At 71.9% G+C, this 57,249-nt stretch carries 46 protein-coding genes and 1 pseudogene (1 of these 47 cut by a window edge); 21 read left to right on the plus strand and 26 right to left on the minus strand.

The window, feature by feature from the left end:
- The first annotated feature begins 45 nt into the window (after window positions 1-45).
- The 4 genes from AB5J55_RS04715 (at window position 46) to AB5J55_RS04730 (ending at window position 3,454) form a co-directional block, all read left to right on the plus strand.
- A complete protein-coding gene (locus AB5J55_RS04715; protein WP_369269433.1) occupies window positions 46-981 on the plus strand; it encodes a M56 family metallopeptidase in 936 nt (311 codons plus the stop codon).
- A 152-nt stretch (window positions 982-1,133) separates the two neighbouring features.
- Complete coding sequence (locus tag AB5J55_RS04720) at window positions 1,134-1,805, plus strand: phosphatase PAP2 family protein (protein WP_369269434.1); 672 nt, start codon at window positions 1,134-1,136, stop codon at window positions 1,803-1,805.
- Window positions 1,806-1,881: 76 nt separating this feature from the next.
- Entirely contained in the window at window positions 1,882-2,613 is a 732-nt protein-coding gene (locus tag AB5J55_RS04725) for an HAD family hydrolase (protein ID WP_369269435.1), read from the plus strand.
- A 154-nt stretch (window positions 2,614-2,767) separates the two neighbouring features.
- A complete protein-coding gene (locus AB5J55_RS04730) occupies window positions 2,768-3,454 on the plus strand; it encodes a TetR/AcrR family transcriptional regulator (protein ID WP_369269436.1) in 687 nt (228 codons plus the stop codon).
- On the opposite strand, the gene AB5J55_RS04735 is transcribed toward AB5J55_RS04730, so the two are convergent.
- The gene (locus tag AB5J55_RS04735; protein ID WP_369269437.1) at window positions 3,442-4,938 is read right to left on the minus strand and encodes an LVIVD repeat-containing protein; all 1,497 of its coding nucleotides are present in this window, start codon (window positions 4,936-4,938) and stop codon (window positions 3,442-3,444) included. The two genes, AB5J55_RS04730 and AB5J55_RS04735, sit on opposite strands and share 13 nt — an antisense overlap.
- Window positions 4,939-5,002: 64 nt before the next feature.
- Between AB5J55_RS04735 and AB5J55_RS04740 the strand changes: the two genes are divergently transcribed.
- A complete protein-coding gene (locus tag AB5J55_RS04740; RefSeq protein ID WP_369269438.1) occupies window positions 5,003-5,686 on the plus strand; it encodes a DUF305 domain-containing protein in 684 nt (227 codons plus the stop codon).
- Between the two features lie 9 nt (window positions 5,687-5,695).
- Here AB5J55_RS04740 and AB5J55_RS04745 read toward each other — a convergent pair whose 3' ends face one another.
- The 3 genes from AB5J55_RS04745 to AB5J55_RS04755 form a co-directional block, all read right to left on the minus strand.
- Complete coding sequence (locus AB5J55_RS04745; RefSeq protein ID WP_369269439.1) at window positions 5,696-7,165, minus strand: NF041680 family putative transposase; 1,470 nt, start codon at window positions 7,163-7,165, stop codon at window positions 5,696-5,698.
- A 145-nt stretch (window positions 7,166-7,310) separates the two neighbouring features.
- On the minus strand, window positions 7,311-7,901 hold the full coding sequence (locus AB5J55_RS04750) for an SMI1/KNR4 family protein (RefSeq protein WP_369269440.1): 591 nt from the start codon (window positions 7,899-7,901) through the stop codon (window positions 7,311-7,313).
- Window positions 7,902-8,023: 122 nt separating this feature from the next.
- Window positions 8,024-8,494 carry a DUF6214 family protein gene (locus AB5J55_RS04755; protein WP_369269441.1) on the minus strand — a complete coding sequence of 157 codons (471 nt, stop codon included), beginning with the start codon at window positions 8,492-8,494 and terminating at the stop codon, window positions 8,024-8,026.
- Between the two features lie 208 nt (window positions 8,495-8,702).
- On the opposite strand from AB5J55_RS04755, the gene AB5J55_RS04760 reads away from it, so the two are divergent.
- Together AB5J55_RS04760 and AB5J55_RS04765 are read left to right on the plus strand one after the other, a co-directional pair.
- Window positions 8,703-10,058 carry an FAD-dependent oxidoreductase gene (locus tag AB5J55_RS04760; RefSeq protein ID WP_369269442.1) on the plus strand — a complete coding sequence of 452 codons (1,356 nt, stop codon included), beginning with the start codon at window positions 8,703-8,705 and terminating at the stop codon, window positions 10,056-10,058.
- A 35-nt stretch (window positions 10,059-10,093) separates the two neighbouring features.
- Window positions 10,094-11,488, plus strand: a complete 1,395-nt coding sequence (locus tag AB5J55_RS04765; RefSeq protein ID WP_369269443.1) for a nucleobase:cation symporter-2 family protein — start codon at window positions 10,094-10,096, stop codon at window positions 11,486-11,488.
- Here the strand turns inward: AB5J55_RS04765 and AB5J55_RS04770 are convergent.
- Window positions 11,411-11,761: an ArsR/SmtB family transcription factor gene (locus AB5J55_RS04770; RefSeq protein ID WP_369269444.1), complete on the minus strand. Its 351-nt coding sequence runs from the start codon at window positions 11,759-11,761 to the stop codon at window positions 11,411-11,413. The two genes, AB5J55_RS04765 and AB5J55_RS04770, sit on opposite strands and share 78 nt — an antisense overlap.
- A 150-nt stretch (window positions 11,762-11,911) precedes the next feature.
- On the opposite strand from AB5J55_RS04770, the gene AB5J55_RS04775 reads away from it, so the two are divergent.
- Complete coding sequence (locus AB5J55_RS04775; protein ID WP_369269445.1) at window positions 11,912-12,991, plus strand: NADH:flavin oxidoreductase/NADH oxidase; 1,080 nt, start codon at window positions 11,912-11,914, stop codon at window positions 12,989-12,991.
- A gap of 27 nt (window positions 12,992-13,018) precedes the next feature.
- Here AB5J55_RS04775 and AB5J55_RS04780 read toward each other — a convergent pair whose 3' ends face one another.
- Complete coding sequence (locus AB5J55_RS04780; protein ID WP_369269446.1) at window positions 13,019-17,395, minus strand: HAD-IC family P-type ATPase; 4,377 nt, start codon at window positions 17,393-17,395, stop codon at window positions 13,019-13,021.
- Window positions 17,396-17,578: 183 nt separating this feature from the next.
- Window positions 17,579-17,901: pseudogene (locus tag AB5J55_RS04785) on the minus strand (esterase); the annotation flags it as partial.
- 312 nt (window positions 17,902-18,213) lie between these two features.
- Here AB5J55_RS04785 and AB5J55_RS04790 point away from each other — a divergent pair.
- Together AB5J55_RS04790 and AB5J55_RS04795 are read left to right on the plus strand one after the other, a co-directional pair.
- Entirely contained in the window at window positions 18,214-19,194 is a 981-nt protein-coding gene (locus AB5J55_RS04790) for a polysaccharide lyase family 1 protein (protein WP_369269447.1), read from the plus strand.
- Between the two features lie 69 nt (window positions 19,195-19,263).
- Complete coding sequence (locus tag AB5J55_RS04795; protein WP_369269448.1) at window positions 19,264-20,046, plus strand: pectate lyase; 783 nt, start codon at window positions 19,264-19,266, stop codon at window positions 20,044-20,046.
- 170 nt (window positions 20,047-20,216) lie between these two features.
- Here AB5J55_RS04795 and AB5J55_RS04800 read toward each other — a convergent pair whose 3' ends face one another.
- Window positions 20,217-20,960 (minus strand): PaaX family transcriptional regulator C-terminal domain-containing protein, encoded by a 744-nt coding sequence (locus AB5J55_RS04800; protein ID WP_369269449.1) that lies wholly within the window; start codon window positions 20,958-20,960, stop codon window positions 20,217-20,219.
- A 75-nt stretch (window positions 20,961-21,035) separates the two neighbouring features.
- Between AB5J55_RS04800 and AB5J55_RS04805 the strand changes: the two genes are divergently transcribed.
- Entirely contained in the window at window positions 21,036-22,733 is a 1,698-nt protein-coding gene (locus AB5J55_RS04805) for a DNA alkylation response protein (protein WP_369269450.1), read from the plus strand.
- Window positions 22,734-23,188: 455 nt separating this feature from the next.
- Here the strand turns inward: AB5J55_RS04805 and AB5J55_RS04810 are convergent, their stop codons facing one another.
- A complete protein-coding gene (locus tag AB5J55_RS04810; RefSeq protein ID WP_369269451.1) occupies window positions 23,189-23,776 on the minus strand; it encodes a hypothetical protein in 588 nt (195 codons plus the stop codon).
- 278 nt (window positions 23,777-24,054) lie between these two features.
- On the opposite strand from AB5J55_RS04810, the gene AB5J55_RS04815 reads away from it, so the two are divergent.
- From AB5J55_RS04815 to AB5J55_RS04830, 4 genes are all read left to right on the plus strand, one after another.
- A complete protein-coding gene (locus AB5J55_RS04815; RefSeq protein ID WP_369269452.1) occupies window positions 24,055-25,140 on the plus strand; it encodes a WD40/YVTN/BNR-like repeat-containing protein in 1,086 nt (361 codons plus the stop codon).
- A 73-nt stretch (window positions 25,141-25,213) separates the two neighbouring features.
- A complete protein-coding gene (locus tag AB5J55_RS04820) occupies window positions 25,214-25,891 on the plus strand; it encodes a uracil-DNA glycosylase (protein ID WP_369269453.1) in 678 nt (225 codons plus the stop codon).
- Complete coding sequence (locus AB5J55_RS04825) at window positions 25,888-26,865, plus strand: N-acetylglucosamine kinase (RefSeq protein ID WP_369269454.1); 978 nt, start codon at window positions 25,888-25,890, stop codon at window positions 26,863-26,865. Before AB5J55_RS04820 ends, AB5J55_RS04825 begins: the two co-directional genes overlap by 4 nt.
- A 120-nt stretch (window positions 26,866-26,985) precedes the next feature.
- The gene (locus AB5J55_RS04830; RefSeq protein ID WP_369269455.1) at window positions 26,986-27,909 is read left to right on the plus strand and encodes a sirohydrochlorin chelatase; all 924 of its coding nucleotides are present in this window, start codon (window positions 26,986-26,988) and stop codon (window positions 27,907-27,909) included.
- A 99-nt stretch (window positions 27,910-28,008) separates the two neighbouring features.
- Here AB5J55_RS04830 and AB5J55_RS04835 read toward each other — a convergent pair whose 3' ends face one another.
- Together AB5J55_RS04835 and AB5J55_RS04840 are read right to left on the minus strand one after the other, a co-directional pair.
- The gene (locus AB5J55_RS04835; RefSeq protein WP_369269456.1) at window positions 28,009-29,061 is read right to left on the minus strand and encodes a lactonase family protein; all 1,053 of its coding nucleotides are present in this window, start codon (window positions 29,059-29,061) and stop codon (window positions 28,009-28,011) included.
- A gap of 418 nt (window positions 29,062-29,479) precedes the next feature.
- The gene (locus AB5J55_RS04840; protein ID WP_369269457.1) at window positions 29,480-30,970 is read right to left on the minus strand and encodes an FUSC family protein; all 1,491 of its coding nucleotides are present in this window, start codon (window positions 30,968-30,970) and stop codon (window positions 29,480-29,482) included.
- Between the two features lie 244 nt (window positions 30,971-31,214).
- On the opposite strand from AB5J55_RS04840, the gene AB5J55_RS04845 reads away from it, so the two are divergent.
- The 4 genes from AB5J55_RS04845 to AB5J55_RS04860 all read left to right on the plus strand — a co-directional run bounded on the left by AB5J55_RS04845 (window position 31,215) and on the right by AB5J55_RS04860 (window position 35,922).
- Window positions 31,215-31,694: an Lrp/AsnC family transcriptional regulator gene (locus AB5J55_RS04845; RefSeq protein ID WP_369269458.1), complete on the plus strand. Its 480-nt coding sequence runs from the start codon at window positions 31,215-31,217 to the stop codon at window positions 31,692-31,694.
- A gap of 19 nt (window positions 31,695-31,713) precedes the next feature.
- Complete coding sequence (locus AB5J55_RS04850; RefSeq protein WP_369269459.1) at window positions 31,714-32,400, plus strand: HAD family hydrolase; 687 nt, start codon at window positions 31,714-31,716, stop codon at window positions 32,398-32,400.
- Window positions 32,401-32,564: 164 nt separating this feature from the next.
- Window positions 32,565-35,411 (plus strand): beta-L-arabinofuranosidase domain-containing protein, encoded by a 2,847-nt coding sequence (locus AB5J55_RS04855; RefSeq protein WP_369269460.1) that lies wholly within the window; start codon window positions 32,565-32,567, stop codon window positions 35,409-35,411.
- A 58-nt stretch (window positions 35,412-35,469) separates the two neighbouring features.
- On the plus strand, window positions 35,470-35,922 hold the full coding sequence (locus AB5J55_RS04860; protein ID WP_369269461.1) for an SRPBCC family protein: 453 nt from the start codon (window positions 35,470-35,472) through the stop codon (window positions 35,920-35,922).
- Window positions 35,923-35,950: 28 nt separating this feature from the next.
- On the opposite strand, the gene AB5J55_RS04865 is transcribed toward AB5J55_RS04860, so the two are convergent.
- Window positions 35,951-36,745: a LysR substrate-binding domain-containing protein gene (locus tag AB5J55_RS04865; protein ID WP_369269462.1), complete on the minus strand. Its 795-nt coding sequence runs from the start codon at window positions 36,743-36,745 to the stop codon at window positions 35,951-35,953.
- Between the two features lie 58 nt (window positions 36,746-36,803).
- On the opposite strand from AB5J55_RS04865, the gene AB5J55_RS04870 reads away from it, so the two are divergent.
- Window positions 36,804-37,196, plus strand: coding sequence for a DUF5997 family protein (locus tag AB5J55_RS04870; RefSeq protein ID WP_369269463.1), 393 nt, complete (start codon window positions 36,804-36,806; stop codon window positions 37,194-37,196).
- Between the two features lie 120 nt (window positions 37,197-37,316).
- Here AB5J55_RS04870 and AB5J55_RS04875 read toward each other — a convergent pair whose 3' ends face one another.
- Window positions 37,317-38,270 (minus strand): Dyp-type peroxidase, encoded by a 954-nt coding sequence (locus tag AB5J55_RS04875; protein ID WP_369269464.1) that lies wholly within the window; start codon window positions 38,268-38,270, stop codon window positions 37,317-37,319.
- Between the two features lie 168 nt (window positions 38,271-38,438).
- Here AB5J55_RS04875 and AB5J55_RS04880 point away from each other — a divergent pair, with 168 nt between their 5' ends.
- A complete protein-coding gene (locus AB5J55_RS04880; RefSeq protein WP_369276094.1) occupies window positions 38,439-40,604 on the plus strand; it encodes a TerD family protein in 2,166 nt (721 codons plus the stop codon).
- Between the two features lie 118 nt (window positions 40,605-40,722).
- Here AB5J55_RS04880 and paaE read toward each other — a convergent pair whose 3' ends face one another.
- The 13 genes from paaE to AB5J55_RS04945 form a co-directional block, all read right to left on the minus strand.
- A complete protein-coding gene (paaE, locus tag AB5J55_RS04885; RefSeq protein WP_369269465.1) occupies window positions 40,723-41,838 on the minus strand; it encodes a 1,2-phenylacetyl-CoA epoxidase subunit PaaE in 1,116 nt (371 codons plus the stop codon).
- The gene (gene paaD / locus AB5J55_RS04890) at window positions 41,839-42,351 is read right to left on the minus strand and encodes a 1,2-phenylacetyl-CoA epoxidase subunit PaaD (RefSeq protein ID WP_369269466.1); all 513 of its coding nucleotides are present in this window, start codon (window positions 42,349-42,351) and stop codon (window positions 41,839-41,841) included.
- Window positions 42,345-43,172, minus strand: coding sequence for a 1,2-phenylacetyl-CoA epoxidase subunit PaaC (gene paaC / locus AB5J55_RS04895; protein ID WP_369269467.1), 828 nt, complete (start codon window positions 43,170-43,172; stop codon window positions 42,345-42,347). Before paaC ends, paaD begins: the two co-directional genes overlap by 7 nt.
- 10 nt (window positions 43,173-43,182) lie before the next feature.
- Window positions 43,183-43,476, minus strand: a complete 294-nt coding sequence (gene paaB, locus AB5J55_RS04900; RefSeq protein ID WP_328429416.1) for a 1,2-phenylacetyl-CoA epoxidase subunit PaaB — start codon at window positions 43,474-43,476, stop codon at window positions 43,183-43,185.
- Complete coding sequence (gene paaA / locus AB5J55_RS04905) at window positions 43,473-44,450, minus strand: 1,2-phenylacetyl-CoA epoxidase subunit PaaA (protein ID WP_328883354.1); 978 nt, start codon at window positions 44,448-44,450, stop codon at window positions 43,473-43,475. The genes paaB and paaA overlap by 4 nt, the downstream gene beginning before the upstream one ends.
- A gap of 144 nt (window positions 44,451-44,594) precedes the next feature.
- Window positions 44,595-45,479: a peptidoglycan-binding protein gene (locus tag AB5J55_RS04910; RefSeq protein ID WP_369269468.1), complete on the minus strand. Its 885-nt coding sequence runs from the start codon at window positions 45,477-45,479 to the stop codon at window positions 44,595-44,597.
- Entirely contained in the window at window positions 45,479-47,026 is a 1,548-nt protein-coding gene (locus tag AB5J55_RS04915; RefSeq protein ID WP_369269469.1) for a DUF6519 domain-containing protein, read from the minus strand. Before AB5J55_RS04915 ends, AB5J55_RS04910 begins: the two co-directional genes overlap by 1 nt.
- A 78-nt stretch (window positions 47,027-47,104) precedes the next feature.
- Window positions 47,105-49,291, minus strand: a complete 2,187-nt coding sequence (locus AB5J55_RS04920) for a hypothetical protein (protein WP_369269470.1) — start codon at window positions 49,289-49,291, stop codon at window positions 47,105-47,107.
- Window positions 49,291-53,082, minus strand: coding sequence for a putative baseplate assembly protein (locus AB5J55_RS04925; RefSeq protein WP_369269471.1), 3,792 nt, complete (start codon window positions 53,080-53,082; stop codon window positions 49,291-49,293). The genes AB5J55_RS04920 and AB5J55_RS04925 overlap by 1 nt, the downstream gene beginning before the upstream one ends.
- Window positions 53,079-56,189 carry a putative baseplate assembly protein gene (locus AB5J55_RS04930; RefSeq protein WP_369269472.1) on the minus strand — a complete coding sequence of 1,037 codons (3,111 nt, stop codon included), beginning with the start codon at window positions 56,187-56,189 and terminating at the stop codon, window positions 53,079-53,081. The genes AB5J55_RS04925 and AB5J55_RS04930 overlap by 4 nt, the downstream gene beginning before the upstream one ends.
- Window positions 56,186-56,581 carry a GPW/gp25 family protein gene (locus AB5J55_RS04935; RefSeq protein ID WP_369269473.1) on the minus strand — a complete coding sequence of 132 codons (396 nt, stop codon included), beginning with the start codon at window positions 56,579-56,581 and terminating at the stop codon, window positions 56,186-56,188. Before AB5J55_RS04935 ends, AB5J55_RS04930 begins: the two co-directional genes overlap by 4 nt.
- Window positions 56,578-56,913 carry a hypothetical protein gene (locus tag AB5J55_RS04940; RefSeq protein WP_369269474.1) on the minus strand — a complete coding sequence of 112 codons (336 nt, stop codon included), beginning with the start codon at window positions 56,911-56,913 and terminating at the stop codon, window positions 56,578-56,580. The genes AB5J55_RS04935 and AB5J55_RS04940 overlap by 4 nt, the downstream gene beginning before the upstream one ends.
- A gap of 113 nt (window positions 56,914-57,026) precedes the next feature.
- On the minus strand, window positions 57,027-57,249 hold the 3' portion of the coding sequence (locus AB5J55_RS04945; protein ID WP_328429409.1) for a phage baseplate assembly protein V. It continues 314 nt past the right edge of the window; the window shows 223 of its 537 coding nt (coding positions 315-537); the start codon falls outside the window, past its right edge — the gene reads right to left on this strand; its stop codon occupies window positions 57,027-57,029.

A 57,249-nucleotide genomic window follows, 5' to 3' on the forward strand; every position in this document is an offset into this window, starting at 1 on the left:
GCGGTCCGTACCGCTGAGCCGTGCGGCGCTCATAGGGTGCTGCCCATGATGGTCCCCGCGGCACTGTTGCTGCTCGGCGCCCTGACCGCCGTAGTCGCCCCTCGGATGCTCGCCCGGGCCGACTGGCCGGACCGTGAACCGGTGGTCGCGCTGTGGGCGTGGCAGTGCGTGGTGGCGGCCGTACTCCTGTGCTGTGCCCTGTCAATGACGCTCAGTGCGGCGGCCGCGTGGCAGGCGGTGCGCGGCCATGTGTTCGCCCCGGCGCCGAGTGCCGTGGTGGAGGCGTACGCGCTCGGGGTGGGCGGTCCGTGGGCGGCGACCACCGCGGTGACGCTCGCGTGCGGTGGGCTGTGGACCGTGGCGATGCTGGTGCGCGAGGTCGCACGCGCGCGTGGCCGGCGTCGGCGGCGACGGGCCGAACTCCTCGTGCGCGCCCCCCTGTTGCCCGGCGAGACGACCGGGAACGACGGGCTGATGATCCTGGAGGGCGAGCGTTCGGACGCCTGGTGGCTGCCCGGTGCGGCGCCCCGGCTCGTCATCACCACCGCCGCGCTGCGCCGTCTGAAGGGGCGGCAGCTGGACGCCGTACTCGCCCATGAGCAGGGGCACGCACAGGCCCGGCACGACTGGCTGCTGCACTCCTCGGGTGCGCTGGCGGGCGGGTTTCCGCAGGTGCCGGTCTTCGCCGCGTTCCGCGACGAGATGCACCGGCTGGTCGAACTCGCCGCCGACGACATGGCGTCCCGCCGCTTCGGCCGGCTCACGACGGCCCTCGCCCTGGTCGAACTCAACGAGGACCGGGGCGTGTTCGGCCCCTCCCCGACCGACCGGGCGCAGGTGCCGCAGCGTGTGCACCGGCTGCTGGCTCCCCCGGACCGGCTCACGGCCGGCAGGCGGCTCCGGCTGACGGCGGCTGCCGCTCTGGTGCCGGTGGTACCGGTACTGGTGGCGTTCGTCCCGGGGTTGCGGGCGCTGGGATAGCCGGGGCGGCTGACGGGTACCCGGTCCGGTCCGGGGGTGCGTCCCCGGGGGCCGCCCCGTATGCGCGGGACGGCCCGGTACCCCTGTGGCGGGCGTCGCAAATGCATCCCCCGCATTGGCCTCTCGCCCCATCCGTCGGCGAGGATCGCACTATGCACACCCAGTCCGTCGAATCCCCGCCCCGCCCGCCGGCCGAGCGCAGGACCGTCAGCTGGGCCGGCGCCCTGGCCGTGGGCTCCGCGCTGCTGCTCGCCCTGGTCGCGCTGCGGTGGCACCCGCTGATGACCCTCGACAGCGATGTCGCGCGGACCACACACCGCTGGGCGGTCGACGAGAGCGGCGTCACGCAGGCGTTCCGCATCCTGACGGACTGGGTCTGGGATCCGTGGACGATGCGCCTGCTGACGTTCGCGGTCGCGATCTGGCTGGTGTGGCGCAGAGCCGCGCGATGGACGGCCGTATGGCTGGTGGCCACATGTGCGCTCGCCACACTGGTCCAGCAGGCCCTGAAGGCCCTGGTCGACCGCCCGCGCCCCGTGTGGCCCGATCCCGTCGACTCCGCCCATTACGCCGCCTACCCCTCCGGCCACGCCATGACGGCCACGGTCGTCTGCGGCCTCCTGTTGTGGCTGCTGCATCACTACGGCGCCGACCGGGCCCTGTGGCGTGCGGCCGTCGCCGTGGCCGCGATCTCCGTGGCCGGCGTCGGGCTGACCCGGGTGTGGCTCGGCGTCCACTGGGCCACGGACGTCATGGGCGGCTGGCTGCTGGGCGCGCTGGTCGTGGTGCTGGCGGTGCGGGCACACGCCCGCTGGGTGAGCTGAACCGTCCGCACCGTCCGTCCGGTCTCCCGCGGCGATCTTCCCGCGCCGTGACATACGGCCCCGTAGGATCCGCTGCATGACCGCAGTTCTGTTCGATTTCTCCGGAACCCTCTTCCGCGTCGAGTCCACCGAGTCATGGCTGCGCGGAGCTCTCGCCGAGGCCCGGATGGAGCTCGCCGAGGCCGAGTTGGTCGAGGCCGCGCAGGCGCTGGAGGCCATGGGCGCCCTGCCGGGCGGGGTTGATCCGTCCTGGCTGCCCGAGGACGTCGCGAGTGTCTGGGGCGTGCGGGACAAGAGCGCGGAGCTGCACCGGGCCGCCTACACCGGGCTCTCCCGGCATGTGCCGCTCCCCGACGACCGGTTGCACGACCTGCTCTACGACCGCCACATGGCACCGGCCGCGTGGGGCCCGTACCCGGACGCCGTCGACGTGCTGCGGGCGCTGCGTGAGCGCGGCGTCGGCGTCGGGGTGGTGAGCAACATCGGCTGGGATCTGCGGCCGGTGTTCCGCGAGCACGGTCTCGATCCGTACGTCGACACGTACGTGCTGTCGTACGAGCACGGCATCCAGAAGCCCGACCCCCGCCTGTTCGAGGCGGCCTGTGCGGCGCTGGACGCCGATCCGCGCGACGTCGTCATGGTCGGCGACAACCGGCGGGCCGACGGCGGCGCGGCGGCGCTGGGCTGTGCGGTGCACTTCGTGGACCATCTACCGGCCGACCAACGGCCGGACGCGCTGCGGGCGGTGCTGGATCTCGTGGGCGCCGCCCCGCGGGCGAACGGTTCCGGCCCCGGGGCGAACAAGTAGCCTCCGGCCACCATTCGGATACAGGGGTCGGGTCCGCCCTGGACGATCCCCCGTGTCGCCCAGGGCAGACAGCAACCCCGACCAGGCCCTCCACGGGCCGGACCGGACGCGTTGAGTATAGTTGGCTGGCAGCCAGTCAACGCAGGAGTCCAGCATGTCCCCGCGCAGCGCCTCGGTCAATGAAGAGTTGCGGCGGCGTTCCCGGGAGCGGCTTCTGCAGGCGGCGGTGGAGCTGGTCAGCGAGCGCGGTTACGACGCGACGACGCTCGGTGACATCGCGGACAGAGCGGGCTCGGCCCGCGGCCTGGTGTCGTACTACTTCCCCGGCAAACGCCAGCTCGTGCAGTCCGCCGTGCACCGGCTGATGCACCGCACGCTGGAGGAGGCGCTGGAGCGCGAGCCGCACACCGAGGACGGGCGGGAGCGGATGGCCAGGGCCGTCGACGCGATCCTGGGCCTGGCCCGGGACCGGCCCGTGCTGATGCGCCAGCACATGGCGGGAATCCTGCAGGCCGAGGGCTTCGTGCAGTGCCCGGAGCAGCGGCGCCTGGCCGAGCTGCTGCGGGACACCTGCGTGCGGTACGGCTCACCGGACGCGGACGCCGACTACCCGATGCTCCGCGCGCTGCTCATGGGCGCGGTCTACGCGGCGCTGGTGCCCGGGGTGCCGATGCCCGTGCCGGTGCTGCGGGCCGAGTTGTTCAAGCGCTACGGGCTGGACCGGGGGCTGGGAGTCCCGCCGGACTCGGGGGCCGTGCCCGGCGGGACGTGCGACACGGACCTGTCGCGGTTCTTCGCGACCGGGTCCGCACCCGGCTGCCCTGAGGGTCAGTCGAAGTAGTCCGGCTGCGTCTGGACGTTGAGTTCGCGCATGTGGACCCAGCGGGCCGGGGCCGTGCGCCGGTCGTCGATCTTCAGGACGTCGAAGCCCCGGGCGTACTCATTGGAGTAGATGTAGCCGTTGTAGTAGTACGCCGACCACGAGCCGCCCGACTTGATCGTGTCCGTGGTGAGCGGGCCGCGGTCGAAGTAGGCGATCTCCTTCGGGTTGTCCGAGTCGGTGAACTCCCAGACGGAGATGCCGCCCTGGTACCAGGCCTGGACCATGATGTCGCGCCCCTTGACCGGGATCAGCGAGCCGTTGTGGGCGACGCAGTTCTCGGTGTCCGCCTGGTGACGGGGGATCTTGAAGTAGCTGCGGAAGACGAGCTTGCGCTTGTCACCCTTTCCGACGATGTCGTAGATGCCGTCGGCACCGCGGTCCGGGCCGATCTCCGCGTTGCAGGTGGCCGCGCTGCCGCCGCCCAACTCGTCGGTGAAGACGACCTTGTTCGCCTTCTGATTGAAGGTCGCCGAGTGCCAGAACGCGAAGTTCACGTCGTCCCTGACCTGGTCGATGACCTTCGGGCGCTCCGGGTCCTTGATGGACAGCAGGATGCCGTCGCCCATGCAGGCGCCGGCGGCCAGGTCCTTCGAGGGCAGCACCGTGATGTCGTGGCAGCCGGTGGTCTTGCGGACGCCGCCGGGCGGACCCGGGTTGCCGCCACCGTCCGGGCCCTCACCGGGGAAGAGCACCGGGAAGTCCACGACCGCCGCCTTCTCGGGCGCGTGGCGCGGCACCTTGATGATGGAGATGCCGTCGTGCGGCGGCTGGCAGTCGGGGTAGCCGGCGTCGGGCGAGTACGAGGAGACGTAGACGTACACGTTCCTGCGCTCGGGCACCAGCGTGTGGGTGTGGGAGCCGCAGGCGGTCTCGACGGCGGCGACATACCTGGGGTTCTTCTTGTCGCTGATGTCGAAGACCTTCATGCCCTCCCACGAGGACTTCTCGGTCGCGGGCTGGGTGGTGCTGTTGCAACTGCTGTCGCTGCGCGAGGAGTCGGTGGACAGGAACAGCAGGTCCCCGGAGACGGAGACGTCGTTCTGCGAGCCCGGGCACAGGACCTGGGCGATGGCCCTGGGCGCCCTCGGGTTGCTGATGTCGAAGACGTTGAAGCCGTCGTAGTTGCCGGCGAAGGCGTACCTGCCCTGGAAGGCGATGTCCGAGTTGGTGCCCTGCAGCGCGTCCTTGGGGACGTGGGCCAGGTGTTGGATGTTGTCGGAGTGGACGATCTCGTTCTGGCCGGGTATCTCGCCGTCCGCGAGGGCCTCGCGCACCTCGGCCCGGGTGCTCTCGGAGACCTCCTTCTCCGCGACGGGGCCGTCCCCCGGGTCGGGGGTCGCGACAGCCGGCTGCGCGGTGAGCAGCGCGGCCAGGAGCCCGGCGGCGGCAGCAGCACCCGCAAGGCGTCTGCGTCGCGTTCGGGGATTACTGAACAGGGTCACTGTTTTCCTCCCTTGTGCCGTTCACACTGGAACGGTTCATGCACGCCCGAGTATCGTCTTCATCATGCACATTTCAAGAGCGGGCAATAGACATGTAACGAAAGCGCCTTGCCGCCGGGCGCGCTTCGCTACGGCCTCCCTGGCCGCCCTGACCGTGCTCGTGCTCGGCGGCTGCGACTCCGATTCCGACGCCAAGTCGGCCTCGCAGAGCGGGCCTTCGGTCATCGTGCCGGGCAAGCCCGGGGAGTCGAACCGGGTGCTGTCCGCCGAGGAGGCGGCACGGCAGCGCGCCGAGGACGACTCCCCCAACTCGGCGGACGTCTCCTACGCGCGGATGATGATCGAGCACCACTCCCAGGCCCTGAAGATGACCGAACTCGCCCCCGACCGGGCCGAATCGACGCAGGTGAGGAAGCTGGCCGAGCGCATCGGCGCCGCGCAGGGCCCGGAGATCACAGCCATGAAGGGCTGGCTGAAGAACCACGGCAAGACCGAGAAGAGCGACGGCCACCAGCACGGGTCCATGCCCGGCATGGCGACCGAGGCTCAGCTGGACAAGCTGCGGGCCGCCCGGGGGAAGGCGTTCGACCAGCTCTTCCTCACTCTGATGATCACCCATCACGACGGGGCGGTCACCATGGCCACCGACGTGAAGGGGCAGGGCAACAACATCCAGATCGAGGAGATGGCCGACGAGGTGGTCGCTCAGCAGACGAGTGAGGTCACGCGGATGCGGGACATGCTCTGACCTTGACTTTTAACCCGTTCGGCGGGGTTTGGTGCCGACCTTGTGGTGGGCGGGCCTCTGGTAGGGCTGGCCGGTGGCGAGGACTCTGCCCACATCATGACGGGTGGCGGGGCGCCGGTTCTTCGAGCCCGTCGGCCGTCCGGGGCCGGGGCGGCAGGGTTTGGGTGCACCCGCTGGTAGAGCCGCCTTCGTGCGGAGGTTTCTGAACCCTCGTCGGACGCGGGCTGGGGTGAGTCGTTCGGGCGGGGCCGGCTTCTCCCAGGGGTGCCGCAGGTCCTTCACGAGCGGCCGGGCGAGCCGGAGCTGGGTGTGGGCGGCGATGACGAGCCATGTCCAGCGGTCCGCCGCTTCGGGGGTTCGGACCTTCGGACAGGTCCAGCCCAGGGTCTGCTTCCAGAACCTGAAGGTGTGCTCAACATCGAATCTTCGCAGGAAGACCTGCCAGCAACGGTCGACGTCGGCTGCGGCAGCGCCGGTCTTGGACCACCACAGCCAGATCGGCTTCGGCTCCCCTCCGGAGGGCAGGTGCTCAACCTGCAGGCGGATCACGGTGCCCTCGATGATGGGCAGTGCGGCGGTGTGGTCGATCCACGCGGACCGGCGGGTCAGCCGCGGGTGGAGCCGGTCCCAGGCCCTGGCGGTGGCGGTGGCCTTGCCGTAGCGGTAGGTGTCGGTCACGGTGACGGCCTGCTCGGTGGCCCAGGTGTCGGGCTTGCCGAAGACGAACTCGCTGCCGTGCTTGGGCGGTCGGCCGCTCTTGGGGTCGTAGACGCGAGGTGGGGTGGGGCGGCGCATCACCCGGTCGGAGCGGAGACGGCCGAGGACCTCGATGGGCAGGTCGGACAGCAGATGGGCTAGACGCGGGGCGTCGTAGCCTGCGTCGACGACGATCAGGATGTCCGGGGCGCCGTCCTGCCACTGCCCGGCGGCGATGAGGCGTTCGACGACCTCGCGGATCTGGGCGGTGGTGACGGCCGCGACGTCGGCGCCGGGCTCGAGGCGGACGGCGTCGAGCACCGCGGTCCACGAGGTCCGTCCGGTCTCCAGCGCGGCGACGATCGAGTAGGGCCAGCCGGGGATCATCAGGTGCTTGTTGTCGCCGTAGCCGTAGGTATGGCAAAAGCACCGGTCAGGCGCGGTATCCGCGTCCGGCCGCAGCCATGGTGACACGTCGACGGCGAGGACCAGGCGGCCGTCGGCCGCCATCGGCAACGGCACCGACACCAGGGCACGCCGCAGCCGGCCCACGTCCAGCCGTCCGCGATTGTGGCCCGCGTACAACGAGCCGTGCCCACGCCGGTGCTCGGCCGCGAGGGCCAGGCCGACCAGCGTCTTCACCGGGCCGTCCGCGCACAGCATCGCGTCGGTGAGCTCGAACAACGCGTCCGCCCTGGCGGTCATGGACGCGTACAACTCCGTCCGGAAGTGTGACAGCAACCCGAACGGCTCCCGCACGGCATCGTGATGCAGCAAACTCACCCCACGGCCTTCGTCGGTCCCGTGCCTCTGTGACGGAGCACAGAATCAAGCGAAGGCCGCCTCTATGTCCGGCAGTTCCCGTCTCGGACGATCAAGTTCGAGGGACTATTCGAGCAGTCGAGGCCACGACCTGGGTGTGGTGGTGCTACTCGGCCCGCCACCAGCCCTGTCCGACATGCCAGTCCCTCACCCAATGCAGGAAATCGCCCCCAGGCTGATCGGACGGGGAGTCGGCATAGGGTGCGGCGCAGCCGTCTCGGAGCCACCACACCCGACCGCGTTGCGGCCCGGTCACCACCAGCGTCCAGTACTCACCGGGCCTGTCGCTGCCCAGCAGCACCGAGCCGTGCTGGTAGGTCTGGTGCAACAAGGGAGAGTGGCGGGTGTGGTCGTAGTAGTCGTACTCCCACTGCCATTCCTCCTCCAGAGGGAAGGGCTGACCGGGCACGCGTGCAGCGGTGCCATCGAACGGCTCCGGGCTCATCCAGCAGTCCGCTTCCCAGACGGCCCAGCTGTCCGGCTTCTCTCCCACAGGCAGCAGACCACCCTCGTCAGGCGGACCGTCGCCAGTACCGTTCGCGATCTCGGCCACGAAGGTGCGATACGGCTCAGGCAACACCACGCCGTGCCTGTGCTCCCATTCCCGAAGCGCCTCCCAGCCCAAAGGGCAGTGACGGACCTCCGCCGGAAAGGTTTCACGCAGGAGGGCTATCGCACCCGACATCACATCTTCCACGCCCTACAGGTATCACCGGCCACCGACACTCTGACCTCGGCCCACAGGACGCAGCCGGTTAAAAGTCAAGCTGACGGCCCCGGCCGCGACGTCCGCCGGCACGGCCGCCGCCGGGGCCGCGCTCAGCGGCCGGCGCGGCGCCGGGTCAGGAAGCCGGCGTCGCGCGCCTGCCCGATCAGCCTGAGCGACTTCCGGCGGTCCTGCCCCGTCGCGCGCATCACCGCGAGGACGGGGTCGACGCCCTGCTCCTGGGCCGCACGGTACTTCTGAGCCACCAGCCACTGCCCCTCGACGCCCCGGGGCCAGGCCGGCACGACGGGACCGGACCCGGCGTCCTCGCCGTCCGCCCCGGACCCGGCCCCGCCCCCGACCCCGCACGCCTCGGAGAGCGGAGCCTCGATCCAGTCGGCGAGCGCCGCGAGGTCGTCGAGGGACAGCGCCGGCTCGGCCCGTACGTCCTCGATGGAGACGCACCCCTCGGACACCACGGCGAGCGCGTCGACCCGGGCACCGTCGCCGAACTCGAGCCGGACCCCGAACCACGCAGTGGCCCCGGCGTCGTCCCGCACTTGCCACGCGGGCCACACGGACACGGCCCCGTCCGTCGCACGGCGATCGGAAAGATTAAGAAAGGATGCTTCCAGCACACACGCAACGTAACCGCATGATCACATTCCATACGAACGAACACGCGTCCCGTACGGCGCACAGCACCCTGTCAGCGGAGCGGAAGGGGTGCGATGCTGGACTCGAGAGCGACTCCTGAAGACCTCGAAGGTCCCTCGGACAAGGAGTTCCGCCGTGCTGCATGTCGCCGTGATCGGCTCCGGGCCGAGTGGGTGCTACACCGCCCAGAGCCTCGTACAGCAGGATCCCGACGCGGTCGTCGACGTCCTGGACCGGTTGCCGTGCCCGTACGGCCTGGTGCGCTACGGAGTGGCGCCGGACCACGAGAAGATCAAGTCTCTCCAGAACAATCTGCGGACCGTCCTGGAGCACGAGCGGGTGCGGTTCCTCGGCGGCGTCCAGATCGGCCCGACGGGGGTGCCGACGGCCCGGCTGCGGGAGCTGTACCACGCCGTCGTGTACTGCGTGGGCGCCGCCACCGACCGGCATCTCGGGATTCCCGGCGAGGACCTGCCGGGCAGCTGGTCGGCGACCGAGTTCGTGTCCTGGTACAGCGCCCATCCGGACGCGATCGACGACGGCTTCGTTCTCGGCGCGCGCTCGGCGGTGGTCATCGGCGTCGGGAACGTCGCGGTCGACGTCACGCGGATGCTCGCCCGGGGCACGGCCGAGCTGAGCCCCACCGACATGCCGCAGGCGGCACTCACCGCCCTCGCCGCGAGCCGGGTGACCGACATCAGCATGGTGGGCCGGCGCGGCCCCTCGCAGGCCCGCTTCACCACCAAGGAGCTCCGCGAGCTGGGCACCCTGCCGGACACCGAAGTGACCGTGGATCCGCAGGAGCTGGCGATCGATCCGGCCTACGCCGACCCCTCCGCACTGCCCGCCCCGCAGCGCCGCAACGTGGAGGCGCTGCGCGTCTGGGCCGAGGCCCCGGCACGGGACGTCGGCCACCGCATCGCGCTGCGCTTCTTCCTGCGCCCAGTCGAACTCCTCGCCGATGCCGGACGCGTGGGCGCGGTCCGCTTCGAGCGGACGGCACCCGACGGGCGGGGCGGAGTGACGGGCACCGGCCGGTACGAGGACATCGAGGCCCAGTTGGTGCTGCGTTCCGTCGGTTATCGCGGAATCCCCCTGGAGGGCCTGCCGTTCGACCCCGCGACCGGCACGGTCCCGCATCTCGCCGGCCGCGTCCTGCGCGAGGGCCTCGTCGCGCAGGGAGAGTACGTGGCCGGCTGGATCAAGCGCGGCCCGACGGGCGTCATCGGCACGAACCGTCCGTGCGCGAAGGAGACGGTGACGTCACTGCTGGAGGACGCCTCCGCACTCGTACAGCGGGAGTTGCCCGAGGATCCGCTCACGGCGCTGCGCGGGGAGGGGATCGACCCGGTCGAGTGGCAGGGGTGGTGCGCGATCGAGCGGGCGGAGGCGGAGCTGGGCGCGTCGCTGGGCAGGGGTGTGGTGAAGCTCCCCGACTGGGAGTCGCTGATGAACGCCGCGCACAGCAACGAAGCAGCAACACCTCCGTAATCAACACTCTGTTCAAGGAGCCTACGGTCTCGCCCATGACCGCAACCGCGCCCGTGCACCCTGTCGACGAGATCCCGCCCAAACGCCAGTTGGCCGCCTTCGGCCTCCAACACGTCCTCGCGATGTACGCGGGCGCCGTCGCCGTCCCCCTCATCGTCGGCGGCGCGATGCAGCTCCCGCCCGCTGACCTGGCGTATCTGATCACCGCCGACCTCCTGGTGTGCGGCATCGCGACGCTGATCCAGTGCATCGGTTTCTGGCGCTTCGGCGTGCGGCTGCCGATCATGCAGGGCTGCACCTTCGCCGCCGTATCGCCGATGGTGCTCATCGGCACCACGGGCGGCGGACTCCCCGCGATCTACGGCTCGGTGATCGTCGCGGGCCTCGCGATCGTGCTGCTGGCGCCGGTCTTCGGGAGGCTGCTCCGATACTTCCCTCCCCTCGTCACCGGCACCGTGATTCTGATCATCGGGCTGTCGCTGCTGCCGGTCGCCGGCAACTGGGCAGCGGGCGGCGCCGGTTCAGCGGACTTCGGGGAGCCGAAGAACCTCGCGCTCGCGGCGTTCGTCCTGGCGGTGGTGCTCGGGGTGCAGCGGTTCGCGCCGGCGTTCCTGAGCCGGATCGCGGTACTGATCGGCATCGTGGTCGGGCTGGCGGTGGCGGTGCCGTTCGGGTTCACGGACTTCGGCGGGGTCGGGGACGCCGACTGGGTCGGGATCAGCACGCCGTTCCACTTCGGGGCGCCCACCTTCGAGTTCTCGGCCATCGTGTCGATGCTGGTGGTGGCGCTGGTGACGATGACCGAGACGACCGGTGACCTGATCGCGGTCGGCGAGATGACGGACCGACGGGTCGAGCCGCGCTCCCTTGCGGACGGCCTGCGCGCCGACGGCCTGTCGACCGTGCTGGGCGGCGTCTTCAACACCTTCCCGTACACGGCGTACGCACAGAACGTGGGCCTCGTCGGCATGACCCGCGTGCGCAGCCGCTGGGTGGTCGCGACCGCGGGCGGCATCCTCGTGCTGCTCGGTCTGCTGCCCAAGCTGGGCGCGGTGGTGGCGGCGATACCGGCTCCGGTGCTGGGCGGCGCGGGCCTGGTGATGTTCGGAACGGTGGCGGCCAGCGGCCTGAGGACTCTCACCCAGGTGGACTTCAAGGGCAACAACAACCTGACGGTGGTGGCCGTTTCCGTGGCCGTGGGCATGCTGCCGGTCGGTGTGCCGACGGTCTACGAGAAGTTCCCGGACTGGTTCCAGACGGTGATGAACAGCGGCATCAGCGCGGGCTGTCTGACGGCGATCGTGCTGAACCTGCTCTTCAACCACCTGCCCGCGAAGGCCGGTTCGGACAGTTCAGGCGCCAAGCCGGGCGGCCTGTCCGGCGGCGGCGTCGAGAAGGGCGTCGAGAAGTCCCGGGAAGAGGCCGTCTAGGTCGTCCTTGCGCAGGCCGTTCATCTTGGCCGTGCCCCGGTAGACCTGCTGGAGAACACCGCTCTCGCGCAGCACCCGGAAGTGATGCGTGGTGGTGGACTTGGTCACGGGCAGGTCGAACTGCGAACAGGAGAGCTCGTCGCCGACGGCGGCGAGCTCTCGCACGATCTGCAGGCGCATCGGGTCGGACAGCGCGTGCAGCACGCCTTCCAGACGGATCTCCTCGCGCGTCGGGTGCGGGAGGTCACGGCTGCTGACAGCGGGGCTGGTCACGGCGGCTCCACTTCGTCGGGTTCCCGCACTCGGGATTCCCCGTGCTCGGTTCCCCCCATTGTACGAGAGCTCTCGTAGTTTGACACTTCCCGTACTACGATGCCTATCGTACGAATCGACCGCTGGTCCCCGTGACGAATGGAGTCCGCCGTGAGTGCGCTCTTCGAGACCTACACCCTGCGCGACGTGACGATCCCGAACCGGGTGTGGATGCCCCCGATGTGCCAGTACTCGGCCGCGCCGGAGGGCCCCGACGCCGGCGTCCCCAACGACTGGCACTTCGCGCACTACGCCGCCCGCGCGGCCGGCGGCACGGGGCTGATCATCGTCGAGGCCACCGGAGTCAGCGCCGAGGGCAGGATCTCCCCGTACGACCTGGGGATCTGGAACGACACCCAGGTCGAGGCGTTCCGCCGGATCACGGGCTTCCTCGTGTCGCAGGGCACGGTTCCGGCGATCCAGCTGGCCCACGCCGGCCGCAAGGCATCGACCGACCGGCCCTGGAAGGGCGGTGCGCCGGTGGGGCCGGACGCCCACGGGTGGCAGCCGGTGGCGCCGAGCGCGGTCCCGTTCGCCGACGGGCACCCGGTGCCGACCGAGCTGACGGTCGCCGAGATCCAGGAGATCGTGGGGCAGTTCGCGGACGCCGCGCGCCGCGCCCTCGCCGCGGGCTTCGAGATCGCCGAGATCCACGGCGCCCACGGCTATCTGATCAACGAGTTCCTCTCCCCGTACTCCAACCACCGCACCGACGAGTACGGCGGCTCGTACGAGAACCGCACCCGTCTCGCCCTCCAGGTCGTGGACGCCGTACGGGAGGTGTGGCCGGACGACAAGCCGCTGTTCTTCCGCATCTCGGCGACCGACTGGCTGGAGGACGACGGCTGGACCGCCGACGACACGGTCCGCTTCGCCGCCGACCTCAAGGCGCACGGCATCGACCTGCTGGACGTGTCGACCGGCGGCAACGCCTCCGGCGCCCGGATCCCCGTCGGCCCGGGCTACCAGGTGCCGTTCGCCGCGCGGGTGAAGGCGGAGACCACGCTGCCGGTCGCCGCGGTGGGGCTGATCACGGACGTCGAGCAGGCCGAGAAGATCATCGCGAACGGCGAGGCGGACGCCGTCCTGCTCGGCCGTGAGCTGCTGCGCAGCCCGTCGTGGGCGCGGCACGCGGCTCGGGAACTGGGCGGGGACGTGCACGTGCCCGACCAGTACCACCGGTCCGTCTGATCCGCCTGATCCGCCTGATCCGTCTGATCACGCGGCGGACGCGGACGATGCCGCATCGCCGGAGGTGGCCGGCAGGTAGCGGGCCAGCATCCGCTCCAGCTGCGGCAGGGCGCGCTGGCCGAACACCGCGAGCGCGATCGACGCCGCGACGCCCGCCCACGCGAACGGCCCGAGCGGCGTGCAACCGAAGAGCTGGCTGAGGCCGGGAATCTGGACCAGCACGGCGAGGGCCGCCGCGGAGCCGAGGGCGGTGACGCGGACCAACGGGCTGCCCCGGCGGTCGGCCAGGGTCTGGGCGAGCTGCGTGCCGACCACGGCGCACAGGGCCATCGTGGTGGAGCGGCGCGCGGTGCCCGGGGTGAAGCGGCCGATCAGCCAGGCGGACGTGGCGCCCAGGGTGGTGGTGAGGGCGCGGTGGCGGATCTTGCGGATCAGGGGTTCGCCGAGGAGTGAGGTGCCCAGTGGCTCGGTGCCTGCGGGTGGCGCTTCGGAACCCGCACCCTGCTTCCCCGCATCCACGTCCTCCGTCGCGGATTCCGCATCGGCTCCTTCCGCCTCCTTCGGCGTCACCGCCACCGCCATGGCCGGGAACAGGTCCGTGAACAGGTTCACCAGCAGCATCTGGCGGGTGGACAGCGGCGCGGCGCCCGAAAGCAGCGTGCCGAGGAGGCCGAAGCCCACCTCGCCGGCGTTGCCGCCGATCAGGATGGCGATGGCGTCGGCGACGCTGTGCCACAGGGCCCGGCCCTCGGCGACCGCCTGGATCAGGACCGTCAGGTCGCCGTTGGTGAGGACGATGTCGGCGGCGTTGCGGGCGGCCGCCGAGCCGCGGGCGTCGAGGCCGACGCCGATGTCGGCGGCGCGGATGGCCGCGGCGTCGTTGGCTCCGTCGCCGACCATGCCTACCACGCGCCCGGCGTCCCGCAGTGCCTCGATGACCTGGAGCTTCTGCTCGGGAGCGACGCGGGCCACGACGCCCATGTCGCGCAGCATCCGGGCGCGTTCCTCGCGGTCCGCGGACGCCAGTTCGTCGCCCGTGACCACGCCGGTGTCCTCGGGCCAGCCCAGTTCGGCGGCGATCGCCCGCGCGGTCTGCGGATGGTCGCCGGTCAGCATGACGGGTCGTACGCCTGCCTCGCGCAGGCCCTCGACCAGGGCTGTGGAGGTGGCTCGCGGTACGTCAGCGAGGGCGAGCAGGCCGGTGAACTCCAGGCCTTCCAGGGGCTGTTCCAGGACGTCCGCGGCGTTGTCCGCCGAGTCGAGCGGGCGCCGGGCCACTGCCAGGACCCGCAGTCCGTCTCCCGCCAGCTCGTGCGCCGCGTCCGATGCCGAGGAGGGCAGGTCGGCGCAGGCGGGCAGCACCGTCTCGGGGGCGCCCTTGACGACGAGTACCGCAGTGCCGTCCTCGGCCTGTCCGACGGCGGCGGCGTAGCCACGGTCGGCCGCGAAGGGCAGGCTCTCGGTCTGGGACCACTCGGGGTCGGGGCCGGCCGCGTCCAGCACGGCCTCGTCGGTGGCGTGCACCGGCCGGTCCGTGTCGCCGTTCAACTGAGGGCAGGCACGTGCCGCGATCCGCAACGTGGCGTCGTGCTCGTCCGGCGTATGCACCTTGCCGTCGGCGTCCGTGACGCGGACCAGGCGCAACTTGTTCTCGGTGAGTGTGCCGGTCTTGTCGAAGCAGATGGTGTCCATCCGGCCGAGCGCCTCAAGGGTGCGCGGGGCGCGGACGAGGACTCCGCCGCGGCTGAGCCGACGGGCGGCGGCCAGCTGGGCGACGGTCGCCACCAGCGGGAGCCCTTCGGGGACCGCGGCGACGGCCACCGCCACGCCGCCGCTGACGGCCCGGTGGATCGGCGTGCCGCGCAGCAGCGACAGCGCGGTCACCCCGGCGCCGCCGGCGAGGGTCCACGGCAGGGCCTTGTCGGTGAGTTCCCGCAGCCTGGCCTGTACTCCGGCGGACGGTGGGGTGCGTGCTGCGAGGGCCACGGCCCGGGCGGCCTCCGTCCGGTCCCCGGTGTCCACCACGATGGCCCGGGCTTGTCCGGCCACCACGGTGGTCCCCTCGAACACCATGGAGCTGCGGTCCGGCACGGCTGCGTCCGGCGTCGGCTCGATCCCCTTGTCGGCCGCCAGGGACTCCCCCGTCAGCGCGGACTCGTCCACCTCCAGCCCGTCCTCCCACACCAGCCGGGCGTCGGCGGGCACCACGTCGTCCGCCCGGAGTTCGATCACGTCGCCGGGGCTCAGCCTGGCGGCGTCCACGACGTGCGGCTGGGACTCGGCTTCCTCGGTGGTGACGCGCGCCTTCTGCTTCTGCTTCGCCACCAGTCCGGACAAGGCCCGCTCGGCCCGCATCCGCTGGACGCCGCCGACCAGGGCGTTCAGGTCGAGCGCGCCGACGACCAGCAGGGCGTCCACGACGGAGCCGAGGATCGCCTCGGCGGCCGAGCCGACGGCCAGCACCGGGGTGAGAGGGTCGTCGAGCTCGCCGCGCACGGCCCGGGCGAGCTGGACCGGCCCGCTCAGCGGTGCGAACAGGGGATGCCGGCCCATCCTGCGGATCGCCTTGCGCGCGCCGCCCGTGACCTGCTCGGGAACGGTCGGCTCCGGGCCCGTCTCGTGCTCCAGCCGTTCGCGGACCTCGGTGTGCTCCAGTTCGTGCCAGGCCACGCGCGGCCGGGGGTGCGGTGCGCGTGCCGTCGCAACCCCGAGAGCCGCGCGCCCACCGGTCAGCAGGGCCCATGCCGCGCTCACGTCGACCGGCGTGTGACGCAGCCCGGGCCACGGCGTGGGGCGCCCGCGCGAGGACTTGCCGATCGCCACCAGGAGCCCTGACAGGGCGGCACCGGACCGGGCCAGCACCTGCGACCTGCGCCCGACGCCGCGCGCGGCCGGGACCGCCCGCAACAGCCGCCACACGTCGGCAAGACCGTGCAGGGCCAGCACGTCGGCGCCCCAGACGACGGCTCCGTCCTGGTCGGTGAGGGCGACGGCCACATCGCCGGCGAGCAGTCCGGCGAGGATGTCCTCGTCGTCCTGCGCCGGCCGCGCGACCGTGACCACGACGCTGTCCTTCTCGGCGCGCAACGCGTTCACCACGTCGCTCAGCGACCGCTCGCCGCGCACCACCTGGTCGGCGAGGCTCGTGAAGTCGGCCAGGGCCGGGTCGTCCACCATGACGACCCGCAGGCCCGCGCGCCGTGCCGCGTCGAGCACGGTCTCCGCCCACGGGTCCGCGTCGGCGCCCGAAGTCCGTAGCGCGCTCGGATGCAGGACGACCGTGTCGGCCATCTCCAGCTGCCGCAGCCGCTCCGGGTCCCGCACCAGGACGCCGTCGCGGGACAGCGCGGAACTCAGTACGGCGTGGAAGGCGGCGGGTCCGTAGCGGGCGGCCTTGGGCGAGCCGGCGAGCACCGCCTCCGCCGCCTCGGTGCCATCGTGCTTGACCAGCAGCATCGCCGCCGCACCCACCAGGCTGCCGGTCTCGGCGTGCGCGGCGTACTCCTGGGCCGGGGAGGTGCGCAGCGGCGGACGCGGGAAGTGTGCCCCGGCCACGCTGGGCCGGTCCGGTGCGGAGACCTCGTCGTGGACCTTGTCGAAGGCCGCCACGCGAGCCACTGTCTCCGCCAGCTGGAGCGAGCGCAGCATGCCGTCGAGCACGAGAGCGGTCGGCGTCCGGCCGGCCCCGTGGACAGCGGCGTTCGCCATGGCCAGCACCATGTCCATCCGGGAGCGGCCGATCCTGGCCCGCAGCCAGCCCCGGAAGCGCGGGTTCTCCCGCAGGAGCGTCACCAGCGCGGTCACCGACCGGGGCGTGGTCGGCAGGCGCAGGGCGTAGCCGGCGAACGCCGCCGCGATGCCCACCCCGTCGGCGGCGAGTGTCGTGGCGGCGGCCCGCACCCCGGCGGGGTCGGCGGGGTGGGTGATCTCGTCCACCGAATTGTCGGTCCGGGCCAGCCCGTGCCGCGCCGCGATCTCGACCGCGCTGTCCACCACCTGGTCGCCGGCCGACTCCTCGACGGCGGTCACCACGAGGCGGCTCAGCCCGCCGTCCCAGTAGGCGAGCGCCACGTCGGGCCGCTCCATCAGCGTCGCGGCGACCTTGCGGGCGGCGTGCTCCAGCCCGCCCTCCAGCCGTACCCGCTCCGGCGCCTCGGGCCGCAGGGCGAGATGGGTACGGGCGCCGGACCGCCAGGGTTGTGGGCGAAGGGGCAGCGAGTTGCGGGCGACGCGCACCGCACGCGCAGCGCTGTCGGCACCCCGTACCCCGGCCCGGGCCGTTCCGGCGACCGCCCCCGCGGCGATTCCCACCGCGGGGGCCGCTCCTCGGGCGAGCAGCCGGGGGCCGGCCGCGACCATCTCGGCCGCGGCGGCTGTCGGACGTGTGAGCAGTCCCAGAACCATCGCTCGCCTCGCAGCTCGTTCGACGTCGGCTCCCGTACGGCCGGGTTCCCGCAAAACGGCATGTCATCCGCGCACGGGCGACGCAAGGGATCTCTCGGGTCGTGCCTCCTGGCCGAGAGCGATCACCCTGAGGCGCAGCCCGTCCCGTTGAGCGTGAAGCCGCCCGGCGCCGCGCTGTTCCCGGACGAAGCCGTACTGGCCGGCGAGCGTGTCGTACTCGGTGCCGTTGTACATGTCCGGTCCGGAGCCCGTGCACCGGTGCACCGCCACCAGGACCGCCGGGTCGGCGGTGACGTTGTCCGGCACATACACGTACATCCGCAGGTTGCTGGGGTTGGTGCCGAAGTCGGTGACCTCGGTCAGCGTCGCGGTCGGCACCGCATCGGCGGCGTCGGTGCGGGCGGCGGCCGTGGGGGCGGCGACGAGCAGGGTCGCCAACAGCGGCAGGAGGGCGGCGAGCAGCGTCCGGAGCTTCCTGTCGCGGTCGTGCGGATGGGGGTGGGCACGTCCTTGTCCCTTCTGGTCGCGGGAGGGGCCTCACGGAGAGGCATCGCGACATGGACACGCTCATCATGGCAGCGCTTCCACCCTCGCTCCCGCGCTCGGCCCATGAGAGCCCTTACCCCCACCAGGGCTGACGATTTCTTCTGCGCAAAGCGTTGACTAGAAAGCGCTTGCCCCCTACGTTCCGTTCAGCAGTGTGACTGACTCGATGCACGACACCCCCACATGGCCACACCGCCCGCTCATGGCGTTCTGCATGGCGTACATCATTCACCTACATGATCGTGTCGCTCCTCCTGAAGGGACGCACCCGCATGCGAACTCTCCCCCCACGTACACGCCCGCAAAGAACGGCACTGGCCACGGCCGCCGCAGCCGTCCTGGCCACCGCGGCCGTCATCGCCCTGCCGCAGCCGGCCGGGGCGGCCGAGACCGCGCCTGTCGGGTTCGGCGCCGGGACGACCGGCGGCGGCAACGCCTCGGCCGTCACCGTCTCGACACTGGACGCCTTCAAGGCGGCGGTCACCGGCAACTCGGCCAAGGTCGTCCGGGTCAACGGCCTCATCTCACTGAGCGGTCAGGTGGACGTCGGCTCCAACACCACGGTGCTGGGCGTCGGTTCGTCGTCCGGCTTCACAGGCGGCGGGCTGCGCCTGAAGGAGGTCACCAACGTCGTCATCCGGAACCTGAACATCAGCAAGCCGGTGGCGCCGGCCGACGGCGTCACGGTCCAGGAGTCGACGAGGGTGTGGATCGACCACAACTCCTTCTCGGCCGACCGCGACCACGACAAGGACCACTACGACGGCCTGCTGGACATCAATCACGGCTCGGACAACGTCACGGTGTCCTGGAACACCTTCAAGGACCACTTCAAGGGCTCACTCGTCGGTCACAGCGACAACAACGCGAGCGAGGACACCGGGCATCTGAAGGTGACGTACCACCACAACCGGTTCAGCAACGTCTACTCGCGCATCCCCAGCCTGCGCTTCGGCACCGGGCACTTCTACAACAACTACGTGGCCGGCGCGGACACCGCCTGCCACTCGCGCATGGGCGCCCAACTGCTCGTGGAGAACAACGTCTTCCACGACACCAAGATCGCCGTCACCACGAATCGCAGCAGCGACGTGGACGGCTACGCCAACCTGCGCGGCAACGATCTCGGCGGGGCCGCGACCGAGATCTCCCGGATCGGCACCTTCACCACGCCGCCCTACGGATACACCGCGGAGTCCGCGTCCACCGTCGTCGCCTCGGTGACGTCCGGCGCGGGCGCCGGGAAGCTCTGACCACCCAGGCCAGGAAGATCCGGCACGTCCAATCCGACACCCCCACAACTGGAAGAAGGCATACGGGACATGACTTCACCAGCAAAGCCCCGCGCCCGTCGGCGGGCACTGACCGGCGGCCTGACCGCCCTCGGCCTCTCATCTGTCATGATCACGACAGTCGGTGCGCCGCCGGCGAGCGCCGCCACCTGGCCGACGCCCAGCAGCAGCCAGCCGGTGAGCTCCACCATCTCCGTGTCCGGCGTCCGCGACGGCGGCATGGTCCGCTACTACGGCAGCGGCGACCTGGCCGGTGACGGTCAGGAGGAGGGCCAGGACCCGATCTTCAAGCTCGCGGCCGGCGCGACGCTGAAGAACGTCATCATCGGCGCGCCCGGCGCCGACGGCATCCACTGCGAGGGCAACTGCACCCTGCAGAACGTGTGGTGGGAGGACGTCGGCGAGGACGCGGCCACCTTCCGGGGCGGCTCCACCTACACCGTGACCGGCGGTGGCGCCAAGAAGGCCGCCGACAAGGTCTTCCAGCACAACGGGTCCGGCACGCTGAACATCTCCAACTTCGCCGTCAGCGACTTCAAGACGCTGTACCGCTCGTGCGGCGACTGCTCCACGCAGTACACGCGCAAGGTCAATCTCAGCAACATCGAGGTGACCGGCACGGGGTCCACCGCGCGTCTGGTCGGCATCAACGTCAACCGCAACGACGTGGCGACGCTGCGCGGCATCACGATCCTCAACGACTCCGGTCGCAAGGTCGTCCCGTGCCAGAAGTACAACAACAACACGGCCGTGGGTACGGGGCCGGACAGCACGAACTGCCTGTACTCCAGCTCGGACATCACCTACCGGTAGCACCCGCTCGCAGGTGGTCACCCCACGGTGAAGGCGGCCGTCCGAAGCGTCCCCGCACGGCGTTTCGGGCGGCCGTCGCGTCGTGTGCGGTCAGTCGCGGGCACGCGCGCGTACCCCGTCGGAGGCATCGTGTCCGTCACGCGCGTGCGCTGTCGGAGCCGTCGTTCCCGTCACGCGCGCACCTCCTCCGCGAGCTCCCGTCGGTAGTCCGCGTACGCGGCGCGCAGCCGGTCGCCCGGCCAGTCGGCGGGGAGCAGTTCAGGGGGCAGTACCGGGTCGGCGAGCAGGTGCCGCACGACGGCCGCGAAGGCGGTGAAACGGTCGGACGGCCGTCGCGCGTGGGCGACCTCGGTGAGCAGGGCTCGTCCGGTGCCGGCCCAGGCGTCCAGCGGCCACAGGCTCGCGGCGAACTCGGGTGCGGGGCGGTCGGGGCGGGCCGTGTAGCTCTGGGCCACCTGGACGAGGTCGCCCGGCAGGGGCCGGACCAGATTGGCCGGGCGCAGCCAGACGCCCTCGCGGAGCTCGGCGAGCCGGAGCCGGGTGAGCTCGGTGCGCAGTTCCGCGCGTTCGGCGGGGCCACGGCCCGTGGCGGTGACAACGACCATCTCCCAGTCGCCGTCCCAGGGCAGCGTCTCGGGGTGCACGGCGTCGTCCTGCCACCGCTGGCGTTCCAGGAGCCGGTCGCTGAGCCGGTAGACCGTGTCGGCGCGCCGCAGGTCGCCGGCCGCGACCATCCGGCTGAGCGCAGCCCGCAGCGTGGACCCCGCGATTCCGAACGGCTCCACGCTGCGCACCAGCTCCTTCACCGGCAGCTCGGGCGGGTGCAGACCCAGCAGCAGGCTCAGGACGACCGACCGGGCGGACAGCGGGCGCAGGCCCACCTCGTCGGTCGGCGGTGACGGGTTGTTCGGCATGGCCAGGTACCTTACGTGCCGACTCGGTGTATTACAGGATTGCTACAGCCGCAGCCATGGTGCAACATTGGCGGCATGGTCTCGATACTCGCGCAGGAGCAGTCCGGAGTCGCGCCGGAGCAGTCCGGGCAGTACGGCACCCACGACGTCACCAATCAGCCCCCTCCCCTGGCGCCCTACGACGCCTCCGAGGACACGGCCCTGATCGAGGGGCTGCGCCGCGAGGGGGCCGCCTGGGCCGAGGAGGACATCCGGCGGCTGGGCGTGCGGGCCGGGAGCGCCGAGGCGCAGGAGTGGGGTGAGCAGGCCAACCGCCACGAGCCCGTGCTGCGGACGCACGACCGGTACGGCCATCGTGTCGACGAGGTCGAGTTCCATCCGAGCTGGCACCACCTGATGCGGGTCGCGGTCGGCGAGGGGCTGGCGGCCGCTCCCTGGGCGGACGAGCGGCCCGGAGCGCATGTCGCGCGGACCGCGGGCGGACTGGTGTGGGGGCACACGGAGGCGGGGCACGGCTGCCCGACGTCCATGACGTACGCCGCCGTCCCCGTGCTGCGCCGGCAGCCGGAGCTCGCGAAGGTCTACGAACCATTGCTGACCAGCCGGGAGTACGACCCGGAGCTGCGCGTGCCCACCGAGAAGCCGGGTCTGCTCGCGGGCATGGGGATGACCGAGAAGCAGGGCGGCTCCGACGTCCGCACGAACACCACCACGGCGTCACCGACGGCCGAGCCCGGGGTGTACACGCTGCGCGGGCACAAGTGGTTCACCTCGGCGCCCATGTGCGACGTCTTCCTGGTCCTGGCGCAGGCGCCCGGCGGGCTGTCCTGCTTTCTCGTGCCGCGAGTCCTGCCCGACGGCAGCCGCAACACGTTCCGCATCCAGCGCCTGAAGGACAAGCTGGGCAACCGTTCCAACGCCTCCTCAGAGCCCGAGTTCGACGGGACCGTCGCCTGGCTGGTGGGGCCCGAGGGGCGGGGCGTCAAGACGATCATCGAGATGGTCAACTGCACCCGGCTGGACTGCGTGATGTCGTCGGCGGTGCTGATGCGCAAGACGCTCGTCGAGGCGGGGCACCATGTGCGCCACCGCAGCGCGTTCGGGGCGCGGCTGGTCGATCAGCCGCTGATGCGCAACGTCCTGGCCGACCTGGCGCTGGAGTCCGAGGCCGCCACGACGCTCACGCTACGGCTGGCCGGCGCGGCCGACCGGGTGGTGCGCGGGGACGACGCGGACGGGGCCGAGGCGGCGTTCCGCCGGATCGCCACCGCCGTCGGCAAGTACTGGGTCACCAAGCGGGGTCCGGCCTTCACGGCGGAGGCCCTCGAGTGCCTCGGCGGCAACGGCTACGTCGAGGAGTCGGGCATGCCCCGCCACTACCGCGAGGCTCCGCTCCTGTCGATCTGGGAGGGCTCGGGGAACGTCAACGCCCTCGACGTGCTGCGGGCGTTGAGCCGGGAGCCGGGCACTGCCGAGGCGCTCTTCGCCGAACTTGCCCTGGCGCAGGGGGCGGACGCGCGTCTGGACGCGTCGGTGGCCCGCCTGAAGTCGCTGCTCGCCGCGGGCTCCGAGGCCTCCGCCCGCCGCCTGGTCGAGCTGATGGCCCTCACCCTCCAGGCCTCCCTCCTGATCCGCCACGCCCCCACACCGATCGCCGACGCCTTCTGCGCCACCCGACTGGGCGGCGACTGGGGTCACGCCTTCGGCACGCTGCCGGACGCGGCGGACGTGGACGGGATTCTGGGACGGGCGCTGCCGGGTGTTGAGGGATGACGGCTGAGGACTGAGGACTGAGCGCTGAGGTGAGGCCCGGGGTCGTGCGGTGGCACCGCAGTGGCTGAGGGGACTGAAGCGGCGCGAGGCTGACTGCTTCGCGGCGTCCCCGAGTCGGCAAGGAGAAAGGCGTCACCGAGGCGGCAAGGACAGAGCGGTACTGACTAGCTGGGGCGCCCCCCGGCTGCGTGCGAACCAACCCGCGTGGGGCGGGCCGCCATCGATGGCTCCCCGCGCCGGGAGTCCGATCGATGGCGGCGCGCCGCCCGCGGGATGTGGGCCGGCGGATCAGCCATGAGCACGGTCCGGCATGCCCCGCGGGGCGGAACCGACCGGTGCCCCGCACGGCCTCGATCGCAGCTGGGACCGCGCTGCTTCCTGGCCGAGGTGGGGGCAGCTGCGGGCCGCCTCCAGCGCCCGCCGAGGCAGCCACGGGCCGGGCTCCCCTACGGCCGTCACCCCGTCGTCCGACCACCCCACAGCGGCCCGAAGCGTGCCCACTCGTAGCCCCAGTGGTCGATGCGGTGGCTCTCCAGGCGGCTGCGGAGGGCTCGGCCGGCGACGAAGGGGACGGACGCGGCGCAGAGGCCCGCGAGGCCGCCGACCAGGGTGGCTCGGGTGCGGGCCTCGGAGGGGGAGGCGGGCCGGGTCACCAGGCGGCCCTGCGGGTCCGTCCAAACGGTGACCGGCGTGCCGACGCCGCTGCCGGGGCGGACGCGGGCCTGGCCGGTGTGCGGGGAACCGTCACGCGTGCTCCAGCGGACCTTCGCCCATACGTACTGGCTGCTCGACGTGCCGGAGCGCGCGTCGAACGTGCCCGGTGCCTGTTCGGTGAGCAGGGCCACGACGGGCCGCCACTCGACGCGCTCCCGGGCCATTCCGTGCTCCACCGTGCGGGCCGTCGCCAGGCCGGCGAGCACTCCGCACAGGACGGTCAGTACCCAGGCGGCGAGGAGCACCCAGGCCTCCACCGTGTCGGCCCGGCGTTTGAGCGGATTGCGCCGCCAGCGCCACAGCCACACCTTCGGACCACGGAACGCCATCGAAGGCTTCCTCCTCATGAGCGCACGAACGTGCCTGCCGGACCGGCCGCCATCCCATACGGGAGACGGGAGGCGGATGCTCACTGCACGTACCGGGATCGACCGTGGCACGGGTCACGCGGCCCTCTCGGGCGTCTTCGCGAAAGTGCCCGCGGCTCCCGCCGGAGGGCTATCATCGCCGCGCTGACCTGCGACGTAAGCCTTTCCAGAGGTGACTGTCAGTGCCGGGGTGCAGACTGGCCGGTACCTGAGACAAAGACGTCGCGGAGGTGGTCGGCATGACCGAGGCAATGCTCGCCGTGGGCACGCGCAAGGGCCTGTTCATCGGGCGGAGGCGAGGCGGCACCTGGGAGTTCGACGAGAGTCCCTACTTCAACGCCCAGGCCGTGTACTCGGTCGCCATCGACACTCGCGGCGAGCGTCCGCGACTTCTGGCGGGCGGCGACAGCGCCCACTGGGGCCCGTCGGTCTTCCACTCCGACGACCTGGGCCGCACGTGGACCGAACCGGCTCAGCCGGCCGTCAAGTTCCCCAAGGACACGGACGCTTCCCTGGAGCGCGTGTGGCAGCTGCACCCGGCGGCCGCGGAGCCCGACGTGGTGTACGCGGGGACGGAACCGGCGGCGCTGTACCGCTCGGAGGACCGCGGCGAGACCTTCGAGCTGGTCCGCCCGCTGTGGGAGCACCCGACCCGGTCGAAGTGGGTGCCGGGCGGCGGCGGCGAGGGCCTGCACACCGTCATCACCGACAAGCGCGACCCGCAGGCCGTGACGGTCGCCGTCTCGACGGCCGGCGTGTTCAAGACGGCCGACGGCGGTGCGAGCTGGTCGCCGTCCAACTCCGGTGTCGCCGCCGTGTTCCTGCCGGATCCGAACCCTGAGTTCGGCCAGTGCGTCCACAAGATCGCGCAGGACGCGGCGACGCCGGACCGCCTGTATCTGCAGAACCACTGGGGCGTGTACCGCAGCGACGACGCGGGTGCGAACTGGACGGACATCGGCGAGGGCCTGCCGTCCACGTTCGGCTTCGCCGTGGCCGCGCACCCCCACCGCGGCGAGACGGCGTTCGTGTTCCCGATCACCGCCGACTCGGACCGCGTCCCTGCCGACCACCGCTGTCGCGTCTTCCGTACGGCGGACGCGGGCAAGACCTGGGAGCCGCTGTCGGCGGGACTGCCGCAGGACGACCACTACGGCACGGTGCTGCGCGACGCGATGTGCACGGACGACGCGGACCCGGCGGGCGTGTACTTCGGCAATCGCAACGGCGAGGTGTTCGCGTCGGCCGACGACGGCGACAGCTGGCAGCAGTTGGCGTCGCATCTGCCGGACGTGCTGTGCGTCAGGGCCGCGGTGGTCGGATGAGCCGTCGGGGCTCAGGGGCCGGCCTTGGCCACTGGTTGATCACCGCCGCCGGTACGGCAGTAAGGTGACGCCCGTGGCACCACGACCCTTGCATGAAATCGTCGAAGCGGGCTGGGCGAAGGCCCTGGAACCCGTTGCCGAACGGATCGCCGGGATGGGCGACTTCCTGCGCGCGGAGATCGCCGCGGGGCGCACCTATCTACCGGCCGGGCCGAACGTCCTGAGGGCCTTCCAGCAGCCCTTCGACGACGTACGGGTCCTGATCGTCGGACAGGACCCGTATCCGACACCCGGACATGCCGTGGGGCTGTCGTTCTCGGTGGCGCCCGACGTACGTCCGCTGCCCGGCAGCCTCATCAACATCTACCGGGAGCTCAACACCGACCTGGGGCTGCCGCAGCCGTCCAACGGCGATCTGACGCCATGGACCGAGCAGGGCGTGCTGCTGCTCAACAGGGCTCTCACCACCGCCCCGCGCAAACCGGCCGCCCACCGCGGCAAGGGCTGGGAGGAGGTCACCGAGCAGGCCATCCGCGCGCTCGCCGGACGCGGCAAGCCGCTGGTCTCCATCCTCTGGGGCCGAGACGCCCGCAACCTCCGTCCCCTTCTCGGCAGACTCCCGTCGGTGGAGTCCGCGCACCCCTCCCCCATGTCCGCCGACCGCGGCTTCTTCGGCTCCCGCCCGTTCAGCCGGGCCAACGACCTACTGATCGGACAGGGAGGACAGCCGGTGGACTGGCGCCTGCCGTGACCGCCCCCTCCGGATTCCTCGCCGTCGACTCAGGAGGGTCCGGTTTGCGAGTCGTCGTCGGCACCGTCGGCCGTGGGGCGAGGGCCCGGCGGGAATCCCGCGAACCGGTTCGCACCGGTGATCGGGGCATCGACCCCGGGCACTTCATGGAGCAACTCGTGCCCATGGTGCGGGCGCTGGCGGCCGAGGCCGGAGTGGGCCGGCTGGACGCGGCCGCCGTCGGGGCCGCCGGGATGGCCAGCCTGGGTGATGCGCTGCGCGCCGAACTGCCGGGCGCGCTGCGGCGGGAGTTCGGCATCGGGCGGGTCGCGCTCGCCGCGGATGCCGTCACCGCCTATGTCGGCGCCCTCGGGCCGAGGCCCGGTGCCGTGGTCGCCGCCGGTACGGGACTCATCGCGATCGGCACCGACCTGGCGAGTTGGCGCCGCGCGGACGGCTGGGGGCATCTGCTCGGCGACTGCGGCAGCGGCGCCTGGATCGGACGGGCCGGGCTCGAGGCGGCGCTGCGCGCGCACGACGGGCGGCCCGGCGGGTCGGCCGGACTGCTGGCCCGCGCCGAGGAATTGTTCGGCCCGGTGCGGGGGCTGCCCGGGAAGCTGTATCCACGGCCGGACCGCCCTGCCGTCCTGGCCTCCTTCGCTCCGCACGTGGCCGCGTGCGCCGACGGCGATCCGGTGGCCGCCGACGTCCTGCGGGCCGCCGCACGGCACATGGCCGACTCCGCGACCGCCGTCTGCCCCACGGCCGGGGAGCCTCAAGTCGCGCTCACCGGCGGCCTGTTCAAGATGGGTGATCCTCTCGTCGTACCCCTGGAAGAGGAGTTGGCCAAGCGCGTGCCGCACGCACGGAGGGTGCCGGCAGCGGGGGATCCGCTCGACGGGTCGGTGCGCATCGCGACCGATCTCGCGACGGACTCGCTCACTCTGCCGAGTGACGAGGCGATGCTCTGCGTGGTGAACGACAAGCGGGACTGATCCACCTAGGCCGCCCGGTTCCACTCTGCACGTAACTCAATCAGACAAAAGCGGACGGATACCGCTCACCTGCACCCTCCCCGAACAGGGGAGCCCAAGAAGCCAGTAACATGCGTCGCCATGAGCTCCCCCACTGGGCCCGCGTCCGGCCTGCCAGTACGAATGCCGCGACCTCGTCAGCCCGGGCGGCACCGCCGACCCGAGCCCTTGGCGGCTCCCGAGGGCGCGCCCGCGCTCGTCCTCGCGGTGCCGGGCACGCCTAGCGCCGCGACCCGCGGTCTCGCCGAGGAGGTTGTGAGCATCGCCCGCTCCGAGCTCCCCGGCCTCGACGCCCGGATCGGGTACGTCGACGGCGACGACGTGGAGTTCCCCACTCTCCAGTCGGTGCTCGTGCACGCCGCCGAGGAGCGCGCCGCCCGTTATGAGCAGGCGATCGCCGCAGGGGTGGAGGCCAAGGAGCCTGAGGGCCCCGTCGCCGTCGTCGTGCCGCTGCTCGCCGGCCCGGACAGCGCACTGCTGCGCGTCATCCGCCAGGCTGTGATGGACAGCCGCGTCGCGGCCGACCTGACCGATGTGCTGGGCCCGCACCCGCTGCTCGCCGAGGCACTGCACGTGCGCCTGTCCGAGGCCGGTCTGGCCCGCGCCGACCGTGCCCGCCTGTTCACCGTGGCCACGGCCGCGGACGGCATCATCCTGGCCTCCGTCGGCGGCGAGGAGGCCGTGCAGGCGGCCGGGATCACCGGCATGCTGCTCGCCGCGCGCCTGGCCGTGCCGGTGATGGCGGCGGCCCTGGACCAGGAGGGCTCGATCTCGGCGGTCGCCGAGCAGCTGCGTTCCTCGGGCTCCCAGCAGCTGGCGCTGGCACCGTACCTGATAGGGCCGGAGATCGACCCGAGCGTGGTCGCGGAGGCCGCTCACGAGGCGGGCTGCTCCGCCGCCGAGGCGCTCGGCCCGTACCCGGCGATCGGCAAGCTCGCCCTGTCGAAGTACACGACGGCGCTGGGCATCGCCCCGCAGCAGGCGCAGGGCACGCCGGTCCGCTGACGCCGCCCATGTGCACGTGACCGCACGTCTGACGTGCGCGTCCCGGTCGTAACGCCGAAGGGCCCGCTCCACGTCCGGAGCGGGCCCTTCGGCGTGCGGTCACGCCCTGCCGACGTCGGGGCCGATGATCACGCAGGACGCCGCGGGCACCTCGATCGAGCCTTCGTAGCGCGGAAGCCCGGTGTCGGGGTCCAGGGCGAACCAGGCGACGTCACCGGAGCGCTCGTTCGCCACGTACAGGAACCCGTCCGCCTCGGTGAGCGCGCGCGGCCAGTGGCCGGCGCAGATCACCGTTCCGACGAGCCGCAGTTCCTCGCCCTCGACGGCGAACGTCGACAGCACGTCCTCGCCGCGGGTCGCGGTCCACACGAAGCGGCCGTCGGGCGAGGCGACGATGCCGGAGGGATAGGCGTCGCCGGCCGGGCCGCCCGGCAGGACCGGCGTCTCCGTCAGCGGCTTGAGCGTGCCGTCGTCGGCGTCCCAGTGGCAGACGGTGACGGTGGGGGTGAGTTCGTTGACGACGTACGCGTACGGGCCGTGCGGGTGGAAGGCCAGGTGGCGAGGGCCCGAGCCCGGCCGCAGGGCGATCTCCCGGTGCATGTCGAGTGTGCCGCCGGCCAGCGTGCACACCCGCACCGAGTCGGTGCCGAGGTCCACGCTGACGGCCCAGCGTCCGCTCGGGTCGGGCTGCACATGATGGGCGTGCGGGCCCTGCTGGCGCGGCGTGTGCGGGCCCGATCCGGTGTGCTGGAGGACTGCGGACGGGGCGCCCGCGAGGGTGCCGTCGGCACGGACGGGCACGGCGGTGACGCTGCCCGAGCCGTAGTTGGCGGTCAGGACGTGGCCGGCGAAGAGGCTGAGGTGGGTCGGTCCGCCGGCGCCCACCGGGACCGGTGATCCGATGAGCTCCGGCTTGTCCCCGGTCACGCGGTACGCGGCCACAGCGCCCTCGGCCGTCTCGCTGACCGCGTAGAGCGTTTCGCCGCCCGGCGACAGGGCCAGGTACGCGGGGTCGGGCACGTCGTCCACGCCTCCCAGGACGGTGAGCGCTCCGCTGCCCGCGGCCACGTACGCCGTCACGATCCCGGGGCCGCCGGCCGCCGTGAACGACCCGATGTAGGCCCGCCGTGCCCGCCTGCCACCATCTGCCACCGCAGTCCCCTTCCGGTCGGGTGCCGTCCGGGCTGACGGTAGCAGCGGATCATCATCGGTCTAGACCAAGAGCCGTTCAAAACGTCGGCGCGTACGGTCGACCCTCGCCCCCGGCCCGGGCTCTGGCCTCGGGGTGATGCGTGCGGGCGCGATACCGCTGCCCCGACTCCCAGGTCCGGTGGCAGACGGGCGTGGCGTTGCTTGAGGGGCCCCGCGGGCGCACCCCAGGAGGCTCACCCGCGGGCCGCTCCCGCACGGCTCGCGGGTTCCTTGCGTCCGATGGCGCCGGGTACCCGGAGGATCCCGTGATCCACCCTCCGGATGGCCGACAAACCGACTTGGCGCTCCGGCGGCCGTCCGGGGGCGGCCTGGGGGCGAGGGTCCGGACCCGGGGAGGGTCTCCCGCACGCCGGCGTTCTCACGCTCCGACGAGTCGTGACCCGGACGGTGTGCGCAGGGGCTGGGACAGTTCGGACAGGGCTCGTTCCAGGCCGTGCAGATGGGTCAGTGCGGGATCCGACTCCGTCGGGTGCGTGTGGGGGGCGTCGACGTCCGCACCGCCGGTCAGCGCCTCGACCGCGGCTTCGACGCGCCAGCACGCCGCGGCCAGGCGGGCGTCGTGCGAGGCCTCGGGGTCGGCGGCGACGGCGGCCAGGCCGCGGATCTCCCGGGCGCAGTCGTCCAGCAGGGCCAGTACGTGGCGTGCGCGCCGCTTGCGGGCCGACATCGGGTTCAGCGGATGCACCAGCGGTGCGAGGGCAAGGCGCACCCGGCCGAGCAGCTGCTCCAGCTCGGCGAGCCGCAAGGCCGGGTCGGCGGTGTCGTCCCCGCCCAGGCGGGCGGCGGCCTCGGCGGTGGCGGCGTGGACGCAGCGCAGGGCGCGCTGGATCCAGGCGTCGTTGACGGCATGCGTGGTCACGGGCAGCACGAACAGCACGGCCAGCACGGCGCCCAGCGCCCCGACGCCGGTCTCGGCGAGCCGCAGCGCCAGCAGGGCGGGATCGAGGACGCCCAGCAGGCCGTAGAGGAGCTCGGCGAGCACCGTGACGCAGAGCATCATCCACGTATAGGAGACGGCGGCCGTGTAGAAGATGCCGAAGACGCAGACGGCGAGGAGCGCGGCCGTCGGGATCGTCTCGCCGTGCAGCGGGACGGCGACGAGAAGGCCGAGGGCGATGCCGATCACCGTGCCGAGGACCCGGCGGAAGCCGCGGACCAGGGTCTCGCCGCGCGAGGTGGTGTTGACGAAGATCCACCACGTGGCGCCGACGGCCCAGTACCAGCGGTGCCCGGACACCAGCTGGCCCACGACGAGCGCGAAGCCCGCGCCTGCGGTGGCCTGGATCGCCTGCCGTGTGGTCACGCGGGCCAGCCCGGTGCCGCCCGGTGGTGCCGGTACCGGCGCCGGGGGCAGACGGCGTTCGTAGCACCACAGCCCGAAGCGCACCGCGGACGCGGTCAGCAGGGACAGCAGTACGGCGGCGTAGAGCTCGGGCAGCCGGCCCGGGGTGGCCTGCAGGAACTGCGCCACGAAGAAGGTCATGAACGCGAACACCCCGAGGCTGTGCCCGCGCGGCCCCCAGCGGCGCGCGTACACGCCCGCGCCGACGATGGCGAGGAAGGTGAGGTCGCGGACGACCGGTTGGTCGTGCAGTTCGGCCGCCGCCGCGAGGACGGGCAGGCCGACCAGCGGCAGCAGGGCGGTGGTGACCGCCTGTCCGCGGACCGTGGCGTCGGTGACGGTGAACAGCGCGAGCAGCGCGGCGAGCCCGCCGGTGACGGCACCGACGAGGGAGTGTCCGGCCAGTCCGCAGACGACGACCGCGAGCCCGATGCCGAGCACGGCCCGCGCGGCGAAGCGCAGCCGCGCCCGCCCCGGGTCCGGCGCCACGAACACCCTCTTCAGCACTACGTTCCGCCCCTTTGCTCCGGCATGAAAAAGGCGCCGCGGGATCCGCAGCGCCATCGACAGGCTCATTGCAGCATCCAGGAGCATCCTGGCTCAAGCGGCATCTAGAATGCTGAGCCATTGGCACAGACATAGCGGTCCCCGTGCGTCCATCGGCGAGCCAACGGCCCATTACGGCCTATGACGGCCCATGGCAGTCCGTGGCGGACGCGGCTGCGACACGGGGCGAAGGAGGCCGGACGGCATGGCCGTGGACGAGCTCGACACCCGCATCCTGCGGCTGCTGCTGGAGCAGCCCCGCACCAGCGTGCGCGAGTACGCCCGCATCCTCGGCGTCGCGCGGGGCACGCTGCAGGCACGCCTCGACCGGCTGGAGCGGGAGGGCGTGATCACCGGCACGGGGCCGGCCCTCTCGGCCGCCGCGCTCGGGCATCCGGTGCTGGCGTTCGTGCACATCGAGGTCACCCAGGGCCACCTGGACGACGTGGGCGACGAGCTCGCCGCCGTGCCGGAGATCGTCGAGGCGTTCTCGATCACGGGTGGGGGCGATCTGCTGACCCGGGTGGTGGCCCGCGACAACGCCCACCTGGAGGACGTGATCCAGAAGCTGATCAGCCTGCCCGGTGTGGTCCGCACCCGCTCCGAGGTGGCCCTGCGCGAGCGGGTCCCGCACCGGCTGCTGCCATTGGTGGAGTCGATCGGGCGGGCAGCGGCCCGCAGATGACCTTTGACATCCTGGGGCCATGAGCGGTCTCGGCAGCACTTCGGTCATCTTCGATCTCGACGGAACACTCGTGGACAGCGAGCCCAACTACTACGAGGCGGGACGCCAGGTCCTCGCCGAGCACGGGGTTCCCGACTTCACATGGTCGGATCACGAGCGGTACGTCGGCATCAGCACGCTGGAGACGGTCACGCGCTGGAAGCGGGAATACGGCCTGCGGGCGTCCGTGGACGAACTGCTCGCCGCCAAGAACCGCCGCTACCTGGATCTGGCCCGCACCTCCACGCGCGCCTACCCCGAGATGCGCAAGTTCGTGGAGCTCCTGTCGACCGAGGGCATCCCCCTGGCCGTTGCCTCGGGTTCGTCCCTGAAGGCCATCACGGCGATCCTGTCCGGCACGGGCCTGGACGCCCATCTGCACACCGTCGTCTCCGCCGACGAGGTCGACCACGGCAAGCCCGCCCCCGACGTCTTCCTCGAAGCGGCCCGCCGGCTCGGCGCCGCACCGGCCGACTGCGTGGTCGTCGAGGACGCCGCCCCGGGCGCCGCCGCCGCTCACGCGGCCGGCATGCGCTGCATCGCCATCCCGTACGTGGCCACCCAGGCGGACTCCCCGGAGTTCGCGACAGCAGGTCTGCTGCTGCGGGGCGGACAGGAGGAGTTCACAACGCGTACGGCGTACGACTGGCTGCGCCGGACGAGGTAGGGCCCTGCCGGCCGACGAGCCGAACGGCCGGAAGTGCGAACGGAATTGGAACGCCCCGGACCCGTTGACCCTCGCCCGCCTCCTACCTATCGTCTGGTCGACTATTCGTACGCTGTTCGTAATCCCGAACGCCGAACGCTCGTCCCCCTCGTGGAGGAGTACACATGGCCCCGCCCCTCTCCAGACGATCCCTTCTCCAGGCCGCCGCCCTCGCCGCGGCGGTTCCCGCGATCAGCCACTCGGCAACCGGCCGGGCCTCGGCCGCCTCGGCCGCCTGGGCCGCCCCGGCCGCCGTTCAGGAGGCGCAGTCCGTGGCCGTCACGCCTTCCACCTGGACCGTCCAGCCCTTCGCCCTCGACGACGTGGCACTCAGGCCCGGACTCTTCGCCGACAAGAGGCAGTTGATGCTGGACCACGCCCGCGGCTACGACGTGAACCGGCTGCTGCAGGTCTTCCGCGCCAATGCCGGCCTCTCCACCGGCGGCGCGGTGGCGCCCGGGGGCTGGGAGGGGCTCGACGGCGAGGCGAACGGCAACCTGCGCGGGCACTACACCGGGCACTTCCTGACCATGCTGTCGCAGGCTTATGCCGGCACCGGCGAGCAGGTGTTCGTCGAGAAGATCCGCACCATGGTCGGGGCACTGACCGACGTGCGCGCGGCGCTGCGCAAGGACCCCGTGGTGCTGAGCGCGAGCGGGAAGTTCGGCACCGCCACCGAGCACGTCCGCGGCTCCCACCAGTACGTCGATCTGCCCGCCGCCGCCCTCGGGGGCGCCTCCGCGATCACCCTGTCCGCCTGGGTGAAGCCCACCCACGACGCAAACTGGACGCGGGTCTTCGACTTCGGGAACGACACCACCCGTTACCTGTACCTGGCCGCCCGCAACGCCGCAGGTCTGCCGCGGTTCGCCATCACGACCAACGGGCCGGGCGGCGAACAGGGCCTCGACGGCACCGCCGCGCTGCCGCTCAATCAGTGGAGCCACCTCGCGGTCACGATCGCGGGCGGCACCGGGACGCTGTACGTGAACGGCACCGCCGTGGCCCGCAACACGGCGATGTCCCTCACCCCGGCCGCCCTCGGCTCCCTCACCAACAACTGGCTCGGCCGCTCCAACTTCGCCACGGACCCCGTTTTCGCCGGTGCCTACGACGAGTTCAACGTCTGGTCGCGCGCCCTCACCGCCGCCGAGATCACGCAGTTGCAGAGCAGCCGGGCCGCCGACGCCTCCGCCGGACGCGGCAACCTGGCCTCGTACGCCTTCGACGAGACCTCCGGCGGGACGTTCGCCGACGCCTCCGGCCGTGGCCTCACCGCCACCCTGCGCCGCACCTGGGGCGGGCCCAGCCACCCCGGTTTCCTGGCGGCGTACCCGGAGACGCAGTTCATCGACCTGGAGTCGCGGACCAGCAGCGACTACACCAAGGTGTGGGCGCCGTACTACACCGCGCACAAGATCCTCAGAGGTGTGCTGGACGCGTACCTCACCACGGACGACGCCCGGGCCCTCGATCTCGCGTCCGGCATGTGCGACTGGATGTACTCCCGGCTGTCCAAGCTGCCCGAGGCCGCGCTGCAGCGTATGTGGGGGCTGTTCTCCAGCGGCGAGTTCGGCGGCATCGTGGAGGCGATCTGCGATCTGCACGCGATCACCGGCAAGGCCGAACACCTCGCGCTGGCCCAGTTGTTCGACCTCGACCGGCTCATCGACAATTGCGCCGCGAACACCGACATCCTCGACGGGCTGCACGCCAACCAGCACATACCGATCTTCACCGGGTACCTGCGACTGTACGACGCCACCGGCGAGGCCCGCTATCTCGACGCCGCCCGCAACTTCTGGGGCATGGTCGTCCCCCACCGCATGTACGGAATCGGCGGCACCAGTACCGCGGAGTTCTGGAAGGCGCGCGACGTGATCGCGGGCACGATCAGCGACACGACCGCCGAGACGTGCTGTGCGTACAACATGCTGAAGCTGAGCCGGACGCTGTTCTTCCACGAGCAGCAGCCGAAGTACATGGACTACTACGAGCGGGCGCTCTACAACCAGGTCCTCGGCTCCAAGCAGGACAAGGCAGACGCCGAGAAGCCGCTGGTCACGTACTTCATCGGGCTGACGCCGGGTCATGTGCGGGACTACACGCCCAAGCAGGGCACGACCTGCTGCGAGGGCACCGGCATGGAGAGCGCCACCAAATACCAGGACTCGGTGTACTTCAAGGCCGCCGACGGCAGCGCGCTGTACGTCAACCTCTACAGCCCGTCCCAACTGACATGGACGGAAAAGGGTGTGACGCTCACTCAGGCGACCACGTTCCCGCGCGAGCAGGGCTCCACCCTCACCATCGGCGGCGCCGCCGCCTTCGCACTACGGCTGAGGGTGCCGTCGTGGGCGACCGCGGGCTTCCGGGTGACGGTCAACGGCAGTGCGGTGAGCGGCACTCCGACGCCGGGGAGTTACTTCACCGTGTCGCGGACGTGGCGCAGCGGAGACACCGTGCGGATCTCCATGCCCTTCCGGCTGAGGGCGGAGAAGGCGATCGACGACCCTGCGCTGCAGACGCTGTTCTACGGCCCCGTCAACCTCGTCGGCCGCAGTTCCTCAACGAGCCACCTGCAGCTGGGCCTGTACCGCAACGCCGGCCTGTCGGGCGACCTGCTGCCGTCGCTCACTCCCGTGTCCGGCAAGCCACTCCACCACACCCTCGCCGGAACCGAGTTCGCCCCCTTCTTCGAGGGCACCGAAGACCCGACCCACGCCTACTTCCGGCGCTCGGAACCCCGGTTGATCTTCGGCAACTCCGACTCCGGCGTCGCCAACCCCGCGAAGTCCGACGGCACCACGCTGCTGGACGAGATCTGGGCCGGGGCTCCCTTCGCCAACAAGGGTGCGCTGGTCTCGCGCGTGCGGTCCACCGTGAGCGCCTGGGTCACCGACGGTCTGCTGAGTCAGACCAACGGGCAGACGGTCGTCCGTACGGCGGAGCAGGGGACGTACGCTCCCTGACCCGGTGACCTGGTCCCCGCGCCGAGCGCTCGACTCCAGGCGCGGGGATGCTGGAGCCATGACGATCGACGTGTCGGCGGAGCGGGTGATCCCCTTTCCCCCCGAGCAGGTTGCCGCCTATGCCATGGACTGGCGCCACGACCGCGACTGGACCCAGGGCATCCGCAGGGCGGAGCTGACCCGCGAAGCCGACGAGGGCGGCTTCGGGGTCGGCGCCGAGGTCAAGCGGACGGCGCACTTCCTGGGTCGGCACATCGGCTACGTGCTGCGCGTGGCGTCGTACGACTTCCCGCGGCTGCTCGACATGGTGGCAGTGGCCGGCCCGGTGCCGATGCAGATCACCTACGCCTTCGACCCGCACGCGGACGGCACCCTCGCGCGCATCCGCGTCCGGGGCGGCCCCGGCGGTGTCTACCGGCCGGCGGCCCCGATCATGGCCCGCCATGTCCGCCACAACATCGGCAAGGACCTGCGCGACCTGGAACGCAGGCTCACGGAACGCACCGGGTAGCGCGCCAGCCGGGCTCTTCGGCCGTCCGCTACGACCTGCGGCGAGGCTTGCCGCGTCGGGGGCTCTTGGCGCCCTTCGCGCCCTTGGCTCCGCCGGAGCCCGAACCGGAGCGGGCGCTCCGCCCCCCGGCTCCGGACTGCCGCCGAGAGGCGCCGGCGGCCTCGGGGCGCTTGCGCTTCGGCTGTTCCGTCGCGGCCGGGGACTGTGACGTCGTACGGCCCCGGGTGCTGTTGACCGTGCGGCCGCGGACGACGCCGATGAAGTCCTCGACCAGATCGGTGGTCGCGTCCTCCGGCCAGGACAGCGCGACGCTCGACTGGGGGGCGTCGACCAGCGGCCGGTAGGTGAGGTCCTTGCGGTGGTGGAGCCGGGCCAGCGACTGGGGCACGACGAGCAGGCCGACGCCCGCCGCGACCAGCTCGACGGCGTCCGCGGTGGTGGCGGGGCGCTCGAAGGCGGGCTGACCCGGCGGCCGCTCCCAGTCGAGGACGTCGTCGAGGGGGTGGAAGACGACCTCGTCGGCCAGGTCCTCGGCGGTCACCTCGTCGACCGCCGAGACGACGTGGTCCTTGGGGACGACGACGACCGTGGTCTCGGTGTAGAGGGGGATCGCGCTGAGGACCGTACGGTCGACCGGCAGCCGTACGAAACCGGCGTCGGCGCCACCGTCCCGGAGCACGTCCGGGGCCTCGGCGGCGGTCACCGAGTGGAGGGTGAGGGGTACGTCGGGGAAGCGCTCGTTCCAGGTCCGCACCCACTTGGCGGGGGTCACGCCCGGGACGTAGGCGAGCCGGAACGACGGGGGTACTTCCGAGCCTGTCACCAGGCCAGGCTACCGGCCGTGGTCGGCGGCGGTTCACCCAGTCGATACCCTTGAGACCATGACGTCGCACCAAAGCACCCAGACCATGAAGCCCGCGACCGCGGCCAAGAAGCTGGGTGTGTACCTCGAAGCCACCCCCGCCGAGTTCCGGGAGGGCGTGGTCACCCGCGCGGAGCTGAACCAGCTCCAGGCGGAACCGCCCGCGTGGCTGCAGGAGCTGCGGGCGAACGGGCCGCACCCCCGTCCCGTCGTCGCGCAGAAGCTGGGCGTGTCCATCGCGGGGCTGGCCCGCGGCGGCGTCGCGGAGGCCCTCACCACCGAGCAGATCGAGGCCCTGAAGCAGGAGCAGCCCGAGTGGCTGGTCAAGGAGCGCGCGACCCAGGCCGAGGTCCGCAAGGAGGCGGCCCGCCTGAAGCAGCGGGACGCGGAGCGGGCGGCGGAGCAGTCCTGACCTCTCCGGTGCTGGTGCCTCCCTGCCGCTGCCACCCCGCCATCGCCATCGCCGTCGCCGTCGCCGGGTGAGGCGAGCCGCCCCTGCGCACGCGTGCAGCCCGCCTCCTGCCGGCCAGGATCAGTCCACTGCCGGCCGTTCCGGTAGTGCTTCCAGGAACGTGGCTGATGGGACGAAGAAAAGGGTTCCGGTGACCGCTTCCGAGTAATCGAGGATCGGGTCGGGGCCGGATTCCGGACCGCCGAGGTACATCTTCCGCAGCATGGTCTCCGGTATCTCGGGAGTACGCGCGTAGGCGACGAAGTACGTGCCGAACTCTCCGTGCCCCGGCCTGCCGAACGGCATCGCGCCCCGCAGTATCTCCAGCTCCGCCCCCTCCGGGCCGGTGATCGTGTTCACGTCCTTGTGGGAGCCGGGCATGTCGAGTTCGATGTTGGTCAGCTTGGAGCGGCCTATCACCTTCTCCTGGGCCTCGACCGCGAGGGCTTCCCAGGCGTCGATGTCGTGCACGTACTTCTGGATCATCGCGTAGCTTCCGCCGCGGAACGCGGGGTCCTCGTCACCGACGATCGCCGCGTCGGCCGCCGCCTGGCCGACGGGGTTCTCGGTGCCGTCGACGAAGCCGAGGAGGTTGCGCGAGTCGAAGTAGGCGAAGGCCTGGACCTCGTCCTGGACGGTGACCGCGCCGCGCAGCCGCTTCATGATCTCGGCGGCCAGGGCGAAGCACACATCGGTGCGGGCGGCCCGGATGTGGAAGAGCAGGTCACCGGGGGTCGACACGGCGCGGTGCCGCGTCCCCTCCAACTCCCTGAAGGGATGCAGCTCCTGCGGACGCGGATCCCCGAACAGCCGGTCCCACGCCACGGATCCCACTCCGGTGGCGCAGCACAGGCCGCTGTCGGGACTCGGGAACCCGACGGCGCGTATGAGCCCCGCGAGACCGGTGAGCAGATCGTGCACGGCGGGTTCGCCACCCGGCTCGATCGTCACCACCAGGAAGACGGCGACGGGCGCCGGCGGACTGAGCACCGGTTGTGGCTGTGCATCGATCGACCGCATCGACGACGACGGCATATTTCCCCTCTCTGACCCTCAAACCCCGCCAACTAACGATGCCCGGCCGAACCGGGAACGATACCCGCCAAATTTCCGCACTCCCGGCGCGTAGGAGGGGTGTGGATGCCCGCCTCGGAGACGAAAACCCGAGTGCGCCCGCTCGCCCTGCTCTGGGACGATCCCGGGATGGTCCACCGTCTCGAACCCCTGGTCATCCGGCACGTCCACCGTCTCCCCTCCCCCGTGGGTCCCGCCGGGCAAGGCGCCGTCGCGGCACGGCAGTTCGACGCGGCGCTCATGTCCGTGGGCTTCAAGCTGTCGGCGGAGCTGCTGGCGCGGCTGTCGGGGCTGTCCGAGGGCACGGTCGTCGACACGGCCGTGCGGACACTGGGCACGGTGCGCGAGATGGTCGGCGACCATGTGCGGCACAACGTGTACTTCGTCGACTTCCCGGCCAACGTGCCGGACACGTACGACTTCTGGATGCGCTGCGTCGCCGAGGCGCTGGCCGACGACGCCGCGCGCCCGAGCGTTCTGGAGCAGCTGAGCGACGGGCTCGTCAACCTCCTCACCCTGCCGTCGTACGGCCGTTACCAGCACACCTACACGGAGATGCTCGGCCACCACGAGGAACTGATCGCCGCGGCGGGCGACCGTATGACGGTGCTGCACCTCGGCGGCGACACGGACGCCGAAGTCGCGTCCCTGTACCTGGCGTTGGCGGGCAGCAGCACGCCGCTGGGCGAGGAGGACCTGCGCGATCTGCGGGTCCTCGCCGGGCACTGTGTGGACGCGCCGCAGCCCGAGACGATCCCCGTGCGGGAGAACCGTGCCGTCGTGAACGAGGCCCGGTTGAAGGCCGGTGCGGAACTGCTGCTGGACACGGTCACCGATGTGCTGCGGCTGGCCTGCGCCCTGTCGGGCGGCGACGTGTCGCTGCAGGCGCCGACCCGGTTCCGGGCGCTGTCCCGTCCGGTGCGCCGCGCCTTGCTCGCGGGCCTGGACACGGTCGTCGCCGCCTCCCCGGCCAAGCTGGCCGACGTGCATGCGCACCGCGAGGCGTGGAAGCGGCTCGGCGAGCGGCTGCACCCGCACGAGTACCCGCGGTGGCCGCACGCCGCCGACGTGTTCGCGGTCGCCCGGCGCGATAAGGAGGCCCGTTCCTTCGACAGCCGGGTCGAGGAGCTGCTCGGCATGAACGACATCACGGGCGCGGCGAAGCTGCTGAAGTCCGCGCCGGGCAAGCTGTTCCGCTCCCTGGACCGGCTGCTGCGGCTGGCCCTCGACCAGGACGAGCGCCTCGCGGTGGCGTCCGCCGCCGAGGAGGTCGTGGGCGAGGTGTCCGGCCGGGTGGTGCTGTCGGTGCGTGAGCACCTCGCCAACCGCGCGCAGGACACCGGTGAGCGCCGGGTGTTCGTGAACCGGCTGGGCCGCGCCTGGGTCACCGAGGACGACCGTCCGCCCGTGTTGCCGCCCGAGCGTGAGCGCCTGATCGCCGTACTGGACGCCGAGATACGGCGCCGGCTGCCGGCTCCGGGCCACCTGCTGATCGACCCGGACGTGCTGGATGTGGCGCTGCCGCTCAGCGGCCGGGCGAGCGCGGCCGGGCTCGGCGTGCTGCCCCGTGGCTCACTGTCTCCGGTGGACGGCGAGCTGCTGCGGTTCTTCGTGTACTGGAAGGAGGCCGAGCGGCGCACCGACTACGACCTGTCGGCGTTGATGCTGGACGCCGAATTCGCGACGGTCTGCTGGCTGGCGTACACCAACCTCAAGGACCTGGAGGGCGAGCACTCCGGTGACATCACCGAAGCACCCGAAGGGGCCTCGGAGTTCATCAATCTGCGGCTGGGTGCCGTGCGCGGCGACTTCATCGTGCCGCAGGTGAACATCTTCGCCGGCGAGGGCTTCGAGGAGGTCGAGGAGTCGTTCTTCGGGTTCATGCTGCGTGAGGGCGAGCAGCAGGGCCGCCCGTTCGAGCCGCGTACCGTGCGCATGAAGTCGGAGCTGCGCGGGCCGGGCCGGGTCGCGCTGCCGCTGGCGTTCCTGCGGGGGCCGGACGGGCGGTGGCGTGCCAAGTGGCTGCACCTGTACCTGAAGGGGACGCCGGTCGCCAACCGGGTCGAGGAGAACCGGGTGTCGGTCGCGACGCTGCTGCGGGGCATCGTGCAGCGCGAGCAGCTGACGGTGCGCTACCTGACCGACCTGATGGACGCCACGACCACGACCCTGTGGGACGGCGCGAAGGTCCCCGACGGTCCGGTCACCTACATCGGTCTCCAGCGCCCCGACGGGCTGCACCCGGACTCTCGGATCCTGACCCCCGAAAATCTGCGCGACCTGATCCCCGCGTGACTGTTAGAGTCGGCCGTGGCGAGGCCATGAAGGGACTTCCTTCTCAACTCCTTCTTGAACTAGTCCTTTCGCTTTCCTCGCCACTCAACTCTTCCAGCCGGCTCAGCTCGTCCGGCCGTCAGCTGTCGTAGTCCACGGTCAGTGTCTCGGAGACCGGGTACGACTGGCAGGTCAGGACGTAGCCGGCGTCCACCTCGGCCGTCTCCAGGGCGAAGTTGCGGCGCATGTCCGCCTTGCCGTCGGTGACCAGCGCACGGCAGGTGCCGCAGACGCCGCCCTTGCAGGCGAACGGCAGGTCGGGACGGGTCCGTTGGGCGCCGTCGAGGATGGACCGCTCCCTCGGCAGGGCGGCGGTGGTCGACCGGCCGTCGAGGGTGATCGTGACCTGGCTGACGGGCCCCTGCGGACCGCTCTCCTCGTGGACCGCCTCCCGGACGGGCTCGTCGTCGGCGTAGAACAGTTCCTGATGCACCCGCTCGGTCGGAACGCCGAGGCCCGCCAGGACCCCCTGCGCATCCCGGACCATGCCGTGCGGTCCGCACAGCCACCAGTGATCGGCGCTTTGCACGTCGACCAGCGCGTCGATGAGCGTCGAGAGACGTTCGGCGTCGATACGTCCCGACAGCACCTCGGCCTCGCGCGGCTCCCGGGACAGCACATGGGCAAGCTGGAACCGGGCCGGGTAGAGGTCCTTCAGGTCCGCGAGCTCGTCGGCGAACATCACCGTGTCGGTACGGCGGTTGCCGTAGAGGAGGGTGACCGTCGAGCGGTCGTCGGCGGCCAGGACGGATTCCGCGATGGACATCATGGGCGTGATGCCGGAGCCCGCCGCGATCAGCACGTGATGGCCGTGCGTGGTGAGGTCGGGGGTGAAGGCGCCGGTGGGGGCCATCACCTCGACGGTGTCGCCGGGGCGTACGTCGTTGACGAGCCAGGACGAGAACAGGCCGCCGGGCACGACCCGGACGCCGATGCGCGGAATCGATCCGACCGGCGAGCAGATCGAGTACGACCGCCGCTCGTCCCGCCCCTCGATCGCACGCCGCAGGGTCAGTGACTGCCCGGGCGCGAACGCGAACTCCTCGGCGAACTCCGCCGGGATGTCGAACCCGACGGCGACGGCGTCCGCACACAGGGGCGTCACGGCGGCGACGCGCAGGGCGTGGAAGGCCGGACGGCGGCGGGGGCGCGGGCGTACCGACGCAGCCGTCGGTTCTTCCCTCAGGCCTTCCATTCAGATCTCCTTGACGTACTCGAACGGCTCGCGGCAGGCGCGGCAGCGCCACAGCGCCTTGCAGGACGTGGCGGCGAAGCGGGAGGTCTCCTCGGTGTTCGCCGAGCCGCAGCGCGGGCAGGTCACCGCGTGCCGGGTGGGTGACAGCACGAGCGCGACCGGACCTGCGCCACGCGGGGCGGGGCCGGGCGGCGCGATGCCGTGTTCGGTGAGCTTGCGGCGGCCGGACGGGGTGATCCAGTCGCTGGTCCAGGGCGGGTCGAGCACCGTGCGGATCTCCACGCGCTCGTACCCCGCCTCACGCAGGCGCGCCGCGACGTCCGCCCGCATCTCCGCCATCGCCGGGCACCCCGAGTAGGTCGGGGTCAGGCTGGCGACCACCGTGCCGTCCTCGGTCAGCTCTACGTCCCGCAGGACGCCCAGGTCGGCCAGGGTGAGCATGGGCAGCTCGGGGTCCGGCACCCGGTCGGCGATGCGCCGGGCGCGCCGGGCGTCGAGCACGGCGGTCACCATGTCGCCTCCGGGTGGGCACGGGCGACGCCCTGCAACTCGGCGAGCAGCGGGGCGAGGTGCTCGGTGTGCTCGCCGTCGCGGCCGGATCCGGGCAGCGGCCGGTACACCGGCATGGGCAGTCCGGCGGCCTGGGTGACCTGGCGCAGGACGGTCACGACCTCGTCGCGGACGTCGTACGCCGTGAACAACTCGCCGAGGTAGGGGGCCGCTTGCTCCTGGGCGCGGCGCATCCGGCGGTGCGACTCCTCCGTACCGTCCCCCAGGCGCACCGCCCACTCCGCCGCGTACTGCCGGTGGTAGGCCAGCTCCTTGACGCCCTTGGTGGCGATCGCCGCCAGGACGGGGTCCGGGTGCGACGCCAGCCGCTCGAAGTGAGCGAGGCGCCAGCTGGAGAACACCAGCAGCCGGACGATCGAGAACGCGAAGTCGCCGTTGGGCAGTTCGGCCAGGCGTACGTTGCGAAAGTCGCCGGCGTCGCGGAAGTAGGCGTAGGCGTCCTCGTCGCGGCCGGTGCCGTCGGCCTGGCCGGCGCGGGAGTAGAGCAGGCGGGCCTGGCCGAGGAGGTCGAGGCCGATGTTGGCCAGCGCCACCTCCTCCTCCAGCTCGGGGGCGCGGGTGACCCATTCGCCCAGGCGCTGTGCCGCGACCAGGGCGTCGTCGGCCAACGCGACGCAGACGGCGGCGAGTTCACCGGCGTCGATGCCCTCGGGCACGGTGGTGTCCACGCCGTGCAGCGGGTCCTCGAAGCCGGTGCCGTAGGCCCAGCGGGTGTCGTCGTCGTGTCCCTCGGCGAGGGTCATGTAGACGTGGTCGTCGCTCATGCCCTCTCCTTCAGATGTGCGGAACGTCGTCGGGGATGTCGTAGAAGGTCGGGTGGCGGTAGACCTTGTCGGCGCTGGGCTCGAAGAACGGGTCCTTCTCGTCGCGGGTCGAGGCGGTGATGTGCTCGGAGCGCACCACCCAGATGCTGACGCCCTCGTTGCGTCGCGTGTACAGGTCGCGCGCGTGGGTGAGCGCCATCCGGTCGTCGGCGGCGTGCAGCGAGCCCACGTGGACGTGGTTCAGCCCTCGCTTGCCCCGTACGAACACTTCGTACAGCGGCCATCCCTGCTTGTCGGCGCTCATGCCACCGCTCCCTTTTCCGCACGGGCGGCCTGCTTGGCCGCGTGGGCGGTGGCCGCCTCGCGGACCCAGGCGCCCTCGTCGTGGGCGCTTCTGCGCCGCTCCATCCGCTGGTCGTTGCACGGCCCGTCGCCCTTGATGACCCGCATCAGCTCGTCCCAGTCGGGGGTGCCGAAGTCGTGGTGACCGCGCTCGGCGTTCCAGCGCAGCTCCGGGTCCGGCAGGGTCACGCCGAGCTTCTCGGCCTGCGGGACGGTCATGTCGACGAAGCGCCGGCGCAGCTCGTCGTTGCTGTGCCGCTTGATCTTCCAGGCCATCGACTGCGCGGAGTTGGGCGAGGCGTCGTCGGGCGGGCCGAACATCATCAGCGACGGCCACCACCAGCGGTTCACGGCGTCCTGCACCATCTCGCGCTGGGCGTCGGTGCCGCGCATCATCGTCATCAGCAGCTCGTAGCCCTGCCGCTGGTGGAAGGACTCCTCCTTGCAGATCCGCACCATCGCGCGGGCGTACGGCCCGTACGAACTCCGGCACAGCGGCACCTGGTTGCAGATCGCCGCGCCGTCCACGAACCAGCCGATCACGCCGACGTCGGCGAAGCTCATGGTCGGGTAGTTGAAGATCGACGAGTACTTCTGGCGGCCCTCGATGAGCCGGTCGGTCAGGTCCGCGCGGTCGGCGCCCAGGGTCTCCGCCGCCGAGTACAGGTACAGCCCGTGGCCGGCCTCGTCCTGCACCTTGGCGAAGAGGATCGCCTTGCGGCGCAGCGACGGGGCGCGCGTGATCCACTCGCCCTCGGGCTGCATGCCGATGATCTCCGAGTGGGCGTGCTGCGCGATCTGCCGGATCAGCGTCTTCCGGTAGCCGTCCGGCATCCAGTCGCGCGGCTCGATCCGCTGGTCGCGCGAGATCGTCGCGTCGAAGTGCTCCTGGAGCGGCTCTTCGGGGGGCGCCTCGGCGGAGTGTGAAGTCGTCATCGATTCCCGCTTCCCAACCGACCATTCGTTCGGTATCCAGTGTGACCTGTTTCCGCCGGAGGAGCAAGAGCCTTCCGGCGCGTGAAAACGGCCCAGGACACCCCCGCGGGGTACCTGGGCCGTCTCAGTTCCGGTCGCAGAACGTCACACGTTGGGCACTTTCAGCTTGTCCCAGCTGACCTTGCCGGGGATGCCGTCCGCGTCCTTGCCCTTGAAGCCGAGCTTCTGCTGCCAGGCGGCGTAGGAGCGGCGGTCGGCCTCCGTCCACTCGGGGCTCGGGCCCTCCTCGTAGCGGCCGCACCCCTCGGCGACCAGGCGGCGGCCCATGGCCGTGATGATCGGGGACTTCCGGCCGACGTGGAAGAAGCCGCTGCCCGGGAAGGGCTCGAGCTTCGGCTTGGGCGCCGGCTTCGGGTCCGGGTCGGGCTTTCCTCCGCCGCCCTTCAGCCGCTCCGCGATGCGCCCCCGCATACCGTCCATCGTGAACCCGCGCGGGTCGGTCTTGCCGGGCTGCCATTCCTTGTGGCCGATGACCGAGCGTTCGCTCCAGCCGTGGTGCCGGCAGATCGCGGCCGAGACCTTCTCGATGGCCTCCTTCTGCGCCTCGGGCCAGGGGTCCTTGCCGTCGCCGAGGTTGATGCACTCGAAGCCGTAGAAGTGCGCGTTGCCGTCGGTGTCGGCCTCGTTGTCGTGCGGCAGCTTCGACTCGTTGATCACGGCGCGCAGTACGTCGCTGTCGCCGAGGCCGGCGTGGTTGGCGCGGCCGTTGCCGACGAGGTGGATCTCGCCCTTCTTGTCGATGACGCCGTGGCAGAGCGGGCCGGGCAGGCCGGAGTAGCCGTTGTAGCAGATGTTGACCGACGCCTCGGTGCCCTTGGTGACGGTGTGGTGGATCATCACGCCGTTCACCGGGCCCCAGGGGCCCTTGCTGTTGCGGTTGTGGGTGCGCCAGCTGCGGACCTCGTGGACCTTGAGGCCCTCCGCCCGCAGTATCTCCACCATCTTGGACGCGCTCAGGGGCTTGGCCATTACTCGTCTCCTTCCGCCGCAGCCTCGGCTTCCGCCGTGGTCTGCGACCTCCCGCCCGAGGGGTCTTCCGCCCGCTGTTCCTCGCGGCGCGCCTGCTCCTCCACCGCGAGCGTCGCCTCGTCGGCGGCCGGGATGCTGCCGGCCAGCGGGTTGAAGGCCAGGCGCAGATCGACGGTGCCGCCCTCGCCCTTGACCAGGGCCAGCGGCGCGAAGCCGCGGACGACGCCGGTGGGGCCCTGGAGCAGCGGCCGCCCGGCGGCGTCCGTGGGCCATTCGACGCCGCCGGTGGCGGTGCGGGCGGGGATGATCCAGTGGTCACCGGTGCGGTAGCCGCCGCCCTTGGCGAAGTACACCTCGACGCCGTCCTCCAACGGCACCCACTCCCCCTCCGACACGGGGACCGCACCGCCCTTCAGGGCAGTAGTACGGCCCTTGCGCTTCGGACCGCCGTGGTGGTCCCAGCGGCGCAGGAACGGGTTGAGGTGGGGCAGCCGTCCGACGGCCGGGTCGGGCTCGGCGGACAGCCGGACCCGGCGGCCCGGCAGGTCCAGCTCCTCGACCCGCAGCAGGGGCAGCGGTTCGAGGCGGGAGGCATACGCCGTGTCCGTGAGCTCCACGTGGTCGCCGACGTCGAGGTCCAGCTTGTCGTCGTGGCCGAGGGAGGCCAACTGCACCCAGGTGCCGTCGAGTTCGTCGACGGGGAACACCACCGAGCCGTTCTCGCGCGACCACTTGAAGGTGGCGTCCTCCGCCTCGCCGCCCGCGTGCACCTCGACGCGGTACAGCTGGTTCTCCTGGCCGCGGTAGCGGGCGTCCGGCTTGACCAGGCAGGGGTCCTCGTCGGCGTGGTCGGGCCGCTCGCTGCGGGCGGCGAGGCGTGCGGTGGGCGTGGCCTGCTTCTGCGCCCACTTGTCGAAGGCGGCCCGTACGACCTCCCTGGACGGGTCGGCCTCCTCGATGTCCAGCGCGGCCAGCGACAGCGGCAGCACCTGCCAGACGACCTTCAGGCGGGCCGCGGTGTCCGGCATCGCCGCGCCGAGCGCGACCTCGCGCAGGGCGGGGTCCTCGGCGGCGGAGACGGTGCGCTCCCAGACCTGCAGATACACCAGGAACGGCGTCTGGGCCGGCGAGGGCAGCCGGTCGCCGGGCTTCTCCGGGTCACGGAAGCCGTCGGGCTGGTCCCAGTAGGTCCAGTGCGCGGGCGGGACGGCGGTGTCCTGTTCCTCGGCGTCGTCGTCCGTCACCGGCACGCCGGGCGCCGGGCGGGTCGCGTCCAGCAGGATGCCGTCGACGTAGTAGCGGCCGCCGTGGATGAGCAGCGTGTCGATGTCGTGCTTGCCGCCCACGTAGTCGATCTTGAATCCCGCGGCGTCGCGCGGCCCGCCGTGCCGGCCGATCAGGTCGGCGGCGAGGGTGCGGGCCTGGTGGAGCTGGATCGCGGTCTGCTCGTTGATGTCGGCGTCGAGCTGGACGCGGCCCTGCTGGGCGACGACCGCCGAGTAACGCCGCTCCGGGCGGAACGTGAGGCGGGAGAGGTCAGCGTGCATGAAGGGGGTCCCCCTGGTTCAGGAAAGTGCGGGTAGGGCTTGCGGCGGCGGCGCGCACGTCATGGGTCATGTCTCGCCTCACGTCACGAAGAAGATCCCGGCGTCCGTGCCGGCCGGGGTGTACTCCGCGAGCCGCGCCCTGAGGCCGTCCTCGCGCTGCGGCCGGTACAGGTCGTGGAAGGCGCCCATCTCGGCGCCGTCGTCCGAGCCACGCCGGATCTCCTGCGCGCACCGGTCGGCGAGCAGCCCGTACCAGGGCGTCCCGTAGCGCTCGGAGGTGAACAACGGCCGTACCCGACCGGCCTGTTCGGGCCCGGCAAGGTCGGGCTGGCAGCGGTACCGGCGCGGGGTGCGCGACCCGGCGGGCACGGACGAGTACCGCAGGCAGCCGATGCCGCGCCTGGCCACGTGGAGCCTGCCCGTGAAGATCGAGTTCTCGGCGATCTGCACGGCGTGCGTGAAGATCTCGCCGATCACGGTGGTGCGGTGCAGATGCAGCACCGCATGCGCGTGGCGGCAGTCCGGCGCGGAGAGGGCCTCGCGGCCGGGGCCGGTGGCGTCGAGGATGCTGTCGCGCAGGTGGATGTCGAGGGGTTCCTCGCTCACCTCGTCGCCGATGACCTCGATGGTGCCGAGGATGCTGTGCTCGACCTGGAGGCACGCGGTGGTGCGCTCCAGCACGATGCTGGGCTCCTCCGGCGAGTGCGGATCGCACTCCGGCTCCAGCGACCAGCCCGGTACGAGCGTGGAGTGCCGTATGACGACCGCGCCCATGGGTCCGGTGACATTGATGCCGCGTCCGGCGACCAGCAGGCCGTCGAGGACGATGCGCGGCCGCTCGTGCGGGGCGCAGTCCTCCGACACCGCACGGATGTTGAGGGCGTCCGGGCGGTTGCTGTACCAGTCGAGGAGGCGTATCACCGGCCTGGTGCCCTCGGCCGCGCGGACCTCCAGGCGGTCGCCCGGGTCGAGGTCGAAGTCCAACTGCTCCTGGTAGGCGCCGCTGTGCGTGATCTCGATGACACCGGCGGGGCCGGTCCGGTCCGCGCGGCGGTCGTGCTGCCAGGCCCGGTAGGCGTCCATGATCTGGCGGTACGGCTGCCCGGGGCCGACCCGGTAGACCTCGGCGTCGGGACGCGGCTCCCGGTCCAGGCGGTCGTACTCGCCGCCGCCCATGTCCGCGCCGAACGCGTGGTGGTAGTCCACCCACACTCCCTGCCGGGGGGCCGAGCGCGACCCGAAGGCGATCCGCCCGAGCTCCGGGTCGACGGCCACCTGCCCGCGCTTGGGCCGGTAGCGCCAGTCGGACAGGTCGGCGACCACGATGTCGGACGGCGGGACCGGCTGGTCCTCGCCGTCGCGCCGGATGACGAGGCTCTTGCCGGGGCCGTAGTAGTCGGCGAGCCGGTCGTGGAGCCGGCGCCGGCTGATGAACGCCGGGACGTTGTCGACGGTCGCGATGTGCGTGGGCGACGGCTCCGGGAAGGGCTTGGTGACCAGCGGGGTGTCGTTGCCCAGGATCGAGAAGGTGTAGAGGTTGCGAGCGCGGTCGATGCAGTACGCCGGGGACTGCGTCAGCGAATGCGCCTTCAGTCGCCAGACGAAGAGGGCGACCCCGGCCGGAGACCAACCCCCTTGCCGGTGCCGTGAGTTGGCGCGACGAACGTCGACCGTGCGTGCCGTCGCACCGAAGGGGCCGCCCGCGAGGTCGAGGGCCGAGTTGTCGCGCAGGTCGACGAGGCGCCCGCGCTCGCCGCGGTGGACGCCTGTGTCGCCGTAGAGCTTCACGGGCTGGGTGTGGGAGACCTGCCGGGACAGCTCGACGGCGCGAGCGGGCCAGCCGGTGACACGCTCGGAGAGTTCCTCCAGGAGGTGGAGGGTGCCCTTGCGGCGGCGGTTGGCGACCGTCGCGGCCACGTCGGCGCGCGGGGCGACGGCCTCGGCGAGCGCGGCGAGGCCACCGTCGTGCAGGCCGGTCGTGAGGACCCGTTCGTAGCCGGGCAGGGTGCGATAGCCGACCAGGTCGCCGAGGTAGGGCAGCACCCAGGGCGCCGCCGTCTCCACGAACAGGTCCTCGTAGCCCTGCGCGACGCCGTCGCGCACCCGGTCGATCTGCTCGGCCATCACCGCCAGCAGCGCGCGCAGCGGCTCGCCCTCCTCGGCGTCGCGCAGCAGGTGCCAGCGGGGCAGCAGGGCGGCGAGCCCGTCCGGCTCCCTGGACGTGGTCGCCGGGGTCGTCGTATCGAACTGGACGTCCGGGGACATCACTTGACCTCCGTCAGAATCAGGGTGTCCGCGGCCTTCGGCGACAGCAGCGCGAGCTGGGCCGGGCGGATACCGCGGAAGACGAACACCGAACGGCCCTTCGCCAGGCGCCGGGTGTCGGTGATGTCGGGGTTGAGGCGCAGGAGTTCGGCGAGCGGGGCGGCGTACTTGGCGCTGATCTCCGACAGCGTCTCGCCGTTCTCGGCGCGGACGGTGTGGATCCTCTCGTCGTACGTCGCCCGGTACGCCGGGACCGATGCCTTGGGCGGTCCGGGCTCGGTGAGGATCTCGGTGAGTTCCTCGGGGGTGGCGGACGCGGGGACGCCGGTGAAGACGTCCACGTCCACGTAGTCGACGCCGGGCACCAGGTGGGCCGTGGCCAGGACGTCCGAGAGGCGTGCCGGTCGGCCCAACTCCAGTCCCTCGTAGCCGAGTCGGCCGAGCAGTGCCTGGCGCAGGCGCGGCTCGACGACCTCCCAGGTGTGGTCCGGGGCCACCTTCACCTTGGCGGCGAGGAGCAGCAGGACCAGCTCGCGTGCGTCCACCCGGACCGGGAGGTTGCTGTCCCCGTACTCGGTCAGCGCGCCGCGCAGGGCCCTGAGCGTGTCCGAGTCGCCGTCGATCGGCACGTCGTCGGTGCCCGCGACCGTCACGTGGAGCACGCGCCGCCGCCCGTCGAAGAGTTCACGCGCCGACGCCCGGCCGATGCCGGCGCGGGAGCGGGCGAAGTCCTCGTAGTCGGACGCGGAGACCAGGCGGTCCAGCGCCGAGACAGCGAGCGGGACCGTACGGCGGGTCAGGCCGGGGCCGTCCGCGTCCGCGCCGCCCTTCGCCGGACGCGGGTTGGTCACCTGGGTGACGCCGAGCGGCCGGGTGAGGGGCTGGCTGACGCGGTCGGCGGCGACGTTGGCGGCCTTGCCGGTGCCGAAGCGGTAGCGGGCCCGGACGTTCTCGTGCCCGGACGGCAGTCGGGCGCCGTTGACCCCGTCGCCGAAGGTCACCGTCGTACGGCCGTCGGCGGTGGAGCCGGTGATGTAGACACGCTCGCCCGGGCCGCGTCCGGCGAGGCTGTCGACCTCGCGCCACAGGACGCCGTCGACCCGGACCTCGAGCACCGGGGTGGCGCCGAGGGGGTTGTCGTCGGCGAGCCAGGTCAGCGGGGACTGCCAGAGCGCGAAGGTCTGGTTCACGCGGTCGGAGTCACCGCTGCCGATGGCCTCCTCGCGGCTCTCGCCGTGGGTGGCCTCGACGACGTTGCCGAGGATCCTGACGGTCTCGCGGCGGTAGCGGTGAGCGAGGTCGGCGGTCAGGGTCAGCCGGGTGTGGACGTGGTCGCCCGGCAGTTGGGGATCGACCGCAGGGTCCGCGGAGGCGACGGTGACCACCTCGGTGGCCCGCACGCCCGCCGTGCCGGGGATGTCGGTGCGTTCGCCGCTGACGACGAGCGCACGTCCGGCCCTCAACCCGTCGTACAGCTGGGCGAGTTCGATCTCGTTGCCGTGGACGTCCTCGCCCAGCGGTTCGTCCGCGAGGCGGAGCGGCTCGCCGGCCGCGTGGACGGTGGTGTCGCGGATGTGGGAGAGCAGGACGTCGAACTCGTCCAACCACGGTGCGGCGAGGGTGAGTTCGGTGCCGCGGCCGGTGATGCCGTAGTTGGTGTACGCGGCCGTACGCGCCGCGACGACCTGGGTGGTGACGAACGCGAGCTCGGTGTCGCCCGGTACGCCGTCCTGGACGCCCTTGGCGGGGCGCTGGATCGCGACCCAGCTGCCGACCGTGATGCCGGTGTGGACCGTGTCCAGCTGGAGGACGCGACGGTTGAGGGGCTCGGGCTTGCTGGCGATGACGACCTCGACGTTGGGCTCGGTGGTGCCCACCGTGTACTTCAGGCTGACCTCGTACTCGCCGTGCGTGAACTGCTCGTTCGTGTTCGGCCGCAGGGCGATCTGCTCCGACGTGCCGTTGTGGACGCCGACGTGGACCAGGCCCTCGTCATCCGGTCGGGACACGAAGAGGGTGCGCTCGGGCAGGCCCGATTGGAGGCTGGCCGTGACGCCGGGCTCCTGGGAGTCGGCGGGCCGTCGGTTGAGCCGGTTGAGGTCACGGTCCTGGCCGGAGCGCACGGACAGCTCGACCTGGCCCGTGCCGAGGGGGAACCTGACCGGCTGGACGACCGGCAGGTTCTCGGCGCGCTGGTCGGAGCTGCTGCCCTCGACGTACTGGAACTCCGCACGCACCGGCGTCCGGCCCGCCGTGTCGTACACGACCCGCATGCTCGCCAGCACGGCGCCGGTGAGCGGCCAGTCGGCGGTGCGGATGACCCGGCCGCGGTCGTCCTGGACCGGCTTGAGCGGGGCCGTGGCGCCGAAGGGGGCGGCCGTGACGCGCATGGCGAGCAGTTCACGCAGGAGCTGCGGGGTGCCGGGGGCGGCGGCCGTCCGCCAGGCCGGGTAGAGGGTGCCGAGTCCGGGGTTCAGGACGGAGAGCAGGCGCGCGGTGTCGGTGCCGGGGCGCTGGGTGCCGGTGCCGCCACCCTGGGGGGTGAGGGTCGCTCCGCGCAGGGCGGGCAGGACGGCGCCCAGGGTTCGCAGGGCAGCCGCGCGCGGGTCCACCCCGCTCCCCAGGGGCTGCGTCCGCTCGTCCTCGGTGGGCTGGGCGGGCGCCAACTCCATTGCGCGCTCGGCCAGTTCTGCGAGCACCGCCTCCAGTTGCTCGAACCAGGCCGCCACGTCCTCATAGGGCTCGGCCAGTACCTTCGCCTCACCCAGCCGCGCGACCGGCTCCGCAAGGCGGGCCGCGAGCCGCTCGGGGGTCTTGATGCCGTCCAGGTCGTCCCGCAGAGGCGCGAGGACCTGGTCCTCGAAGTCCTCGATCAGCCGGCTGACCGGCCGTGGATTGGGGACCTCGGGCGTGGGTGGCTCGTCGCCCGGCTCGCCCGGCACCTGCGGGGCGGCGGTCCAGCGCCGTACCTCGTCGACGAGTTCCTTCAGGGTCGGCGGGGCCGACTTCGGCAGGGAGATCGCCGTGATCTCGTCCTCCCGGTCGACACGCGCCTTGGCGACCGGGAGCAACTTGCGCTCACCGCCCGCCTGTTCACCGAAGACGAAGAGCAACTGGACGCCCGTCTGCAGGGAGTTCGCCGTACCTTCCACGAACAGCTCCGAGCGGCGCTCCAGGTCCTCGGGCGTGACGAGGGAGGGACGCCGGCGGCGCACCTTCAGCTCGTTCCAGTCCCAGCGGGCCGTCAGGTCCCGGCTGGTCTCGAAGGTGAGGGACTGCTCGCCGGCCGAGGCGGGCACGCTGTGGCTGCGGGCGCCGCGCGGGATCAGCACGGGCAGGGCTTCGGCGCGCGGGTCGCGTTCCAGGGTGTACGCCAGGTGGGTGGCGGCCGCGACGCCGGGGCGCGGGCGGTGGCCGACGAGGCGGCCGAGCAGGACCAGGGAGCGGTGCTCGTTGGCCGTGCGGATGTAGGCCTCGTCCGCGATGCGCTCGGAGTGGAAGGTGAGCAGGTCGCCGAGTACGGCCGTGGCGTCCAGCAGGCCGATCGCAGGGTCGTCCGGGGTGCGCACGGTCAGGCCGTTGAGGGCCGGGTACGCCGGTGAGGCGAGGCGGTCGAGCAGGGCGGCCAGGAAGGAGCCGTACTCGCCGACGCGGTAGTCGAGGGCGGTGCGGCCGGGCGGGTTGTGCACGGGGGCCGGGGCGAGGCGCTCGTCGTGGCCGTCGCGGCAGGCGCCGCCGCAGCCGCACTCGTCGGTCGTCGTGCCCCGGTCGGTGATCGGGCCTTCGGTCATCGGGCACCTCCCAGGGAAATCGCCAGCCGGCCGTTCTCCGGCCGGTCCGGGTCGTTGTCGCAGGTGGCGATCTCCAGCGGGCCGAGCCGCAGCACGCCGTCCTCCTTCTCTCCTCGGTCCGGTGCGAACAGCCGTTGCAGCCGGGTGACCTGGACGCTCTCCACCCCGGGCACGGCCGCCGCGACGGCGACGAGGCGGCTGAGCCGCACCGGTTCGCCGAAGGTCAGCGCGTCCGGGTGGAAGAAGCCCCGCACACCGCGGCCGAGCACGCGGTACAGCTCGGCCAGGATCTGCCCGTGCTGATGGCCCGGCTTCGCACAGACGGTCAGCTCGATGTCCAGCGGGACCGGACGTGCGGCGCCGACGACGACGTCGTGGCCGATGCGCCGGTACGGCTCCAGGGCCTGGGCGACCGAGGTGAGCAGCTCGGCCGACGGCGCGCCGATGCCGTACGCGTCTACGGCGACATGCGCCTCCTGGACGCTGCCGGTCCAGCGCAGCTCCGCTGCGGCGCGCTGTACGCCGGGCAGGGCGGTGGCGAGGGCGGCGTAGTCCTCGGCGGTGACCGCGCGCAGTCGGGTGCGGCGCAGGTCGAGGGGGGCCAACTGGCGTACCTGCTCGACGGGTTCGGGTTCCGTGCCACCGACGGCCGGCAGCGGGTTGCGCACCACGGCGGCGGGCGGCGGCTCGCAGTCGGCCTGAACGACCAGGTGGTTGATGGCCTCCGCGCCGACGTTGCCGGCCTTGCCGCCGCCGAGGCGGTAGTGCAGGGCGAGCCGGGACCCGGGCGTCGGCCTCGCGCCGTGCCGTCCGTCGCCGAAGCGCAGGCCGAGGCGGCCGTCGTCCTCCAGCTCGCCGACGAAGTGCCGGTCGCGGGGGCCGCTGGCCAGCAGGTCGCGGCGCGGCTGCCACACGGCGTCCTCGTCGTCGCCCTCGTGGACGCGTACGGCGGGCAGGGCGTGCCGCGGATCCTGCGCGAGCGCGTCCGTCGCGGAGCCGCGCAGCACCGTCTCGTCGGGGTGCAGCCCGGTCGCGTAGGCGGTGCCCCAACTGTGCGCGATCTCCCAGGCGATGTGCCCGTCGAGCACGGTGCCGGCACGGGCACGTGCCGTGAGGACCTCGACCCGTCGCACCTTGGTGTCGAGCAACTGGTCGCTGCGGTGGAGGAGCTCACGCAGGGCACGCACGGGATGGCGATGGAGTTCGATGTGCTCCAGGATCCTCAAGCCGAAGATCACGGCGAGTTCGTTGATCTCCCGCTCGGAGAGTCCGTCCCGGTCGCGGGCGCTGCGCCACAGCTCGACGAGGCGCTGCCGGACCCGCCCCGGGATCGCCGCTATCCGCTCGGCCTGCCCGGCTGCGACGGTGGCCGGCTCGGGGAACGGCACCGTCTGCGCGACGGGCGCGCGACCGAGGACGGGACGGAAGCGGGGCTGGATCCCCGGGTAGACGGACTGGGCGAGCAGGGTGCGCAGGGCGGCCGCCTGGGCGTACGCCGTACCGGGCACGACGCGTTCGTGGCGCTGGCCGGCGCGTTCCAGGCCGAGTCCGGCGCGGTTGGTGGCCGGCTCGCCGACGACTTCGAAGAGCTCGCGGATGTCATCGGCGGTGAGGGCGACACCGGATTCCGCGCTGTCCGTGAGGGAGTTGACGAGCCGGGCGGGGGCGTTTCCCTCTTCACGGTCGTGGCAGCCGAAGGCGGGCCGGTCGCAGGAGGCGACCTCGGCCGGGACCTGCGGGACGGTGAACGTCTCGGGGAGCCCGTGCAGGGTTCGGCCGTGGTCGACCAGGACGAGGTTGCCGCGCGCGAGGGTCACGTCGTCGACGGGCAGACAGTCGCGTCCGCCGCGGGTGGTGAGGCAGAGCGGGAAGCGCAGGGCGTCCGCGGCGGCCCACGTCACTTCCAGCACCGGCTGGTCCTCGATGCGGTCCACGGCCGGGGTGACGGACGTCAGCCGGACGGCCTGGCGATGGCTCGGGTCCGCGTCGCCGGGGGTGCCGGTGCGCGGGCCCTTGACCTCCTCCAGGACGAGCACGTCCCCGGGCCTGAGATCTAGTCGCCGTTCCCGGCAGGTCTCCGGGTCCACCCACTCGTCGCGCAGGGTCGCGGAGGTGGCGCCCTTGGACAGGGTGCACACCTCGCCGCCCCAGCTCCACAGGCGGATCGCGTTGTGGGCGACGCGCAGCTCCAGCGGGTCGGCGGTGACGACCGGTTCGAAGACCTCCACCGAGCCGCGCTCGTCGAGGTCGCCGAGGTCGGTCTCGTCGATGACCGTGCCCGGTTCGGGCCGGTCGTGCGGGTCGAGGGTGCGGACGTCGACGGAGGCGAAACGGTAGGTGCCCGGCGCGAGGGTGTGGTCCCCTGCGGCCTCGACGGCGACATACGCGCGCGCCGCACACCCGTCGTGCATCGCGTAGTCGATCAGCCGGACGTGCCGCCGTACGGAGACGCGGCGACGCGCGGTGTCGAGGTAGGCCTCGGTGGCGACGGCGTCCTGCTGGTAGCTGATCTGGTCGCCGGTGTACGCGAGCAGTTCGACGAGCGTCACACCCAGGTCGGCGGGGTTGCGCTCGACCCAGTCGGGTGTGGTGAGCGCGAGCCGGTCCAGGAGCAGCTTGCGGATGGTCTCGTAGTCGCGGGCGGTGTAGTCGACGACGGGAGCGGACGGGAAGTCCGAGGCAGGCTGCTCCTCCTCCTTGCAGTCGAAGGGAGTCGGGCAGTCCGGCCGGAAGGCGAAGGTCGCGCTGTGGTAGCGCTGGTCGAAGCCGCGGTACGGCTCTGTGCCGGGCCGTCCGTACGGGTCGGTCTCCACCAGGGAGAGCCGGTAGCGGGAGGTGTCGCCGGCCCGGTCGAGGGTGACGTAGAGGCGGTCGTCGAGCTCGGGGTCCTCCTCGCGCTCCACGCTGACGTCCACGGCGGTGATGCCGGTGATACGGCGGCCGCCGTCGACGCGGACGTTCTCGGGGCCGAGGCCGTGCGGGGCCTTGCCGAGGAAGGTGACGGTGAGCAGCAGGCCGTCGTCGCCGACCTCGACGGCGTCGATGCCGTTGAGCTGGGCGGCGCGGACCTTGGACCGACGGGAAGTGGTCGCGGTCGTCCCGGTCATGCCGTGGCCCTCCCTTCGAAGACGTCGTCGCGTCGGGCGCCGTCGGCGCGTATCAGGTACGACAGGTACACGCGGACGACGTTGTCCTCGCTGACCACGTCGAGGGCCTCCACGTCGATGAGGTCGCCGAGCCAGCGCTGGAGCGAGGCCTGGACGGAGAGTTCGAGGGTGCTGATGAGTTCCGGGCTGGTCGGGGCGAAGACCAGGTCGAGGAGCCCGCAGCCGAAGTCGGGACGCATGACGCGCTCGCCGGGGCTGGTGAACAGCAGTTGCTCGATGAGGTCGTGCACGTGCTCGCCGCGCGTGGCGTGCGCGGTACGGCCCCGGCGGTCGGCGCGGAAGGGAAAGGCGATGTCGGAACGGGGCCTCGTTCCCCGGCTGGTGGGGCTCATCGGACATTGACCTTTCGCTGCGTGACCTGTACGACGGGCGGTCCCTGCGGCACGAAGGCCGCCGAGAAGCACTGGGCCGCGGAGGTGTCGAGCAGCACGGGCGCGCCGTCGACGGTGATCCCGGAGCCGTCCGCGGTCCAGCGGACCGTCACGCACGGCGAGGGCACGCGGTTCACGGTGTGCGGACAGCCGGTCACCACGTAGCTGTGCGCGGCCGTGGCGGCGGCGGCGCCCGCGAGGCGTACGCCGCCGGAGGATGTGGTGGCGGGCGCGACGCGGCCGCCGTGCGGACAGCCGATCACGGCACCGGCGTCGAGCAGAGTCCCGGGCATGGTTCGTGGTCCCCCGTATTCCTTCATCGCTTTCATCGCTTTCATCGCTCTCGTCGCGGTCATCGCGTGCATCGCGGTCATCGCCGGCGTCGCTGTGATCGCTGTCATCGCCGTCATCGCTTCGAGAGCACGGTCAACTGGCCTTCGTTGATGGTCACTTCATTGCCGCGCAGCAGGATCTCGGCGCCCGCGCCGGTCGAGATGACCACGGCCTCCTTGGTGATGCGGATGTAGGCGCCACCCTGGGCCTGGAGCAGAATCCCCTGCTCGGCGCCGGGCGTGTCATTCATGACGAGCTTGTGCGCCTGCGGCGTCTGCACGACGACGGGCTTGTTG

The sequence above is a fragment of the Streptomyces sp. R11 genome (genome assembly GCF_041051905.1).
GTDB lineage: Bacteria > Actinomycetota > Actinomycetes > Streptomycetales > Streptomycetaceae > Streptomyces.

Bases quoted from the DNA above. Each gene is read 5' to 3' on its own strand.
- AB5J55_RS04715 (WP_369269433.1), top strand. From the start codon at position 46: ATGATGGTCCCCGCGGCACTGTTGCTGCTCGGCGCCCTGACCGCCGTA.
- AB5J55_RS04720 (WP_369269434.1), top strand. From the start codon at position 1,134: ATGCACACCCAGTCCGTCGAATCCCCGCCCCGCCCGCCGGCCGAGCGC.
- AB5J55_RS04725 (WP_369269435.1), top strand. From the start codon at position 1,882: ATGACCGCAGTTCTGTTCGATTTCTCCGGAACCCTCTTCCGCGTCGAG.
- AB5J55_RS04730 (WP_369269436.1), top strand. From the start codon at position 2,768: ATGTCCCCGCGCAGCGCCTCGGTCAATGAAGAGTTGCGGCGGCGTTCC.
- AB5J55_RS04740 (WP_369269438.1), top strand. From the start codon at position 5,003: ATGCACATTTCAAGAGCGGGCAATAGACATGTAACGAAAGCGCCTTGC.
- AB5J55_RS04765 (WP_369269443.1), top strand. From the start codon at position 10,094: ATGACCGCAACCGCGCCCGTGCACCCTGTCGACGAGATCCCGCCCAAA.
- AB5J55_RS04780 (WP_369269446.1), bottom strand. From the start codon at position 17,395: ATGGTTCTGGGACTGCTCACACGTCCGACAGCCGCCGCGGCCGAGATG.
- AB5J55_RS04790 (WP_369269447.1), top strand. From the start codon at position 18,214: ATGCGAACTCTCCCCCCACGTACACGCCCGCAAAGAACGGCACTGGCC.
- AB5J55_RS04795 (WP_369269448.1), top strand. From the start codon at position 19,264: ATGACTTCACCAGCAAAGCCCCGCGCCCGTCGGCGGGCACTGACCGGC.
- AB5J55_RS04800 (WP_369269449.1), bottom strand. From the start codon at position 20,960: ATGCCGAACAACCCGTCACCGCCGACCGACGAGGTGGGCCTGCGCCCG.
- AB5J55_RS04805 (WP_369269450.1), top strand. From the start codon at position 21,036: ATGGTCTCGATACTCGCGCAGGAGCAGTCCGGAGTCGCGCCGGAGCAG.
- AB5J55_RS04810 (WP_369269451.1), bottom strand. From the start codon at position 23,776: ATGGCGTTCCGTGGTCCGAAGGTGTGGCTGTGGCGCTGGCGGCGCAAT.
- AB5J55_RS04815 (WP_369269452.1), top strand. From the start codon at position 24,055: ATGACCGAGGCAATGCTCGCCGTGGGCACGCGCAAGGGCCTGTTCATC.
- AB5J55_RS04830 (WP_369269455.1), top strand. From the start codon at position 26,986: ATGAGCTCCCCCACTGGGCCCGCGTCCGGCCTGCCAGTACGAATGCCG.
- AB5J55_RS04845 (WP_369269458.1), top strand. From the start codon at position 31,215: ATGGCCGTGGACGAGCTCGACACCCGCATCCTGCGGCTGCTGCTGGAG.
- AB5J55_RS04850 (WP_369269459.1), top strand. From the start codon at position 31,714: ATGAGCGGTCTCGGCAGCACTTCGGTCATCTTCGATCTCGACGGAACA.
- AB5J55_RS04855 (WP_369269460.1), top strand. From the start codon at position 32,565: ATGGCCCCGCCCCTCTCCAGACGATCCCTTCTCCAGGCCGCCGCCCTC.
- AB5J55_RS04860 (WP_369269461.1), top strand. From the start codon at position 35,470: ATGACGATCGACGTGTCGGCGGAGCGGGTGATCCCCTTTCCCCCCGAG.
- AB5J55_RS04870 (WP_369269463.1), top strand. From the start codon at position 36,804: ATGACGTCGCACCAAAGCACCCAGACCATGAAGCCCGCGACCGCGGCC.
- AB5J55_RS04875 (WP_369269464.1), bottom strand. From the start codon at position 38,270: ATGCCGTCGTCGTCGATGCGGTCGATCGATGCACAGCCACAACCGGTG.
- AB5J55_RS04880 (WP_369276094.1), top strand. From the start codon at position 38,439: ATGGTCCACCGTCTCGAACCCCTGGTCATCCGGCACGTCCACCGTCTC.
- paaE (WP_369269465.1), bottom strand. From the start codon at position 41,838: ATGGAAGGCCTGAGGGAAGAACCGACGGCTGCGTCGGTACGCCCGCGC.
- paaD (WP_369269466.1), bottom strand. From the start codon at position 42,351: ATGGTGACCGCCGTGCTCGACGCCCGGCGCGCCCGGCGCATCGCCGAC.
- paaC (WP_369269467.1), bottom strand. From the start codon at position 43,172: ATGAGCGACGACCACGTCTACATGACCCTCGCCGAGGGACACGACGAC.
- paaB (WP_328429416.1), bottom strand. From the start codon at position 43,476: ATGAGCGCCGACAAGCAGGGATGGCCGCTGTACGAAGTGTTCGTACGG.
- paaA (WP_328883354.1), bottom strand. From the start codon at position 44,450: ATGACGACTTCACACTCCGCCGAGGCGCCCCCCGAAGAGCCGCTCCAG.
- AB5J55_RS04910 (WP_369269468.1), bottom strand. From the start codon at position 45,479: ATGGCCAAGCCCCTGAGCGCGTCCAAGATGGTGGAGATACTGCGGGCG.
- AB5J55_RS04915 (WP_369269469.1), bottom strand. From the start codon at position 47,026: ATGCACGCTGACCTCTCCCGCCTCACGTTCCGCCCGGAGCGGCGTTAC.
- AB5J55_RS04920 (WP_369269470.1), bottom strand. From the start codon at position 49,291: ATGTCCCCGGACGTCCAGTTCGATACGACGACCCCGGCGACCACGTCC.
- AB5J55_RS04925 (WP_369269471.1), bottom strand. From the start codon at position 53,082: ATGACCGAAGGCCCGATCACCGACCGGGGCACGACGACCGACGAGTGC.
- AB5J55_RS04930 (WP_369269472.1), bottom strand. From the start codon at position 56,189: ATGACCGGGACGACCGCGACCACTTCCCGTCGGTCCAAGGTCCGCGCC.
- AB5J55_RS04935 (WP_369269473.1), bottom strand. From the start codon at position 56,581: ATGAGCCCCACCAGCCGGGGAACGAGGCCCCGTTCCGACATCGCCTTT.
- AB5J55_RS04940 (WP_369269474.1), bottom strand. From the start codon at position 56,913: ATGCCCGGGACTCTGCTCGACGCCGGTGCCGTGATCGGCTGTCCGCAC.